General features: G+C 31.5%; 59 protein-coding genes and 2 riboswitches (2 of these 61 running past the window's edge). Of the genes, 39 read left to right on the top strand and 20 right to left on the bottom strand.

The genetic code is table 11. The annotated features are described in order from the left end of the window. On the bottom strand, positions 1 to 259 hold the 5' portion of the coding sequence (locus BMY33_RS09160; protein WP_091407717.1) for a DUF2461 domain-containing protein. Its footprint begins 398 nt before the window's first position; only the first 259 of its 657 coding nucleotides appear in the window; its start codon is at positions 257 to 259; its stop codon lies beyond the left edge, outside the window. 107 nt (positions 260 to 366) lie between these two features. On the opposite strand from BMY33_RS09160, the gene BMY33_RS09155 reads away from it, so the two are divergent. Then, positions 367 to 654, top strand: a complete 288-nt coding sequence (locus tag BMY33_RS09155; protein WP_091407715.1) for a hypothetical protein — start codon at positions 367 to 369, stop codon at positions 652 to 654. 76 nt (positions 655 to 730) lie between these two features. Here BMY33_RS09155 and BMY33_RS09150 read toward each other — a convergent pair whose 3' ends face one another. From BMY33_RS09150 to BMY33_RS09135, 4 genes are read right to left on the bottom strand one after another with little or no spacing between them, the layout of a single operon-like run. Beyond that, a complete protein-coding gene (locus tag BMY33_RS09150) occupies positions 731 to 1,345 on the bottom strand; it encodes a deoxynucleoside kinase (protein WP_027393042.1) in 615 nt (204 codons plus the stop codon). Positions 1,346 to 1,351: 6 nt separating this feature from the next. Then, positions 1,352 to 2,137, bottom strand: a complete 786-nt coding sequence (locus BMY33_RS09145) for a hypothetical protein (protein ID WP_091407713.1) — start codon at positions 2,135 to 2,137, stop codon at positions 1,352 to 1,354. A gap of 31 nt (positions 2,138 to 2,168) precedes the next feature. Continuing rightward, positions 2,169 to 2,849, bottom strand: a complete 681-nt coding sequence (locus tag BMY33_RS09140; RefSeq protein WP_027393043.1) for a response regulator transcription factor — start codon at positions 2,847 to 2,849, stop codon at positions 2,169 to 2,171. Continuing rightward, complete coding sequence (locus tag BMY33_RS09135) at positions 2,842 to 4,353, bottom strand: sensor histidine kinase (protein ID WP_091407711.1); 1,512 nt, start codon at positions 4,351 to 4,353, stop codon at positions 2,842 to 2,844. The genes BMY33_RS09140 and BMY33_RS09135 overlap by 8 nt, the downstream gene beginning before the upstream one ends. A gap of 128 nt (positions 4,354 to 4,481) precedes the next feature. Here BMY33_RS09135 and BMY33_RS09130 point away from each other — a divergent pair, with 128 nt between their 5' ends. The 9 genes from BMY33_RS09130 (at position 4,482) to BMY33_RS09090 (ending at position 13,472) form a co-directional block, all read left to right on the top strand. Then, entirely contained in the window at positions 4,482 to 5,207 is a 726-nt protein-coding gene (locus BMY33_RS09130) for a TlpA family protein disulfide reductase (RefSeq protein ID WP_027393045.1), read from the top strand. 6 nt (positions 5,208 to 5,213) lie between these two features. After that, a complete protein-coding gene (locus BMY33_RS09125) occupies positions 5,214 to 6,032 on the top strand; it encodes a GLPGLI family protein (protein ID WP_027393046.1) in 819 nt (272 codons plus the stop codon). A 20-nt stretch (positions 6,033 to 6,052) separates the two neighbouring features. Next, complete coding sequence (locus tag BMY33_RS09120) at positions 6,053 to 7,216, top strand: aspartyl protease family protein (RefSeq protein ID WP_091407709.1); 1,164 nt, start codon at positions 6,053 to 6,055, stop codon at positions 7,214 to 7,216. 92 nt (positions 7,217 to 7,308) lie between these two features. Further along, on the top strand, positions 7,309 to 8,190 hold the full coding sequence (locus tag BMY33_RS09115) for a GLPGLI family protein (RefSeq protein WP_091407708.1): 882 nt from the start codon (positions 7,309 to 7,311) through the stop codon (positions 8,188 to 8,190). Positions 8,191 to 8,218: 28 nt separating this feature from the next. Continuing rightward, on the top strand, positions 8,219 to 10,957 hold the full coding sequence (locus BMY33_RS09110) for a carboxypeptidase regulatory-like domain-containing protein (protein ID WP_091407706.1): 2,739 nt from the start codon (positions 8,219 to 8,221) through the stop codon (positions 10,955 to 10,957). A gap of 180 nt (positions 10,958 to 11,137) precedes the next feature. Continuing rightward, a complete protein-coding gene (locus BMY33_RS09105) occupies positions 11,138 to 11,548 on the top strand; it encodes an EthD family reductase (protein WP_091407705.1) in 411 nt (136 codons plus the stop codon). Between the two features lie 88 nt (positions 11,549 to 11,636). After that, positions 11,637 to 12,230, top strand: coding sequence for a hypothetical protein (locus BMY33_RS09100; protein WP_091407703.1), 594 nt, complete (start codon positions 11,637 to 11,639; stop codon positions 12,228 to 12,230). An 89-nt stretch (positions 12,231 to 12,319) separates the two neighbouring features. Further along, the gene (locus BMY33_RS09095; RefSeq protein ID WP_170837047.1) at positions 12,320 to 13,234 is read left to right on the top strand and encodes a carboxypeptidase-like regulatory domain-containing protein; all 915 of its coding nucleotides are present in this window, start codon (positions 12,320 to 12,322) and stop codon (positions 13,232 to 13,234) included. 49 nt (positions 13,235 to 13,283) lie between these two features. Next, positions 13,284 to 13,472 (top strand): hypothetical protein, encoded by a 189-nt coding sequence (locus BMY33_RS09090; RefSeq protein ID WP_091407700.1) that lies wholly within the window; start codon positions 13,284 to 13,286, stop codon positions 13,470 to 13,472. Positions 13,473 to 13,485: 13 nt separating this feature from the next. On the opposite strand, the gene BMY33_RS09085 is transcribed toward BMY33_RS09090, so the two are convergent. The 6 genes from BMY33_RS09085 to BMY33_RS09060 form a co-directional block, all read right to left on the bottom strand. Next, positions 13,486 to 13,758: a hypothetical protein gene (locus tag BMY33_RS09085; RefSeq protein ID WP_091407698.1), complete on the bottom strand. Its 273-nt coding sequence runs from the start codon at positions 13,756 to 13,758 to the stop codon at positions 13,486 to 13,488. 5 nt (positions 13,759 to 13,763) lie between these two features. Next, entirely contained in the window at positions 13,764 to 15,911 is a 2,148-nt protein-coding gene (locus tag BMY33_RS09080; protein WP_091407697.1) for a S8 family serine peptidase, read from the bottom strand. Between the two features lie 110 nt (positions 15,912 to 16,021). Next, on the bottom strand, positions 16,022 to 17,026 hold the full coding sequence (locus BMY33_RS09075) for a DinB family protein (RefSeq protein ID WP_139195621.1): 1,005 nt from the start codon (positions 17,024 to 17,026) through the stop codon (positions 16,022 to 16,024). An 8-nt stretch (positions 17,027 to 17,034) separates the two neighbouring features. Then, positions 17,035 to 19,188, bottom strand: coding sequence for a prolyl oligopeptidase family serine peptidase (locus BMY33_RS09070; RefSeq protein WP_091407693.1), 2,154 nt, complete (start codon positions 19,186 to 19,188; stop codon positions 17,035 to 17,037). Positions 19,189 to 19,257: 69 nt separating this feature from the next. Continuing rightward, positions 19,258 to 19,443, bottom strand: a complete 186-nt coding sequence (locus tag BMY33_RS09065) for a class I lanthipeptide (RefSeq protein WP_091407692.1) — start codon at positions 19,441 to 19,443, stop codon at positions 19,258 to 19,260. A 112-nt stretch (positions 19,444 to 19,555) separates the two neighbouring features. Further along, positions 19,556 to 21,298, bottom strand: a complete 1,743-nt coding sequence (locus tag BMY33_RS09060) for a helix-turn-helix domain-containing protein (RefSeq protein ID WP_091407690.1) — start codon at positions 21,296 to 21,298, stop codon at positions 19,556 to 19,558. 412 nt (positions 21,299 to 21,710) lie between these two features. Between BMY33_RS09060 and BMY33_RS09055 the strand changes: the two genes are divergently transcribed. The 9 genes from BMY33_RS09055 (at position 21,711) to BMY33_RS09020 (ending at position 26,724) form a co-directional block, all read left to right on the top strand. Then, a complete protein-coding gene (locus tag BMY33_RS09055; RefSeq protein WP_091407688.1) occupies positions 21,711 to 22,277 on the top strand; it encodes an RNA polymerase sigma factor in 567 nt (188 codons plus the stop codon). 232 nt (positions 22,278 to 22,509) lie between these two features. Further along, positions 22,510 to 22,692: a hypothetical protein gene (locus tag BMY33_RS09050; RefSeq protein WP_091407687.1), complete on the top strand. Its 183-nt coding sequence runs from the start codon at positions 22,510 to 22,512 to the stop codon at positions 22,690 to 22,692. A gap of 25 nt (positions 22,693 to 22,717) precedes the next feature. Next, positions 22,718 to 22,915, top strand: a complete 198-nt coding sequence (locus BMY33_RS09045) for a hypothetical protein (protein WP_139195620.1) — start codon at positions 22,718 to 22,720, stop codon at positions 22,913 to 22,915. Positions 22,916 to 23,027: 112 nt separating this feature from the next. After that, positions 23,028 to 23,504, top strand: a complete 477-nt coding sequence (locus BMY33_RS09040) for a hypothetical protein (RefSeq protein ID WP_139195619.1) — start codon at positions 23,028 to 23,030, stop codon at positions 23,502 to 23,504. A 19-nt stretch (positions 23,505 to 23,523) separates the two neighbouring features. Next, positions 23,524 to 24,024 (top strand): hypothetical protein, encoded by a 501-nt coding sequence (locus BMY33_RS09035; protein ID WP_091407682.1) that lies wholly within the window; start codon positions 23,524 to 23,526, stop codon positions 24,022 to 24,024. A gap of 16 nt (positions 24,025 to 24,040) precedes the next feature. Then, on the top strand, positions 24,041 to 24,994 hold the full coding sequence (locus tag BMY33_RS09030) for an ATP-grasp domain-containing protein (RefSeq protein ID WP_139195618.1): 954 nt from the start codon (positions 24,041 to 24,043) through the stop codon (positions 24,992 to 24,994). 16 nt (positions 24,995 to 25,010) lie between these two features. Beyond that, complete coding sequence (locus BMY33_RS23450) at positions 25,011 to 25,187, top strand: hypothetical protein (protein WP_170837046.1); 177 nt, start codon at positions 25,011 to 25,013, stop codon at positions 25,185 to 25,187. Then, complete coding sequence (gene gwsS, locus BMY33_RS09025) at positions 25,184 to 26,284, top strand: grasp-with-spasm system SPASM domain peptide maturase (RefSeq protein WP_091407679.1); 1,101 nt, start codon at positions 25,184 to 25,186, stop codon at positions 26,282 to 26,284. Before BMY33_RS23450 ends, gwsS begins: the two co-directional genes overlap by 4 nt. Before the next feature lie 89 nt (positions 26,285 to 26,373). Next, positions 26,374 to 26,724, top strand: coding sequence for a toxin-antitoxin system YwqK family antitoxin (locus tag BMY33_RS09020; protein ID WP_091407677.1), 351 nt, complete (start codon positions 26,374 to 26,376; stop codon positions 26,722 to 26,724). A gap of 16 nt (positions 26,725 to 26,740) precedes the next feature. Here the strand turns inward: BMY33_RS09020 and BMY33_RS09015 are convergent, their stop codons facing one another. Next, positions 26,741 to 28,444 (bottom strand): AraC family transcriptional regulator, encoded by a 1,704-nt coding sequence (locus BMY33_RS09015; protein ID WP_091407675.1) that lies wholly within the window; start codon positions 28,442 to 28,444, stop codon positions 26,741 to 26,743. Positions 28,445 to 28,575: 131 nt separating this feature from the next. Between BMY33_RS09015 and BMY33_RS23900 the strand changes: the two genes are divergently transcribed. The 4 genes from BMY33_RS23900 to BMY33_RS09000 all read left to right on the top strand — a co-directional run bounded on the left by BMY33_RS23900 (position 28,576) and on the right by BMY33_RS09000 (position 31,244). After that, on the top strand, positions 28,576 to 28,701 hold the full coding sequence (locus BMY33_RS23900) for a hypothetical protein (RefSeq protein ID WP_280139530.1): 126 nt from the start codon (positions 28,576 to 28,578) through the stop codon (positions 28,699 to 28,701). A 102-nt stretch (positions 28,702 to 28,803) separates the two neighbouring features. Continuing rightward, positions 28,804 to 29,949 (top strand): toxin-antitoxin system YwqK family antitoxin, encoded by a 1,146-nt coding sequence (locus tag BMY33_RS09010; RefSeq protein ID WP_091407674.1) that lies wholly within the window; start codon positions 28,804 to 28,806, stop codon positions 29,947 to 29,949. A gap of 227 nt (positions 29,950 to 30,176) precedes the next feature. Then, positions 30,177 to 30,716, top strand: a complete 540-nt coding sequence (locus BMY33_RS09005; RefSeq protein WP_091407672.1) for a hypothetical protein — start codon at positions 30,177 to 30,179, stop codon at positions 30,714 to 30,716. A gap of 12 nt (positions 30,717 to 30,728) precedes the next feature. After that, complete coding sequence (locus BMY33_RS09000) at positions 30,729 to 31,244, top strand: DUF302 domain-containing protein (RefSeq protein WP_091407671.1); 516 nt, start codon at positions 30,729 to 30,731, stop codon at positions 31,242 to 31,244. A 53-nt stretch (positions 31,245 to 31,297) separates the two neighbouring features. Here the strand turns inward: BMY33_RS09000 and BMY33_RS08995 are convergent, their stop codons facing one another. The 8 genes from BMY33_RS08995 to metK form a co-directional block, all read right to left on the bottom strand. Then, on the bottom strand, positions 31,298 to 31,642 hold the full coding sequence (locus BMY33_RS08995) for a hypothetical protein (RefSeq protein WP_091407669.1): 345 nt from the start codon (positions 31,640 to 31,642) through the stop codon (positions 31,298 to 31,300). Positions 31,643 to 31,699: 57 nt separating this feature from the next. Continuing rightward, a complete protein-coding gene (locus BMY33_RS08990; RefSeq protein ID WP_091407667.1) occupies positions 31,700 to 34,591 on the bottom strand; it encodes a patatin-like phospholipase family protein in 2,892 nt (963 codons plus the stop codon). 84 nt (positions 34,592 to 34,675) lie between these two features. Continuing rightward, positions 34,676 to 35,578, bottom strand: coding sequence for a hypothetical protein (locus tag BMY33_RS08985; protein WP_091407665.1), 903 nt, complete (start codon positions 35,576 to 35,578; stop codon positions 34,676 to 34,678). Between the two features lie 46 nt (positions 35,579 to 35,624). Continuing rightward, a complete protein-coding gene (locus BMY33_RS08980) occupies positions 35,625 to 36,662 on the bottom strand; it encodes a hypothetical protein (protein ID WP_139195617.1) in 1,038 nt (345 codons plus the stop codon). Beyond that, positions 36,644 to 37,087, bottom strand: a complete 444-nt coding sequence (locus tag BMY33_RS08975) for a hypothetical protein (RefSeq protein WP_091407662.1) — start codon at positions 37,085 to 37,087, stop codon at positions 36,644 to 36,646. Before BMY33_RS08975 ends, BMY33_RS08980 begins: the two co-directional genes overlap by 19 nt. A 267-nt stretch (positions 37,088 to 37,354) precedes the next feature. Next, positions 37,355 to 37,657 (bottom strand): hypothetical protein, encoded by a 303-nt coding sequence (locus tag BMY33_RS08970; RefSeq protein ID WP_091407661.1) that lies wholly within the window; start codon positions 37,655 to 37,657, stop codon positions 37,355 to 37,357. 206 nt (positions 37,658 to 37,863) lie between these two features. After that, entirely contained in the window at positions 37,864 to 38,235 is a 372-nt protein-coding gene (locus BMY33_RS08965) for a hypothetical protein (protein WP_091407659.1), read from the bottom strand. 187 nt (positions 38,236 to 38,422) lie between these two features. After that, entirely contained in the window at positions 38,423 to 39,679 is a 1,257-nt protein-coding gene (gene metK, locus BMY33_RS08960) for a methionine adenosyltransferase (RefSeq protein ID WP_091407657.1), read from the bottom strand. Between the two features lie 369 nt (positions 39,680 to 40,048). After that, positions 40,049 to 40,154, top strand: a riboswitch (SAM riboswitch). A gap of 122 nt (positions 40,155 to 40,276) precedes the next feature. Between metK and BMY33_RS08955 the strand changes: the two genes are divergently transcribed. The 16 genes from BMY33_RS08955 to metH all read left to right on the top strand — a co-directional run. Beyond that, entirely contained in the window at positions 40,277 to 41,566 is a 1,290-nt protein-coding gene (locus tag BMY33_RS08955) for an O-acetylhomoserine aminocarboxypropyltransferase/cysteine synthase family protein (RefSeq protein ID WP_091407656.1), read from the top strand. Positions 41,567 to 41,655: 89 nt separating this feature from the next. Then, the gene (locus BMY33_RS23970; RefSeq protein WP_342028419.1) at positions 41,656 to 42,618 is read left to right on the top strand and encodes an alpha/beta fold hydrolase; all 963 of its coding nucleotides are present in this window, start codon (positions 41,656 to 41,658) and stop codon (positions 42,616 to 42,618) included. A gap of 10 nt (positions 42,619 to 42,628) precedes the next feature. Then, positions 42,629 to 45,040 (top strand): bifunctional aspartate kinase/homoserine dehydrogenase I, encoded by a 2,412-nt coding sequence (gene thrA / locus BMY33_RS08945; RefSeq protein ID WP_091408178.1) that lies wholly within the window; start codon positions 42,629 to 42,631, stop codon positions 45,038 to 45,040. 22 nt (positions 45,041 to 45,062) lie between these two features. Then, complete coding sequence (locus BMY33_RS08940; protein ID WP_091407652.1) at positions 45,063 to 45,488, top strand: OsmC family protein; 426 nt, start codon at positions 45,063 to 45,065, stop codon at positions 45,486 to 45,488. Then, the gene (locus BMY33_RS08935) at positions 45,485 to 46,663 is read left to right on the top strand and encodes a trans-sulfuration enzyme family protein (RefSeq protein ID WP_091407651.1); all 1,179 of its coding nucleotides are present in this window, start codon (positions 45,485 to 45,487) and stop codon (positions 46,661 to 46,663) included. The genes BMY33_RS08940 and BMY33_RS08935 overlap by 4 nt, the downstream gene beginning before the upstream one ends. A gap of 190 nt (positions 46,664 to 46,853) precedes the next feature. Next, complete coding sequence (locus tag BMY33_RS08930) at positions 46,854 to 47,120, top strand: DUF2061 domain-containing protein (RefSeq protein ID WP_091407649.1); 267 nt, start codon at positions 46,854 to 46,856, stop codon at positions 47,118 to 47,120. Positions 47,121 to 47,149: 29 nt separating this feature from the next. Then, positions 47,150 to 47,776 carry a phosphoadenosine phosphosulfate reductase domain-containing protein gene (locus BMY33_RS08925; RefSeq protein ID WP_091408176.1) on the top strand — a complete coding sequence of 209 codons (627 nt, stop codon included), beginning with the start codon at positions 47,150 to 47,152 and terminating at the stop codon, positions 47,774 to 47,776. Between the two features lie 52 nt (positions 47,777 to 47,828). Continuing rightward, on the top strand, positions 47,829 to 48,767 hold the full coding sequence (gene cysD / locus BMY33_RS08920; RefSeq protein ID WP_091407648.1) for a sulfate adenylyltransferase subunit CysD: 939 nt from the start codon (positions 47,829 to 47,831) through the stop codon (positions 48,765 to 48,767). Positions 48,768 to 48,839: 72 nt separating this feature from the next. After that, positions 48,840 to 50,087, top strand: a complete 1,248-nt coding sequence (locus BMY33_RS08915; protein WP_091407646.1) for a sulfate adenylyltransferase subunit 1 — start codon at positions 48,840 to 48,842, stop codon at positions 50,085 to 50,087. 106 nt (positions 50,088 to 50,193) lie between these two features. Then, positions 50,194 to 52,284: a HEPN domain-containing protein gene (locus BMY33_RS08910; protein WP_091407644.1), complete on the top strand. Its 2,091-nt coding sequence runs from the start codon at positions 50,194 to 50,196 to the stop codon at positions 52,282 to 52,284. A gap of 52 nt (positions 52,285 to 52,336) precedes the next feature. Next, a complete protein-coding gene (gene cobA / locus BMY33_RS08905) occupies positions 52,337 to 53,104 on the top strand; it encodes a uroporphyrinogen-III C-methyltransferase (RefSeq protein ID WP_091407643.1) in 768 nt (255 codons plus the stop codon). Positions 53,105 to 53,125: 21 nt separating this feature from the next. Next, positions 53,126 to 53,728, top strand: coding sequence for a precorrin-2 dehydrogenase/sirohydrochlorin ferrochelatase family protein (locus tag BMY33_RS08900; protein WP_091407641.1), 603 nt, complete (start codon positions 53,126 to 53,128; stop codon positions 53,726 to 53,728). Beyond that, positions 53,715 to 54,770 (top strand): NAD(P)/FAD-dependent oxidoreductase, encoded by a 1,056-nt coding sequence (locus BMY33_RS08895; RefSeq protein WP_091407639.1) that lies wholly within the window; start codon positions 53,715 to 53,717, stop codon positions 54,768 to 54,770. Before BMY33_RS08900 ends, BMY33_RS08895 begins: the two co-directional genes overlap by 14 nt. A gap of 86 nt (positions 54,771 to 54,856) precedes the next feature. After that, the gene (locus tag BMY33_RS08890; RefSeq protein ID WP_091408174.1) at positions 54,857 to 55,177 is read left to right on the top strand and encodes a 2Fe-2S iron-sulfur cluster-binding protein; all 321 of its coding nucleotides are present in this window, start codon (positions 54,857 to 54,859) and stop codon (positions 55,175 to 55,177) included. A gap of 90 nt (positions 55,178 to 55,267) precedes the next feature. Further along, positions 55,268 to 55,375: riboswitch (SAM riboswitch) on the top strand. Between the two features lie 163 nt (positions 55,376 to 55,538). Continuing rightward, the gene (locus BMY33_RS08885) at positions 55,539 to 56,540 is read left to right on the top strand and encodes a homocysteine S-methyltransferase family protein (protein WP_091407638.1); all 1,002 of its coding nucleotides are present in this window, start codon (positions 55,539 to 55,541) and stop codon (positions 56,538 to 56,540) included. Between the two features lie 3 nt (positions 56,541 to 56,543). Continuing rightward, positions 56,544 to 57,671 carry the start of a methionine synthase gene (gene metH / locus BMY33_RS08880; RefSeq protein ID WP_091407637.1) on the top strand. It continues 1,566 nt past the right edge of the window, so only the first 1,128 of its 2,694 coding nucleotides appear in the window; it begins with the start codon at positions 56,544 to 56,546; the stop codon falls past the right edge of the window.

Raw genomic sequence — 57,671 nt, 5'->3', positions numbered from 1 at the left:
ACCCTGCTCCAAAATGATCTTTGTATACAGGTTTGTTAGGATGGAAAAGTAAGTTGTTATTAATTCTATTGATTCCTTTTCTTCCCGAAGTCGGATAATATTCTGGATCAATTTTGGCAAGTTCTACCTCCAGATGATCTAACCAATCTATAAAAGAATTTCGAATTCGTTGATACCATTTTCTGTTAGTATCCATCCATTCTTTGTTATTATTTTGTTGTAATTCTGAAAGAAATTGAAATAAATCGCTGAAATTCATTCTGTTAAAAAAATTAAGATTTTTTGTGAAAACATTACCAAGGTAATAGAAATAGTGGGATTAGAATACCGTTATACCGATATAATAACAACTAAAATTTTTTAATTATGAAAAAAGTAATTTTAGCCTTAGCGTTTTTATTTACTTTAAATGTAATGTTTGTTTCTTGTAGAGAAACTAATAAGGAAACAGAAAGTACTACCGAAGAAACCAGCGAAGTACAAAAAGAAGTTGAAAATACTGCAGAAGAAGCTTTAAAAGAAGCTGAAGAGATCGAAAAAGAAGCAGAAAAAGCAGTAAAAGAAGCTGGAGAAGAAGTAGAAAGTACTCTTGATAAAGCGGTAAAAAAAGATAACAAGGAGACAGAAACTGAAGGTGGTGAACAAACATCTTAAGAAGACGTTAGAGTAGAAAACTTACTAATGTAAGTTTAAAAAGAAGGCCTTTCATTATGAAAGGCCTTTATTATTTTTAAAATAATCCGTTTAATTCTGCATCAATACGATTAATTATACTACCAAGATCTTCGGGGTTATCGACAAAATTAAGATGGTCAACATCTACAATAAGTAAATTACCTTTGTCATATCCGTGTGCCCAGGCTTCATATCGTTCATTTAATCTACTAAGATAGTCGATGCTAATGGTGTTCTCATATTCACGTCCACGTTTATGGATTTGTGCAACCAGATTTGGAATACTACTGCGCAAATAGATTAGTAAATCAGGACCTTCGACAACGCTTTCCATAAGATCAAAAAGTGATTTGTAATTTTCAAAATCACGATTCGTCATAAGCCCCATCGCGTGTAGGTTAGGAGCAAAAATATATGCATCCTCATAAATGGTTCTGTCCTGAATAATATCTTTGCCACTTTCGCGTATTTCTAGAATCTGTCTAAAACGACTATTAAGAAAATAAATCTGTAAATTAAAAGACCAGCGCTCCATTTTATTATAGAAATCCTCTAGATAAGGGTTTTCTAATACATCTTCGAATTGAGGTTCCCATCGATAATGTTTGGCTAATAATTTGGTTAGTGTTGTTTTTCCGGCACCAATATTTCCTGCAATAGCTACATGCATAAGTGATTATTTTTTTTGGAGTGTTAGGTCAAAACTGTAAATCTTACTTTGGTCGTAAATATAAAGGATTTCGTTAGTAACATAAAACTGTTTTATATGAATTTCAGGAAGATTTATTTTTTCAATTTCTCCAGTCTTAGTGTAACGATAATATAAACCATCATCTTTTAGAATTATTAAGTCATTATTTATAATTCTGATATCATTATATCCCTCGTTCTCATTTCGGTTTAACAAACTTCCATAAATGTTGAATTGAGAAAGGTTCTCAGAAGTAAGTATCCAGCAATAATTGAAGTTACTGCGTAATAATGTAGGGAGTTCATTAATGGGTTGTGTAGCGACGAATGTTTTTTCAGAATTGGTGTTAAACACCTCTAATTGTTGAGTGTTGTTGTCAAAAAGCCAACTACTATTATCATTTGCTGGAGAAACAAGAGAAACACTTTTGAATTCTGAAATTGTATTAAAGTTTACTCGATTTATTTCGGATAAGTATTTGTCAACTAATACTATAGTGTTGGAAGATTCATAGAATAATAAGATTTTTAAAGGATTTAATACCGATGCTTGAGTAAGTTGACCAAGAATAAAATCACCAAATTGCCATTCTCGATCATTCCATTTTTTGTAAAAAATATTGTTTTTAGCATAGTAAATAGCACCAAAGGAATCTATACCTAAAAACTGATCAGCCTTTAATGATATAGTATCTTGAGCTATTGCATTTCTTTGGGAATAACTTTTGTGAATAAACCCTAGTAAGATTAAAAACAGAACAATATGTTTCATGAAATAGCAAAGTACAAAAATAAGGCCATTTTTAGCAAACTAATTTGTACCCAAAACCTCTAACATTGATAATCTGTATAGAATCATCTTGTTTTAATTTTTTTCTTAGCTTGGTAATAAACACATCCATACTTCTACCATTAAAAAAATCGTCATCACCCCAAAGTTTTTTTAAAATCATAGAACGATCTAATACTTGATTTTTGTTTTTAATTAGGTGGAATAATAAATGAGCTTCTCTATGTGTAAGTTGATAGGCTTCATTGTCTGAGGTAAGAAGTTGTTTGGGGAAATCAAAAGTATATTTTCCTACAATCAATGATTCAGAACTTTGTTGTGTTTTGGTTCTATGAAGCAAATTGTTGATTCTAACAATAAGCTCTTCCATACTAAAAGGTTTTTTTAGATAATCATTCCCACCAATAGTAAACCCTTCTACTACATCCTGTGTTTGTGATTTTGCAGTAAGAAATATTATGGGAATAGTGTCATCTTCTAATCGGATTTCTTTGGCCAATGTAAATCCATCTTTTTTAGGCATCATAACATCTAATACTAGTAATTTGGGAGTAATAGATTTGTATAACGAATAGGCTGTCTCACCATTTTGGGCAAGATGAACTTTAAAGTTTCTTGTTTCTAAGCTCTCTTTGATAATCTGACCCAAAGAAGGTTCGTCTTCTGCTAATACTATCTCAACAATTTCATCCATTGGGCAGTGTGATTTTAAAATTAGTTTGATCTTGATCTAGAAGTAATTCTATGGTTCCTTCATGTTTTTCAATAATAGTTTTGGTGTAAAATAATCCTATACCAAATCCTTTTACATCGTGCGTATTTCCTTTCGGAACTCTATAAAATTTTTCGAATATTTTATCTTTTTGTGATCTAGTTAAAGATGTCCCGCTATCCTTAATTTCTAGTGTAATATTAGGATGTGTATTTTTTAAATATATATCAATGTTATTACCTCCATATTTAATAGCATTGTCAATGATATTATTAATAGCATTTTCAAAATGAAATGCATCTACTTTCTTCCAAATATTTTCGTGAGTATGATGAAAATATATCTTTTTTTCGGTAGTATTTGTTTGATATTTAGCAGTTATAGTTTGTATGAGATCAACAAGGTTTAATTCTTCTAGATTTAGCTCTAACTCATCACTGTCTAGTGTTGCGGTTTCTAGGATTTTTTCTACCATAGTATTCAATTTCCCCAATTGATTAGAGGACATATCAATATATTTTTTGGTTTTTTTAGGATCGTTTTCACGATTAAAGTTTTGAATACCTTCCAAAGCTGCGCTAATTGTAGCAATTGGAGTTTTGAATTCATGTGTGATATTACTAATCAAATCATTCTTTAGTTCTGCTAGTTGTTTTTGGTGATTGATGATTTTTAAAAGGTATAAAAGACTACCAATTACTGCACTGACTAATAAAAAAGACAAGGCAATGCCGAATAAGTTTTTCTTTAGAATTGCACGTGTAGTGTTCATAAAAGATAGCTCTAAAGAACTTCCTCTAGGTAAATAGTAAGATTTTGTTTTAGTTTTTAAATCAGATTGATTGATAACATTTTCATTAAATAAGAACGATGTTCCGGTTTGATCTTGAAACGTAATTCCATAACTAATGGTTAACTGTTTCCTCTTTAATTGATTGTTTATGATAGTATCTAAAACCTCTAGTTGTAGCGAATCTTCATTAATCGAAATTATGATTTTTGATGTAAGTTGCTCAAAAGCTTTTTTTCTAGAATCACCATTCTCTATTTCTTCTAATCCGTCTGGAAATTCGATGATTTTAGATGAATCTATACAAAAGTTTGGATGCTGATCCATTCGATCTATGCTATCTACAGAAAGACCTCTATATATTTTTATATCACTATGATCTAAGCCTTCAGAAAATGTATAACTTTTAAAATCAACCGTTCCCGAATCTATTTTTTTTAGAAGGTTTGAAAAACTACTTTTCTTTAAAAAGCTACCAATATTAGAGGAGTCTGAAGAAAAACCAATCGTATTTTTTTCTGCTAATTCGGTGTAATACTGATCCACTGCATTATCCAAACTTATTTGTACCTCATTAATTAGTTGTTGTTTGCTAGCTTCATAATTCTTGAAATTCCAGTATACCTGTATGCTCAATGTAACTAGAATTACAAAGGCAATGAAATACAATATACTTCTATAACTGTTCTTTTGCATGGTTCAAAAATAGGATTCTTAACTGATATAAAAAGAATCAGTTAACACTCGTTAACACTGGTTAACGGTTTGGTTAGCATTTGGTTTACATCTTTGCAATGTACAAACCATATAAAACTCACATCAACATGAAAATACAATCAATACTATTATTTATTCTTCTTCTTACTTCGTTTATAGGCAATGCACAGTCCACGTTTTATAGAAATCATGAAGGGGCTTTGTTAAATGAAGTAGAGTTAAAAGAGGCAGAAAATAAGATAAAGGATAAAATCAAAAAAATCAATAAGAAGGCTATAGTCGAAATTGAAATAAAAGATACAGATTTTAGAAAGGATTCGATAATTCATGATTTTGGTTTTCATGTGAATTTGAATGGTTCTGTGAATTCAAAAACAAAACTCAAGTTATTTAAAGGAAGGAAAATGTTAGAATCTTCTTTGGTAACATTACAAGGTGATCAAATAAATATCAGTGATTTAGAAGGAAAACCAACACTGCTTAATTTTTGGTTCACGAATTGCCCACCATGTATTGATGAAATGCCTGAACTAAATTCGTTGAAACAACACTTTGGTGATCGTGTAAATTTTGTTGCTGTAACCTATGAATCTAAGGAAAAAGTCGAAAATTTTTTAAAGAAACATACATTTGATTTTCGACACATTGTAGATGCTAGAGAATATACAGATGCATTAGAAATGAAATCTTTTCCTAATAATATTATACTCGATAAAAATGGTATAGTAAAAAATATAGAAGGAGGAATACCATACATAAGAGATGAAAACGGAGGAATGAAAATGGGAGAAGCAACTGAATTAAGAAATAAACTAGAAACCCTTTTAAAATAAATAAATATGATAAGATTGATAATACTAATAACACTATTTGTTATAGGAAATATCTCTGCACAAGATTTTCAAGGAGTAGCAACGTATAGCACAGATAGGAAATTAGAAATACAATTAGATAGTACGCAGATGAATTCTGAAATGCAAAAGCAAATTCATGAAATGATGCGTAAGCAGTTCCAAAAAGAATATACATTACGATTTAATAAAACAGAATCTGTTTATAAGGAAGAAGAAAATCTTGGAGCTCCACAACCGGCTTCTGGTGTACAAGTAATAGTGGCTGGATCAGGAGCATCTGATGTGTTATATAAAAATAGTAAAGAAGAGAGATTTGTGGCCAAAAGAGATATGTTTGGAAAAGCATTTTTGGTAAAGGACACGTTAACGCACTATAAGTGGAAGCTGGAAAATGAAACGAAAAAAATAGGAAACTATACTTGTTATAAGGCTACTACTACTAGAACTATGGAGATAGTAAGAAATATAAATGTTAATGGTGATAAGGAAGAATCTAATTCAAAAACTGAAGAGATAAAGGTGGTAGTTTGGTATACACCAGAAATTCCAATAAATAATGGGCCTGATAACTACTGGGGATTACCGGGACTCATTATGGAGGTTAATGATGGTGATTTACGTATTTTGTGTAATAAAATTGTACTAAACCCTAAGAAGAAAATAGAAATTAAAGCTCCGGAAAAAGGTAAAGTTGTGACGGAAACTAAATTCGAAAAAATTATGCGTAAAAAAATGGATGAAATGCACGATAGGAGATCACATCGTAATGGCGGCAATAGTATGGAAATTAGAATAGGAGGATAATCATCAAAATCAATCAAAAAATGAACAATATATTATTTGCATTAGCCATGCTTGTAGTTTTTAGTGTAAAAGCTCAGGTCACAAAGATACCTTTTGAAGAAGATGGATTAGTTTTTATCAAAGTAAAAGTAAATGATCAACAAGAATATTTAGATTTTGTGTTTGATACTGGAGCTTCTATTGGAGTTTTGGATAGCACCGTAGCTAAAAAATTAAATATAAAATCTAATTATTCACAAAATGCGCAAGGTGCCAATGGATCGCAAACCTATAATATCGCGACAAATCAAACTGTGAACATAGGAACGATAGTATTAGATAATAGCAATCTTGTTCTAGTAGATTTACAAAAGCTTTCTCAGAGATCTGGTAGAAAAATTCAAGGCATTATAGGATATGATGTTTTAAGACAATATCGAACCAGATTTGATTTTAAGGAAAAAACAATGACATTGTATAATGAGGACGATCCAATCTCGGGGCTGGAAATATATACTAAAATTCCTATGAAATTTGATGGGACACCAATTCCTCAAATAGACCTGACTTTTACATTAAATGATGGAAATACGCTTACCGGAAATTTTTTATTTGATAGTGGCGCAAATATGAGTGTATTATTTAATACGCCATATGCTTTAAAAAATGATCTCAAAAATAGATCTGGAAAAACAATAAAAGGTAAGGCAAGAGGTCTTAATAAATCTACAACCTATACTAAAGGAACTATAGAAAAACTACGACTTAGTGATTTTGAATTTACGGATTTACCTATCGATATTTCTGAAGGTCATGAAGGAGTATCAGGTTCTCCTAGTTATGCAGGGATTTTGGGAGCACAAATTATTAATAGATTCGATATGGTCTTAGACTATAAAGAGAAATTGTTTTACATCAAACCAAATGAAAAATTCAAGACTCCATTTGAGTTTCCTATGAGTGGAATTGGGGTTGAAAAAGTACAAGAAAAAATACTAGTAAGCTACGTAGTAAAGGATAGTGAAGCTTATCAGAAAGGAGTTAGAGAAGGGGATGAGTTGCTAAAAATAGATGAGTATAATGGTAAGGAACTCAGTACTTGGAAAAAACATTTGAAACATAGCGAGAAAAAAGTAAAAATAGAAGGAAAAGATACTTCTGGTAAGGTATATAAAGTAGTTATTTTATTAAGACGATTAATCTGATTGGAAACCGTTGTTTTTTTGGGATATAATTAACTTTTATTGATTAAACCTAGTGCAAATCATAGAGTCTAAATAGTTTAAAACTGCCTAATATGAAGACTATATGTACATGGGTTACTATTCTTATAACCTCTTTAACAATCGCACAGGATTTTCAGGGAAAAGCCTATTATTTCAGCAAAACAGGAATGGATATGGATTTTGGAGGACGACAAATGTCTGAAGACCAGAAAAAAGCTATTGCCGACAGAATGAAATCTGCTATGGAAAAAACGTTTGTACTTACTTTTAATAAGAGCGCTGCCACTTATAAAGAAGAAGCACAATTAGATGCGTCAGGAGGTGGTGGAAGATGGGGAGCTATGCTTTCGGGTTTTACATCTAATAACTACTATAAAAATATAAAGGATGGTCAGTATTATGATCAACGTGAATTTTATGGAAAAAACTTCTTGATTAAAGATTCATTAGAGACATACAATTGGACCTTAGTAAATGAGACCAAGAAAATTGGAAACTACACTTGTTTTAAGGCAACTACGACCAAAAAAGTGAGTGAAGTTATGGACTGGAGAGCCATGAGAAGAAGGGGTAGACAACAAAGAGAACAAAGAGAAAATGGAGCAGATGATCAGGCAAATGCTGATAATGCTCAAGATACACCGGAAATGCCAAAAGAAATTGAAGTTACAGCTTGGTATACACCAGAAATTCCAGTTAACCAAGGTCCAGGATCTTATTGGGGATTACCAGGTTTAATTTTGGAAGTACAAGAAGGAAGAACAACATTATTGTGCAATAAAATAGTGTTAAATGCGGATGAAAAAGAAGAAATCAAAGCGCCAAAAAAAGGAAAAGATGTATCACAAGCTGAGTTTGACGAAATCACGAAGAAGAAAGTAGAAGAGATGATAGAACAATTCAGTACCCAACGAAGAGGAAGAGGAGGCTTAGGCGGAGGACGTAGAAATTAAAATTCTTTTAAAAAATCAATCAAAAAAAATGAAACAAAAGATACTATATGCCATACTGTTGGTAGGGATGACTATGTCTGCACAGAAAGTTAAAATTACTGGATTTGTAAAAGACTCCGTAGGTAATCCATTAGAAATGGCAAATGTAATAGCCTATAAGAAAACGGACAATACCATGACAGCTTATGGTATCACCAATAGCAATGGAAAATATGGTCTATCAGTTCCGGCTAATGAAACTTACTTGCTTAAAGTAAGCTTTATCGGGCTTTCTGCAAAAGATAGAACTATTACTGTGAATGTGGAAGATGTAAAGGTAGATTTCGAGATGACATCCGAAGAAAATAGCCTTGATGAGGTAGAAATTGTTTATGAGATACCCGTCGTAGTAAAAGGGGATACATTGGTCTATAATACAGATTCATTTACTAACGGTAATGAGAAAAAATTAGGAGATGTTTTAGATAAACTACCTGGGATAGAAGTAAATGATGATGGGGAAATAGAAGTAGAGGGAAAGACAGTTTCTAAAGTGATGATAGAAGGGAAAGATTTTTTTGATGGAGATTCTAAACTGGCTACAAAAAATATTCCAGCAGATGCCCTAGATAAGGTAGAAGTATTGAGAAATTATGAGGATGTAGGTCAAATGCGAGGTCTTCGAAATAATCAAGATCAGGTAGCGATTAATATTAAATTAAAAGAAGGTAAAAAGAATTTTTGGTTTGGAGATGTAACTGTTGGAGCAGGAGTTGGAGAAACAGAACGATATTTGGTAAAACCAAAATTGTTTTATTATAATCCAAAATACAGTATTAATATCTTAACCGATTTTAATGACATAGGAGAAGTCCCATTTACTAGAAGGGATTATTTTAATTTTACAGGAGGTTTTAGGAATTTGGGCAGAGGTGGCACTTCGTTTAATATAACGAGTGATGATCTGGCATTTGCGGTATTACAGAATGATCGCGCAAATGAAATAAATACCAAGTTTGGAGCTGCTAATTTTAGTATGTCTGCCAGTAAAACATTAGATATTAGTGGATACGGAATTGTTAGTAATACTAAAACAGATTTAATTACTAATACAAGAAGAACGTATATCGATGATACTGCTGATCCTACGGATAATACTATAGAGGAAACTTTTGATAATACAGAACAAAGAAGCACCTTAGGGTTACTAAAATTAAGTGCTAGTTATAGACCTAATAATAATTTTCGATTGGATTATGATGTTTTTGGTAAACTTTCTCAACAAGAAGAGGATGATACTTTTCTTTCTGTAAGAGATGATATTTCTGAAGATATAAACGAACGGTTAGAGAATGATCCCTTTTCCGTACAACAGAATTTAAATGCATATTATACACTAAATTCAAAAAATATTTTCTCTTTTGAAGCACAACATTTATTTCAGGAAGAAGATCCGTTTTACAATGCAATTAGGTCCGAAATACCTTTTAGAGGAGTTTTTACTCAAATCAACGATCCTGATGATCCAAACTCAGATACATTTGATCCTTTAGAAGCTTCAGAACGATATAATGTCAATCAACAAAAAAATGTAACTACCAGTAAATTAGACGCAAAATTGGATTATTACTATGTATTGAATAAAAAGAGTAATCTTAATTTTACAATAGGATCTACCTTAAGTACGCAGAATTTTGACTCTGATATTTTTCAAATTTTAGATGATGGTGATCAAAACAGTTTTGAGTCGGAAGAATTTACTAATGATGTCAAGTATAATTTTAATGATCTATATGCTGGAGTACATTATAAGTTTATTACCGGAATCTTTACTTTTAATCCTGGAGTTAGTATTCATAACTATGATCTAAAGGATGAACAATTGGGGACTACCAATAGCCAGAATGAGTGGCAGGTATTACCGGACTTCTTCGCTTTAGTGCAGTTTAAAAAGAGTGAGAGTTTACGTTTTAATTATTCGATCACAGCAAATTATACAGATATAAATAATCTAGCAGAAGGATATGTTTTTAATAATTATAATTCATTATCCCAAGGGAACAGAAGTTTGGAGAATGCTTTATATGATAATTACTCTTTGAACTATTTTAGTTTTAATATGTTTAATTACACTAATATTTTTGCTAGATTAAGTTATACCAATAGACGTAACCCTATTAAGAACACAAGTATTGTATCTGGTATTAATCGAGTAAACACACCGATTAATTCTAATCTTGCAGATCAAGTGCTATCAGGTAGTGGTAATTTTACCAGAACTTTTGGTAAGATTAAAGGAAATTTAAGTGCTAATGTAAGTTGGTCTAGTTTTAATAATATAGTAAACACACTTCCTAGTGAGAGTATAAGTCTTACACAAACGTATCAAACTGAATGGTCCACAAATTTTAAGAAAGGACCAAACTTTGATCTAGGATATAGTATCACCGTTAATGATTATGATAATAATGGCGCGGAAAGCACTTTTTATACGAGCCGTCCTTTTGCTAGGTTAGATTGGTCCTTTGCTAAAGGATTTTTACTGAAATCTTCCTATAGTTATTATAATTACCGAGATACCGAAACTACCTTAAACGAATATAGCTTTTGGGATGCGGAGGTGTTTTATCAGAAACCAGATAGTAAATGGGAATATAAATTTTCCGTTACCAACTTATTAGATACGGAAAGTATCAATAGAGATAGTTTCAATGAATTATTTAATAGTACTTCTAGTTATGTGGTTCAGCCAAGATATTGGATTTTTAGCGTAAAGTATAATCTGTAATAATGTAAATATGATGGGTGTTATCTTAATATAGTTGCTATATCCATTAATGCGAATCCCAAATCCAGTTTAGTATTCCGGGAGATTTGTTATACGGGTAAATTTGTAGTACTTTCAAAATGCAAACCTACTATGTTATAGGTGTGTATTATGAGTAGGAATAGCTATAAAAATATCAATATGAAAAATAAGATAATCTTTCTGGTTTTTGGGATTACATTGTTTCTTGTAAGTTGCGAAGATGCTAATACTTCGGATAAGTCCCAACCTAAAAAAGGGATGATTAAAGTGACAATACTATATCCTAATGATACTGGAAAAACATTTGACATGGATTATTACGCTAATAAACATATGCCAATGTTGATAGATCTATTCGGAGATTCGTTAAAGAGGTTAGAGATTGATAAGGGATTATCAGGGCGAACATCAAATGATCCAATTCCTTATCTAGCCATTGGATATTTATATTTTGAAAACCTTGTGGATTATCAAAACTCGTTCGGACCAAACGCTGCAAAAATTAGAGGTGATATCCCAAACTATACTAATATTAAACCGATTGTTCAGATTAGTAAGGTTGTACAATAACTAATTTACAGAATAAATTTATCGCACGATATAGGTAGGTTTATTAATGTCAATCAATAATTAACTAAATTTAATATTTATAAATAAGATGGGGGGAATGCTGCATCCTACAGCCAAAGAAATACTTGTAGGTCGAATTACAGGCCTAAATAGTGCTATTAGTATTACAGAGTATATGCTAACTTTTGGAATGAAGAATATTGAAATCCCTGAGTATTATACATCTCCTGGGACTGAATATTATATTGGTTTTGGAACAGGTTATGAACAAGGTCAAAAATTAAGGAGTTTGCTAAAGAAAGATGTAAGTAGTGAAATGTCTTTAAGTCAGAAGATAAAGTGTCTTTCTTTTTTATTGAAAAAACAGGAAACTTGTAGGTTAGTTTTATCCACACAATCTTTCTTGGACAATACTAAATATTGGAAAGAGCTTGAAATCTCTAAAACTATAATTGATGAAATACAGAACTTATTAAAAGAAAACAAAATTCAAAGAGCTGTTTATAAAATGCTTATATATCTAAAAGAAAGGTTTTATTTAGAAGCTTTAATGGAATTTTATGAAGTCTATTTGAATCTAGAGAATGCGAGATCAAGAAAGAAAAATAATAAAGAATATGAAATCGGATTAGAATTAGAGAAAATAAAAATTGAAGTTCAAAATTGGATTAATAAAAAGTAACAAAATTAGTTTTGACTCGTCATCATGCTATGCATACAATTATTAAACTTATTATTTCGATCAGTATCTTTTTGTGTACAGTTGTTATTATGGCTCAAAGTAACAACAAAACTATCACTGGGAAAGTTTTAGATAAAGAAAACAACAAACCAATAACATTTGCTTCTATTTACCTAAAAGGGCAGGCAATTGGCACAATATCTAATGAAGAAGGAAAGTTTGTTTTTCATATCTCTAATAAAGAAAGTGGTGTAATCATAATATCTAGTTTGGGGTATGGTTCTATAGAGAAAAACGTTGATGATTTTAATTCTGATCAGCAAATATTTCTAAGTGCAGAAGTAAGTGCGCTGAGTGAGGTGGTGATCACAACGACCAAAAAGAAAAAACTATCGGCAAAACAAATTGTAAAAAAGGCATATCAGGAGATTGCTAATAACTATCCTGATCAGTCCTATATTCTAGAAGGTTTTGTTCGTGATTTGCAAAAAGAAGATAGTACATATGTAGAATATCTAGAATGTGCGGCTAAATTCTATAATCAGCCAACAGATAAAGAAATTGAAGCGAAAGTAGAATTAGTGGCTATCAGAAATAGTTACATCGCAGAAAAAAATCCTTGGAACAAACAGTGGGAAAGAAAAAATTCAATTATAGACTTAATAGAAGATGATTTTATAAGATTTGATTATGGACCCATCAAAGGGAAAAATGGTTGGAAATATGAACTGGAGGATATCTTACCTTATAATCGGAAGTATGTATATAAAATAAAAGGAATGGATGTACCTTTTCAGAAAGCAACACTATACATAGATACAGAATCTTTTGCCTTTGTAAGAATGGAGCTTACGCGAACTGCACATAAAGGAAAATCATGGAAAAGAAGATTGACACATGGAGGAGAACAGCTGTATTATAATGTAATTTTTGAGTATCAGAAATATAAGAACAAAATGTACTTAAAAATATCAAAGGGAAGAAGATACCTGGAATATTTATGATACTAAAACTCCTAGTAAATTACTATTCGTAAAAGAACCAAAAAAAGAATTGTTCGTAAACAAAATCATTGTAGATAATGTAGAGAAATACCCATTTACTCGAAATATGAATTCTGATAGTAGTATAGAAAATCACTCAAGCGAATACAATGCAGAGTTTTGGTTGAATTATAATGCTCCACAACAAACTAAAGAAATAAGCAAAATTGAGCAATATTTAAAGGGAGCAAGTAACTAGTAGTAGTTTTACGTTATATCATCTGGTAAACATATATCACTAAAGTCACAGCGACAGCTCCAATAAGAATGCCTATTTTATTTTTAAATGTATTGTTTTTATAAGATTCTCTATTCTCCTTCTTAGACCAATAAAAGATCAAGAACGAGATAGCAATTACAGCGCAACCTATAGCCAGATACAATTTAGTCTGTTGATCAAAATAAGAAGTGTTATTTATAAGCGAAATGCAAATAAAGAAGAATACAAGTAGTAATAACTTATTATTTTTTTGAATGGTTTGCATAATGTTTAATTCGTTTGATTAGATATTTTTTCTGCTAGTAGTAAAGCGTTGTAAGCGTTTACAATCTTACCGGATTTTGATAATTCTGAAAAAGCGACTATTTTTTTTGTGCCATCTTCTTGTTTGATTTCAACCTTAACGTCAAAGGAACTTCCAGAATCCAGAAGTATTTTTTTTACTTGTTTGGCCGATAATTTTGGATAATAGGACCTTATTAAGGCTGCAATTCCTGATACAACAGGAGACGCAAGAGAAGTTCCTCCTGTAGTTGTATATTTATCAGTTCCATACTCTGTGGTATACATATCTACTCCGGGAGCAAAAACATCTATATGTTTTTTACCATAATTTGAAAAATTAGCTTTAAGATTTTGAATATTCCAACTACTCGCACCAACAACAATAAGATTATCAACAAATTCCTTTTCAGTATCATCATAATCATTCAAGTAATACTTAATTATATCATTGTTAGTGTTATTATTTCCTCCCGCTTTAATCAATAAAACATCTTTGTCTGCTGCATATTTTATTGCATCATTTACCCATTCCTCGTTTGATGAAAGTGTTTTTCCCCAACTCATATTTATAATCTTAGCACCATTATCCACTGCATAGCGTATGGCTAAAGCAACATCTTTGTCGTGTTCATCTCCACTTGCTACCATTACCACGGGCATTATCTTAATTTGATTAGAAAAACCTTGAATTCCTATGTCATTAGCACGATTTGCGCCTAGGGTTCCTGATACTGCTGTGGAATGATGAAACGGGACATCTCCATCAACTATTGGACTACCATAAGTGTAATCTCCAATATTGTTAATGTCATCTCCCGATATTTCTCTCTCGTTATAATTAAGATTAAGTGTAATTTCTTTTTCTTTATTCAAATCCTTGATATACTTGTCCATATAACTTTCTGTAAGTTCATACTCAATAGAATTTCTATATCCATATAACATGTGCTGGATAACTGAGTCTTTTTTATAAACCGTTAATAAACTATCTATGTCTACAATCTTGTACTCTTTTTTTGGCGATATACTATCTAAAAAGGATTTACAATTAACAACAGCAAGTTTCCATAGTTTCATGTTTTTTAAGGTTTCTTTGTTTTCTGCAATATCATTTTTCCATTTTAGAAAGGCTGAAGTATATAGTTGATAAGCTTTTATTTGATCATTCGGGATTTGATTATTTTTTTTACCACTAAAAAGAGCAATATACTTTTTTACAATCCGCGTACTTTCAAGAGGTGCGTAAGAGACAAAGCTACCGCTTGTATTACTGAGGAAATCCCAGCCGTTGATATCGTCTATATATCCATTTTTATCATCATCAATACCGTTATTAGGGATTTCGTTTTTATTATACCATATTTGATTCTTTAAATCTTCGTGATGTATATCTAATTTTGTGTCCAGAACCGCTACAATAATCTCTTTCCCTTTTTTAGATTTTAAAATTTTATTATATGCTTTTTCTAAACTTATTCCGGGGACTGAGTCATTAATATAATCTTTATGATACCAGGTTTTTAGTTGTTCTTTGGATAGTCGTTTAGGTATATTTCTTCCTGTTATCTTAATTGATTGTTCTCCTTCCTTATGATCTGCGGATAAATTATATTCAAATTCTTTAATAACTACCTCATTATTTATTCTTATTCCTTTATACCAACTGTTTGAGAAATCATCTTTCTCGAATCCTCCATTTTCTATATTAACCTGCTTAAGGTTTCCATTCTCGTCTTCTAAGTATAATTTGAAATCATCAAAATAGAATGTTCCGTTGTAATGAACAATTCCTCCAAAGTTTAGTTTATCAGCTTTCTGATCCAGCTCACCAACAATTTCATATTGTTGCCATATATTGTCAGTAATAGGTCGGTCGCTCATATTGTCGAAAAAAGCTGTTTCATTATTTTTAGTATCAACACGAACCCATAGTCCTGCTTTTACGTTAGGGTCTTTTTCATTTCCTATAACTTTAACCCAACCCTGAAGTTTAAATTTCGTTTTCTTGTCGGTTTTTATCTCTATAGATTGTACGAAAGAAGCCCAATTTCTAGATACTTTCTTGGTTTGTGCTACACCTTGATATTGATATATAAGTACAATGAGTACAAATAGCTTAGTGATTTTTGCCATGATATTACTTTTATTAGTATTGAATTCCCTTTATTATGATTATGAATTGTATAGTCAAATTTATTCTTTCAAAGAAAATCATGATATTTAAGCAAATAGATTACCAGTTATTAATTTATTAATTTCTTCAATAATTCAATTTGCCCAATGTGATAAGATTGGTGTTCTAATACATGAAGCCAGTGATAATGGTTGTTTTTATCAGAGATGGATGGTCTATTTTTTAACCAACCATTACTTTTTTTCTTAAAATTTTCTAGAGTTTTGCTTCTAATCTCATGAAAATAAGAAATGTAGTACTCAATATTCAAATTGACAAACGTTTCTTGTGCTTTACCATCCATTTTCAAAATTGATTCAAATCTCTTTTTTTCAGTATTATTGAATGTCCTGTTTTCAAATGTAAAAACCTGATAAAATGATTCAACTGCGGAAATATGCATTATTAATAGGGCTATGGAGTTTGATGTAAGATTTATTCTATAATCCAATTGATCAATAGTTAGATTTTGGATAGATCTAATCATTCTTATGCTTACATCCTCTAACATCCTGAGTAACTCATATACTTCACAATCGTAATCTTTTAAGTTTTTAAAATTGTCAGTGTAAGTGATTTTTAAATGAGATTCTTTATTGTATTCGGAGACTTCAGAAATAAAATTATATTCTAATATTTGATTAGGTGTTTTCTTACCAATTCCTTGAGTCCATCCAGGAACTAACAATTGACTTTTAACTTTATCAAAATTGGGGTTATTAATTATCACTTCCTCCGTTTCTTTTTTGTTTGATAAAAAAAGTCTGAAGCTTTTAAAATAAAACTCTCCTTGATTCGTGCAAAATCCTCCCAAATAGAGTTTAGATGAATTTATATCAATTATACCGTTAACTACATATTTCATCCATTGAGACGATTGGATACGCCTATCGGTCATGTCATCAAAGAAATCAATACCTCCATCAGCATTTTCTACTCTAGCCCATAATGCAGCTGAGCTCTTTGGGCTTTTAATTTTTGCCTTGACTAATGCTGTCAATTTAAAACTATCGTATATCTTATTGGCTAGATCAATACACTGACAAAACGAATTCCAATCCTGAGATATTTTCAAAAATTTAACTATTTAGGTTGATAATCTGGATGACCTGTTTGCCAAAATGCAAAAGATAAAACATTAGTTACACTTTCCAAACGTTTATCACTTGCTGTGTTGCTATGGCCAGTATCAAAATCTATTTTAAGTAAAATAGGAGTTTTATTTTCACTAAAATCTTGAAGTTTTGCAGCAAACTTAGCAGAATGCCATGGTGGAACCCTTGAATCATTAATTCCTGATGTAATTAATGAGGCAGGATACTCTTTTCCTTTTTCAATATGATAATATGAATCCATTTCCATTAAATATTGAAACTCTTCTTTGTTTTCAACAGTTCCAAATTCCTTGGTGTTATTCTTTCCATTATATCCAGTTTCTGCTCTTATCATATTTAGAAATCCAACATCAATAATGGAAGCCCCAAACAAATCTGGTCTTTCAGTCATAGCACGTCCAATTGTTATTGCACCCGCACTAGCCCCATTAATAGCTATTCTACCTTCGGAGGTATATTTCTTCTCTATTAAATATTCGGCACTTGAGATTAAATCTTTCCAACTATTAGCCTTTGTATTTTTAAACCCATTTTTATACCATAAATCGCCTTTTTCTCTACCTCCTCTTACATGAGATACCGCAAAAACTCCACCTTCACTTACCCAAGTCAAAATTTTCTCACTAAAAGATGGAGTAATAGAAACTCCGTATGCTCCATACGCTATCATCAGAACCGAGTTGTGACTATTAAGCTCAACACTCTTTTTATAAATTAAAGATAACGGAACCGAGTTCCCATCATGTGACGGGATTTCAAGTTCTTTTACTTCAAAATCATCAGTATTGTAATAACTACTTATTTTACTAATTTCAGCTTTCTTAAATTTTTTCTCTTCAAAATCGTATTCATATCTCTTTCTATCACTTAACCAACCTTCAACAATAATTGATAAATAGTTATATTTTTTTCCTTTGGTTTGAACGGATATGTTTCCTGCTTTAACAGGTATTGTTAATTCCTTCGTTTTGTTAAGAGAATCTATTAGGAAAATTTTGGCTTCTACTCCATTTTTAATTGTAGTATATACTATTCCTTCCTTTATCAACCTAAGACTTCTAATAATCTCATTTTTTTTCATTGGAACAATGATTCTTGGATTATTTGTGTCTGGAGAACTTAAAGATGTCTTACAAATCTGAAAATTAGAAGCGTTTAAAGAAGAGATATAAATCACACTATCTTTATCTCTTACAAACGATGTTACCTTATCTTTCTTGGAAAAAAGTTTCTTCCATTCTTTTTTATTATTTTCAATATTTTCAATACTAGTGTAATAATAATCTTGATAAATAGTAGCTCCAGCTACTGCTCCGAAAAAGAATTTCTCATCAGGATCCTCAATATATACAATTGGAATATCCACAGGCTTCATCTCAATATCTGGATTATTTATTCGTGAAAACATTTTTCTTGGAGATGAATTTAAAGGGTGATAAATAAATTCCATATCCATATAGGCATCTTTCTTATCCTTTGTATTTCTAACCTTATTATATAATATAGCTTCGCTATTTGGTGACCAATAAGCACCTCCATATGATGGTAAACAATTAGAAATTTTTAAAGGTAATAAAGTTTTCGACTTTACATCCAGAACTCTCAATTCAGAAAACTCATCTCCGTTTTTTGAAAAAGCTATTATAACTTTATTTCCGTTCCAATCAGGGCGAAAATAACTTATATAGAAATCTTTTTCTATATCCGAAGAACCAAATAGATATGTTTCTTCCCCGTTTAATCCATTCTTGTAATAAAGGTCTGAAAATTTTTGAGTTGAAAGTCTTTTAAAATAAAAGAACTTATTGTTTTTCGTTATTAAAACATTACTTACGAACTCATTTTGAGTACCTAAAATTTCTTTTTGTAATGAAACCAATTGGGGGCTATTAGGTATATTCTCTAATATTTTATTACTCCTTACACTTTGATTTTTGAACCATTTTATTACTGAGGAATCTTTTAAATTCTCAAGTTTTCTATATTCGTCAAAAATTATTTGACCATGATAATTATTTGATGTGGTTCCTATAAATTTCTTGTTTATTGATTGCTTATCCTTGCAACCAAGACTTACAATAAATATCAAAACGAAAACATACCTAAATTTCTTTCTTAACATATCTAACAAAGTACAAATTATTTAAAAATGGAACCTATGATGGTTCCATTTTAATTGAAATTCTAATTATTAAGCCGTACCGGCTGTATTAGTAGCAGTATTATTTCCTGTACCCTGCATACTAATCCCAGTGGTAGGATTATTTGTTAAGGTTGTAAGAGTACCCCCTCCATTAATTCTTTGCATAGAAGTCCTATCCAAATTTGATACCACGGTTTTTTTTAAAACTAATTTCTTCTTGTTTTTTATTTTCATGTTTATAAATATTTATCTCACAAAGCTATTTAAAATTTTACATTCTTTATTGCCATTTTGCCTTATATATGATCCAATTTATAAAATGGTATTTAAAAAAAAAACACCTAAATTATTGATTATCAATTTTTTTTATAAAGTAAGAAGCATGTATTCCTGTTTGTTTTAAAAATGCACGATTAAAGGATTGTATACTAGTAAATCCAACTTCAAAAGCTATAGCTTTTATCGAATACAATCTAAATTTCGGGTCATTTCTCAATTTGTTTACACAGAAATTAATCCTTAAATCGTTTATATACTGACTGAAGTTTTTCTGTTTATTTATATTGATTATTTTAGACAAATATGTTGAATTTGTACAAAATGATTTAGCTAGAGCATCCATTTTTAATCCTGATTTTAAAAATCTATTTTTTTCTTCAAAAGTCTTTAATTTATATAATATATCTTTTACTATTTCCTCATCTATATCTAGTTCTGACGAAACCTTAGAAATATTATTTTCTTCCTGATAAGAAATTTGAGGTTCTACTATTTTCTTTTCCTCAATAAGTTTTTCAAATTTACTCTGATAAATTTTCTTTTTTCTGTAGTAAAAGAAAATTAAAACTAACAATAAGAAGATAATTAAAAAGGACAATATGATCCCACTATCAGACCTTCTCTTACTTTTCTTTAGTTGATTAATAGCAGTATTTCGTTCATTAATTAATTCTTTATAATCATAATGTCTTACGATATTTGATTTTATATTCTTATTATTAATATTAAAAACACTATCAAAATGAATCAATTTATTCAAGTATTTTATTTGATTATTCTTATCATTCGATCTTCTATAATAATCAATTAATAATTCATAACTATCTCTTATGTCTATGGAAAAGTTTTCATCATTTGTTAGAAAATCAATTTTTTTTAAATAGGAAACTGCTTCATTTCCCCGATTGATTTTAAGTAGAACTTTGGCTATTTGAAGGTAAATTATTGTTTTATTCGCTTCATAATTATTGGATTGCTCAATTCGTACTTTAGCTTTGATCAAGGAGTCTAGAGCTTTTTTATAATCATTTTGCATTCGATTCTGAATTCCGTTTAAAGCTAAAAAACTAGTATATAAATCTTCGTCATTACTTTTATGACTTTTAGCTAAACCAGAATGAATATATTTCTTAGCAGAATCTGGAAACTTTAATCTTAAAAATGAATCCGAAATAGCAAATAATGTGCTGTTAAGTGACCCTTTTAGATCTATATCATTTGTGTCACTTTTAATTACATTCAGATTCTCTTTAAATAAAACTAAGGCTTCTTTTTCTTCTCCTAAATTTTTTTTTAGAAGTCCTATATTATGTTTTATAGCTATTTCATAAAATTTATTCCGATTAATTTTAGCGAATTTTAATGCTTCCAAATACAAGTTTAATGCCTTGTTATATTCCAGATTATCAAAATAATAGACTCCTTTTCTTAAATAAGCTAAACTAGGGAATTTTTTATTTTGTTTATCTTCTGTTATGTGAATTATACTATCTAAATACTTTATTTTTAAAGGGTTTTCTGATATTTCCGATAATAATTTATACCCATTTGCAATAACCAATTCATCTTTCTCCTTTTTCGCTTTTTTCAAATAGGAATTAGCATATATTTTAGACATCAATGAATCCCCCCGATAAAGATTATAACTTTTTTCTAATTCTTCTAATGTTTTATCGTATAAAGAATCTATTGAAATATTTACTTGAGCGGTTAGACTAGTAAAAAAAACTAAACAAGAAAATGAGATAGATAGACATAAAAGTTTCCTATCATTATTGTTCTTTTTTTTCTGCTGTTGATATATTCTCATCTAAAAGGTTCTCTTTTAACCAGAATAACTGATTTATATACTTAAATAATATACTTTCAATTTATGAATTGGTAATCCTCAATTTATGAATTGAAACCATCTTTCCTTGCATTAACGTAATTCTCGTACATATATTTGCCATGACAAAAGGTAGTTCAAAAATCTGATCAGTAACAAAACTACTATAAAAATTAATAATAATCTTATAGGATTCCGTAATGCGCTTAAAAAGTTTAGTGTCTAAAAATTAAGCTAATTAGTCCGATCCTAATAACTCAATAATTGAAGTTTTTTAAATAAGCTGTTGCTACCAAGGGTTGTGAAGTTCTATAAACGATGTCTGTTGTCATCGATAAGGGTTTTGCATTCAAATTTTAAAGGAAAAGAGTAAAAAAGTAAAGGAAAATAACACATGAACTCAACAAAAAATCAATATATCGTAGAAGGAATCATCTTAGGTAATAACGATGTCCTAAAATCATTTTATAAGAAAAACTTTCCAGCTGTTAGAAAGATTATTCTAAAATACCAGGGCACAACCGAGGATGTAGAAGATGTTTTTCAGGAAGCAATGATATTAGTATACCACAAATTACGAACAGGGGATCTAGAACTGCACCAGTCGATTCATGCATATTTTATAGGAGTTTGTAAAAATATTTGGAAGAATCAATCAAGAAAAAAAAGGATGTTAGAATACAGCGAGCCTATTGTTCAAAAAGCAGAGGACAATGATACGTCTTTGTACGATAAGATAACCAATAGGGATCAAGAAGAAGTGTTTTATAGACATATAACTAAACTTACGGATAGCAGCAGATTGGTATTGGGATTATTTTTTGAAGGAAAAAGCATGCGTGACATTGCTAATAGTACTGGGTATACAGAAGGGTATACCAGAAAAAAGAAGTGTATGATTAAAGATCGTTTATTTCAGATGGTACAAAACGATCCTATCTATGCCGAATTAATAGCATAGCAGTTGTTTAGTAGGGCTTTGTTAAGCTTAGTTACTAATATAAGGACTTAAGTTCTCGAAGTATAGGGTCTAAAGCTCTATAATTATAATATAAGATATAAATCCAAAAGACCCTACAATCTTACGGTATAGATAATCTAAATAAAAAACCGTTGCGCAACGGACAAGGCGGAAACCGAAAAGCCTTTAGATAAAATAGAGTAGGTGCAAATTATTTTAAATTAAAAACAACATGGAAAAATTTGAAAGTTTAAAAATCGAGAAAATTGGATTAAGTAATATTTACGGAGGAACACAATATATTAATACTTCTTTTGGAAGCGGCGATACAGCACAATGTGACTGCTTAGAAGACTCTAATGATAATGGAAAAGCAGATCCAGGAGAGTGTATGGAAATAATTGCATGTGAATAATGTATTAACTATTAAATCAAATATGATGAAACGAATTAAAGATTTTCAAAATTCTGAAATGAATGGTATTTCCTTGAATCAAATTAGAGGAGGTAATGAAACTTCACACACTGGTCTAAACTCCAATGGTCAATACACAGATGTATGGGAAGATAGTAATGGAGATGGAAGATTTGGAGTAGGAGATATGTTCTGCTTTGTAGAGCCATATAATGCTCGTTAAAAACTGTAGAGATGTGTAATAAAAAAAGAGGTAAGTATATTCTAGATATTTGCTTATCTCTTTTTATAAAAAACTACTTTTACAAGAACCTATTTTTTTGAAAAGCTAAAATATGAAACCAATATATCTTCTACTTCTTTTAATGGTAACAATCGTCTCTTGTAAAAAATCACAACCAAGTAATGAAGAAATTGAAAAAGCTTTTCAGGTAGTTAATAACGAAAAACTTTGGAAAGAGTTAGAAGAAATGGTTTACAACGATCAACACTATAGAAATCAAACAAGTAACCTAGATATAAATCATAAGGACTATAAAACAAAAAGGGATTCATTAGAAGATAGAAGATACTTAAATGATCAAGAAAACACCCGACGAATTATAGAGATTACTGAAAAATATGGTTTCCCAAATTCAGATCGAACCGGAAAACCTATTGCTCCCTGGATATTATTTCACCATGCACCTGTTGAATATCACGAAAAAATTAAACCTCTTATCGAACGTGAATATCAGGCTAAACGAATGGATAGTATGACTTACTTAATGCTTAAATGGCATGTGAACGGAAGACAAGGTCTTCCTTATTAATTCTTAAGCTACAATATAAATGAAATCATTTCCTATATATAGTATTTGTCTACTTGTTTTATTCTCTTGTAAGCAAGATATAAAAACAAATGAAGAGATAGAAACCGCTTTTCAGAATCTTGATAAAGTGATACTACAAGAGGAACTAGCAACAATGGTAAAAAATGACCAACGCTATAGAAAACCCCTAGACTCTATATATAGAATTGGAAAACAACCTCCAAAAAAAGAATGGGACTCACTCTGGAGCATTCAAGAGCGTTTAGATGATCAAAATACACAAAAACTCATCACTTTTACTGATCAATATGGGTTCCCAAATCCAAACCGTAGCGGAAAACCAATTCCTATATGGCTAATATTCCAACATGCGGATGATAAATATTGTGATCAATTGATGCCATTGCTACATCGTGAACTGGAAGCAAAGAGAATGACTACCGCAGAATATCATTTGATCAAATGGAATTTAGAAGGACGGCAGGAATTATTACCTCTCAAAATTGTTACTAAAAACTAAAAAAAATATTCTTATTATGATACTTGTCATTGGTGATACTAACGATATCACCACTAATATTGCTATGGAGTGGATTCGTCATTATACCAAAGATGTAAAACGAATTAACTTCTCAGGTTATACTCCGTTAAATAGTCTTAAAATCACAAATCAAACTTGTACTTCAAAAATTGCTTGTATTGATACAAGTAAGGTTGAAAAAATATGGCATCGTCGTGGAAGTATGCGTTTTTTACCAAGTACACTTAGAAATACTACTTCATCTTTATATACCTATCTAAAAAAGGAGGAAGATAGTTTATTAAAATCGTTGGAAGATATTCTTGGTGAAACTAAAGAATATATTGGCAGCTATCATAAGGAAGTTGAAAATTATAAAATTGATTATCTGCTAAAAGCAAAAGATTGTGGTATTCGAATCCCGGATACATTAATAACAACTTCCAAAAAGGAATTACAATCGTTTTTTAATGCTTATGATCAAATTATTACCAAAGACATTCGATATGGTATAAAGATAAAAGCTCAGGATTCTGGGATGTATTCAGCAGGTACCTTTGTCGTATCTGAAGATATGATTACATCTATGAAAGAGCATTTTGCTCCAACATTGGTACAAGAAAAGATTGATAAAAAGTATGAAATCCGAGTTTTCTTTTTTAAAACCACCTTGTATCCTATGGCTATCTTATCACAAAATGACACCAAAACTTCGGTCGATTACCGTAATTATAATAGAGAGAAACCAAATAGAAATGTTCCTGTTCTTTTACCAAAACATATTGAACAAAAAGTACTAAACTTTATAAAAAGATCTAGACTCTCTACAGGATCTATAGATCTTATCGTAGACAGGTCGGATGATTATATATTCTTAGAAGTTAATCCACAAGGACAACTAGATTGGGTTTCAAAACATTGCAATTATTATATCGAAAAGAATATCGCAGAATATCTAGTTTTTAAATAATCAATACTAAAGTAATATGGACCAAATAAAGAAATTACAACCCGTTTTACCGCTTACGTTTCAAAAAGCAGAAATTCAAAAAAATAGGATTTTCAAACAACAAAATAAAACAATTGCAATTGATTATATAGATACAGATGCAATGACTCCTTATAGTTTTTACAGACCCATTTCGAAAATTTTTACCCTATGAAAGTTGAACAAGAAACTCCTTTTAAACTTATTGCAAATTGTATTCCTGTAAAAGGGGCTAAAAGAAGCTCTATTTGTGATCTTCATAGGGGATCCATACAACTAATCCCTAATGATTTATATGAGCTAATAAAAAAGCATGAAGGCAATACCATTATAGAAATTAAAAAGGAGTATAATCATAAATATGATACCGTAATTGACGAATATTTTGAGTTTTTAATTGAACATGAGTTTATATTTTTTACTGCCACTCCAGAGTTATTTCCAAAAATGTCTATGGAATGGCAATCACCTAATGAAATTACGAATGCTATTATAGATATTGGAAGAAGTTATAAGTATGATATTTTTAAAGTATTAGATGGCTTAACCAATATGAATTGTAAACATGTAGAATTAAGATTTTTCAGAAAAATTGACTTTGATGAAATCGAAACTACTGTAAAGCATCTAAATACTATAAAGTCATCTGTACTGTCAATAGATTTCACGATACCTTTTTCTAAAGATTTTGATAAGAAAAAAGTGCAGGACCTTATGTATAATTTTCCTAGAGTTTCTTCTTTTAGGTTTTATTCCGCTCCTGAAAAAAAGTTTATACCACCAATTGATAATAAAAGAGGGTATATTATTTATTCTAATCAAGTTTTAAAGAACGTAAAATGTTGCGGACTTATTGATCCAGGTTTATTTTCGGTAAATATTAAAACATTTACTGAGTCATTGAAACATAATTCTTGTCTAAATGGAAAAATCTCAATAGACATAGATGGTAATATTAAAAATTGTCCATCAATGAAAAAATCTTTTGGTCATATTGATAAAAATACTTTTGAAGAAGTTTTAGAGAATAAAAATTATAAGGAATATTGGAGCATTAATAAGAATCAAATAGAAACTTGTAAAGATTGTGAGTTTAGATACATATGTACTGACTGTAGAGCTTATGTAGAGACTCCTAAAAATACTTTTAGTAAACCTTTAAAATGTGGGTATGACCCATATGAAAACACTTGGGAAGATTGGGATAAAAATCCATTAAAACAGGAAGCTATAAATTATTATGGGTTAGAACCTACAGAGAGTATTTCTTAGGTTGAAAAACTATTTTAATTTTTTAAAATGTAAGGTAACATTTTATGCTTTAATGACACTATAATTATAGAATCTGAATTAAATAGAAAATGAATAAATATATAATTGTAGTTTTAGTACTTTGTATTCAATACATCAACGCTCAAAAAGGAACTGATCCTTGTTTTCGGTTTATAGCAAAAGACAGTGTGAGAATTCATCTAGACAGTGCCGAACAACCGATAACTCAAGACTGTGCTTATTTCTACAGATTAGCTAAGGTGAATCCAGAGAATCTTATTAATGATGGCTATTTTGAAGATTACTACATGGATAATCGTATAGCGGTAAAAGCTACAATGGAAAATGGTAAGTTAGAAGGCAATGCCGTGGTTTATTTTGATAATGGTAATAAATTAATGGTACAAAACGATCCTATCTATGCCGAATTAACAGTATAAAGGTGGTTTTTAATATTTATAGGCACTCTTTGTTTAATTCTTTAATAAAATAGGAAGGATATATACCCGTTTTTTTATAGAAAGCTTTAGAAAACGCTTCAGAATTATTGAAACCTATTTCTTTAGCAATTGCCTTAATCGTGTATTTTCGAAAAATTGAATCTTCTTTTAACTTATTTATTGCAAAATCTACACGAAGATCATTTATATAATTAGTGAAATTTTTTTCTTTAACTGTGTTTATGACTTTCGAAAGATATGACGAATTTGAATTGAAGCTTTTGGCTAAATCTTTTGAATTTAAATTGTTTTTTAAATATCCTTTTTCTTTTTCAAATTGGTCTAATTTATCTAATAAGTCGGCTAGGGTTTCTTTGTTAATAGTGGAAGAAACCGATTGATTATTAGATTCTTTATCATCATCTTGTTCTTTTGTGCTATCGAGTAATTTAGAAAATCTTTTTTTAAACACTTTTTGACGATAATAGTAATAACCGATGCCAATTAAACTTATGACGAATAAAAAAGTTATAATAGTATTATAAAAAGATGTTTTCTTTTTTTCTTTCTCTAAATCAGTAATAATTTTTTCTTTTTCTTCAAGTAATAGTGGGGTATCATACTCCTTAGTGATTTTATTCTTTAAGTCGCCAAAGCTTTTGTCTGAAATACTATCCAGATGAATTAGCTTATTGATATAGTGAAGTTGTTGCTTCTTATTTCCCGTATTTTTGTAATGATTTACTAAAGAAGTATATGCATTCCTTGATTCAGGTATCAAATAGTTGTCGAGTTCTGCAATAGAGTCTACTTTTTTATAATACGCTATATATTTTTCTTTATTCGAAGTTGCTTCATAAGATTTTCCTAAATGGAGGTATGCATCAATTAAATTGTAATTCTCAAAAAACCAATTTTTATCCGATTTTTCATAAGTGTTCAAAGCGTTATTTATATTAATAATAGAAGAATCATAATCCTTTGTATAATATTGAATTACTCCTTTATGCAGTAGAAAAAGATTCTGAATATCTTTACCTTCCGCCATTTTTATTCCTTTTTTGTTAAAAGTTAATGCAGAATCTATTTCTTTATTTTTTCTGAAAGTAATTATTAAATCGGAAAGTGTTACCAAATAACTTAAAGAGTCGTTTTGATCTTTTGAAATTCTTACAGCTTCGTAAGCCAGTGCTTCTTTAAATAGCGTTATGGATTCTTCATAGTTGCCGGTTTTTCTTTTTAGTAGAGCGATGTTATGCTGTATTATTGCTTTGTAATTAAGATCATTTCTTTTTTCTGCCCATTCCAATCCCTTTAAGTAATTATCTAATGTCAGATCAAACATGCCTTTACCACTATAAAAAGTGCCTTTGTTTACATAAAAAGAGGTAGGGTAATATTTGTAATTTGACTGTTTGCCAAATACTATTGCACTGTCTAAATAAGTAATGTATTTTTCAAAATCCTTGGTTTTATAATAGTAAAAAGCCATTTCACGATATCCACTTGTAATGGGGGTTATCTTTTGGTTGGCTTTAGCTTTTTTGAGAAGAGCTTGTACGTAGGGTTTAGCTTTTATCAAGTCAGTCTTAATTAAATTTTTGTAGGTTTTAATAAGAACTTCGTAAGGAAGTTTGGACAATGAATCACTTGATTGTCCAAAACTAAATATTGGGATTAAGACAAAAAGATTAAATATTAAAAGCCTCAAGTATTTCATTGTTTATTCTTTAGATGAGATCAAAAGTATTTAAATCTTTCAGTAGAAAGCAAAATATTGTTAACTATAGACTGAAAAGCTTCTCGTTTTTTATCAATTACGACTTCTGTTTAAAAAAATTACTTGAAGTTATGCGTGATCTTACATATATACAAGGGTATGACCGATATAAAAACACTTGGGAAGATTGGGATAAAAATCCATTAAAAAAACAGGCTATAGATTATTATGGGTTAAAGGGTTTAGAATCTACTTAGAATATTGTTAAAGGTTGAAAAACTATTTTAATTTTTTAAAATGTAAGGTAACATTTTATGCTTTCATGACACTATTAATATAGAATCTGAATTAAATAGAAAATGAATAAATACATATTTATAGTTTTAATACTTTGTATTCAATATATCAACGCTCAAAAAGGAACTGATCCTTGTTTTCAATTTATAGCAAAAGACAGTGTAAGAATTCATCTAGATAGTGCCGAACAACCGATAACTCAGGACTGTGCTTATTTCTACAGATTAGCTAAGGTGAATCCAGAGAATCTTACTATTGACGGTTATTTTGAAGATTACTACATGGATAATAGTATAGCAGTAAAAGCTACAATGGAAAATGGTCAGTTAGAAGGCAATGCTGTGGTTTATTTTGATAACGGTAATAAACTAATGGAAGGTAATTATGAAAATGGAAAGAAAGTAGGTATCTGGAAACATTGGTATAAAAGCGGTAAACCCTACATAACCTATAATTATGAAGATAATCAGGTTAAAATACTAGAATATTATACAAAAAGAGGTAAAAAGAAAGTAGAAAATGGGTTTGGAAGTTTCAAAAACGATAGAGGAAGAAGGCATGCAGTTGTAAAAGGAAAAGTAAAGAGTGGATTGCCAGATGGCATTTGGACTTTAAAAAGCAAGTCCAATAATCGATTGATCTATAAAGAAGAATATAATGAAGGGAAGTTTATAAAGGGAGAAGGGTATCCATTAGGGGCTTTATCTAAAACCACGTATTCTACAATTCCTTATATTTCGTTAGATGGAAATATAGAAGTTTCTAAAACTATAAGTATAGAAGAATGTAAATCTTGTACTAAGCATATGGTAGGTTATAAAAATGTTGGGTATCAATCTTCACAAAAAGGGAATGATTTTTATTCATATTTAGGGAAAACATATACCACAAATAATAAAAAAGGATATTCCTTATGTAGTTTTGTAATTTCTACAACGGGAACTATTCAAAATATTAAAATCCAAAATAGCAGTGCAGTTGCTATTGATGAGACTGTAGATATCAAATATTTAATTTTAAATTCTGGCAGTTGGACACCAAGAATATTGAAAGACAGAATGCCTAAGCATGGTTTGAATGGTATTTCTCGTAAAACTGTTAACGCTGCTATTCCCACAGTAGTTAATTTTGTAATTCATTATACAGATAATGGATATTTTTTGTATCCAGAAGCAAGTACTAATATAACAATTGGGACCAAGAAATAAATGATCGCGTGTAATAAGAATTATACACCGACAGACCCTTTAAATTTTCAAAGGCTGATAATTGGATAAGTAATTAGTATTCTTCTTAGGCTATTAAATCTCCTCTTAATACCTCAGTAAATACGAACATAATAAAGGTTGAAAAATCCCTTGAGAGCACAAATATAAGCATGCGAAATTAGAATTTGTTTTGCTTTTCGACTATCTTTAGAGTAAAAAGTAATTGGATGGTTAGAAATATAACGATGCTCTTCATAGTAGTTTTATGGAGTTCTTGTAATATTGGAAAACAACACGAAAACCCTGTAAATGAAGTAAAAGGATGGCAAGAAATCTACAGAAATGATAGCGAAGGAAATCCCTTATTCGGAGATATAAATGATTTAAAAAAAGCAGTACGCCAAGGTTGCGAAATTAGAGTAGGTTGGGGTATTTATAATGAATACAAAAAAGATGGATTAAAACAAGTGATTACCGTTGAGCACACTGCGGAAGCACAGTTCTTAACTATTAGTAAAGGTCATGTTTTTGCACAATTATCAAAAATCATGGGACAAGCACCCTCTAGAGAATTACCTCATTTAAACTTAATAAAAACACATTCTTGGTATTCTATTTTAGGAACGACAGGAGAAATGACACAAGTATACCTTGATAACAAAGATGTAAATCAAAGTGATGAGTTTTCTGATAACGTAAAAATGATCTGGTATGTTAATGTCAATGATTGTGATTATAGTAAAAATGATGACCAACCACTATATTAAACCAAACTCACGATGAAAAGAATAGTTTTTTGCTTTGTTTTTTGTATACTCCTATTTTCTTGTAATCAAGTTAAAAAGGATACGTCTAATATTGCGCAACCTGAATTAGAAAAACAAATGAAAATTACACCAAAACAAGGAATTGTTATAAAAGAGAGTACTAAGAGTTTTGTGGAAACATATAATGGGTTAGTAGCTATTATTGAAAATAATCCAAATCTAAAAATTATAGCCCAATTAGATCATCAGGCAAACGCAGCATCTGTGGGATTAGAGCTGAACCCTACCAGAATTATTATGTTTGGAAACCCTAAATTAGGAACTCCACTGATGCAAAGTGCTCAAACTACAGGATTAGATCTTCCGCAGAAAATTTTGGTTTTTCAGGATGATGCTAACGTAGTGAAGATTTCATATAATGATCCTAAATACTTACAGCAGCGTCATGGTATAGATGATATCGAAGAGGTGCTAAATAAGATAAGTGGAGCGTTGGATAAAGTTACTTCGGCTGCAGCAGGATTATAGCAAGATCAAGTTTTTTGTAAGATTTTGAGAATAAAATTTAGATGTATCTATTACTAATTCTGGACTTTCACTTTGATAGGACCACCACTGGAAACATAGCTTCCGCCGATTTCATCAATGTTAATGTTTAATTCATTACTTGTACTGATTTCATTAATGTCAATCTTAAGTTTGTCGTAAGTACTAATACTTTTGATATTTACATCAAGTTCTTTATTAGTTGCTAGTTTAACTGTAATTGTTCCATCTTTGTTAACAGGAATCAATCCGTAATTGGATGATAAAGATGTACCACTAGCATAAGCTTTTGGTATAATATCAATGTCTTTTATTGCAATAATGCTTAATGCAATTGCAATAATTGTTAGGATAGATTTTGTGTACATATCAGTTTTCATACTATGATGTTTTTTTGATATTACCTCAAAAATTGCACCGATATCTTACATAATATGTTAACGCATTAATTTTTTATCCAATGATTCTGTTTGTTCTTTAAAATACCATCCTTCTGTAAGTTTTTGTAAATCAATTTCTAATAATGGGTTTACATGATAATTTATATTCTTTAACGAATAATGCAATGCCGTAGAAGCATCATTAATTGAATTGTTTAAAAGCGGTAGATTAAATTTGTCAATTCTCATTTCTGTTACAATGTCAACATAATTGTTTTCAATGGCAATACGTTTGTTTTCAGGGTTAAGATTTCCATCAATATCATTAGGCATTTTTACCTTATCAGATAGTGATAATCCAAGTCGTTGTATGAATTGAGAATTGATTTTTAAAGAATCTGCATTTTGTGATATGCTATCAACATGGATAGAATTCTCTTTTTTAATGTACTCTAAAAGTGATACCTGAAAGTAATATTGATATCTAATTTTATTGTCCGGTGTTTTTAAAGTATGTTCTATGGATTTTCGTTTTTTTATTGAATCATCAGAGCACCTTATTAAAAGTTTTTTATTGAGTTGCGTGTCACTTAAGATTGAAATTGTAACAGATTCTAATGACATATAATTGATTTTATCTACACTTTTATTAATAAGGTTTTTTAGAATATTAGAACCTCTCCATGGCGATTTCTTGAAAATAGAAGATGCCAATAATCCAATAGATACGAATGGCATAGCTATAGCGCCTAATAATGAAGTTGCTACAAAAGGGACTTTTAATAATATGAATTTTAAGTATTTATTACTCAATAAAACTCCTTTTATACGCGCAATTGATGGGTTAAAAAGATTGTTTTCTAGTTCATGAGTATATTGATTTTTATCATTAAAAAAATCGATGCTCTTAATTTTATTGGTAAGCTGATTTTCTAGGCTAGAAAAACCTTCATTAGCAATAAAAGGTCGATCTGGCCTAAATCCACCAGCACTTTCTTTTAGTGATAATAATGTACTTAAACGAGCAAATTCAAAAGCATATTTTCTGGCTTTTAAAGATGCAAACCCACCAAAAGCTTCAATTTCACTCCCAGGTAATTCTATGGTGTTTAGGTTTTTATTAATGGGTAGTATTGCCGCGCGGTAAGCATTCTCGTTTTTTCCATCTGTATTTAATGCAAAATCGGCTATTACCTTAAAAACTGTTTGCGCAAAGATATTTTTATCTCCTTTGTTAGTTAGTTGCAACTTCTCATATACTTTGTCAATCTTAAGAGGCTCTGATTTTCTGATTTTTTGATCAATTAGATTTTTAAGACTCATTAAATCTTCTTGACGTATTTTAATACAAGTAGTTAGATGACTATTTGTGTCTTCGCAGTTCTTTCTTATTTCTGCTAGGAAATACTCCATAGGGTCCCTAGTGCCTAAAGAAATGATGCCGTTTTTTAAGTTTTTTGCAATTTTATTGAAAGCGGTAGCAATAATTTCAATACTCAAATTGCTGCTCATATCAGTATTCGCATCTAGGTAATTGAAAATAGTTTTTCTGAGTTCAAAATTTTCTTTTATATCAATGATTTTATGTTCTTCTTTAATACTTCCTTGGTTTGTTAATACACCTAAAATACTAGAAGTATTTCCTAGAAGTTTACTTAATTCTTTTTTGAAAGTAACTTCATTATCTGACATTTTAATAGGCGAAAAAGCAGACACTTTAAATGAATGATATTGTTCTTCTCTAACAATGGGATCTACAAATAAAATAAGTCTTTCTTCATTTTCGGTAATACGTCCAAAATCCTGAAAGGTTCCTATTTTAAAGGCTTCCCGGATTGGTTCGTTGTTAAAAGTTCCTCCGTCTATGTATGGAAAGTTAAAGCTTTCATAGTTTAAGATGTTATCTACCTCCTCAGCAAAAAAACTATTTTGTTTAAAGGAATCATTACTGTTGGAAATATGAGTATCAATTTCGTTTTTTATTTTAATGAAAGAAGATGGCCAATTTGTGTTATTATCGTTATCTCCAAACTCTTGCTTATATCTTTTTAATACTACTGGTTCAAAAGCTATTGGAAATGCTCCGCAGCCTAGCGCAGAGGCAGAAATAGTCGCCCAAGCTGATTTATCCGTCATCTGAAAATGAGTTGGAGTATTTGGATTGGGAGTATTAGAAAATTTTAACCATCTTGAGTCTGATTCTTTTTGATCTTCTTGAATTGCATTTTCGTCAAAAACAAAATCGATTACACGCAATTCAGAATGGTTTTCTGATCCAACTGATTTCAGAAAGTTTTGCTGAAGTCTATCTTTGCTTGGACTTCCATTTTTGAAAAAATCTATTTCAATGGGAAGGAGATTGGTTAATGAACAAGCAAAAATCACACGTTTTGGATCTAAAAGCTGCCTTTTGGATATATCCATTCCATTAGAATCCATTAGGTATTTTTTGGTAAGATCTTCTAAAAGTTTTCTATCTAATAGAGAAAAAGATTCATTAGGTTTTGGCTTGTATTCATCATTAGCTTTGGTGCCATAAAGTTTTAGAGAATTAACTTCTTCTACCCATAATTTATATTGAATTTTTTGAGCGAGTTGTAAGGCTTTTAATGTTTCGAACTTGTCTTTGTGTTTATTTGCCTTTGAAATATCTCCGTTAAAATAATCTCTTATAATTTCATCTAGTAAATTTTGTTCTGTAAGTTGATCACTAAATAACGGGATCATTATCTGATAATCAATAAGGCATTTTAACATTATTGTCAAAGCAATTGCGCCCGCACTTGCTCCACTCATTCCGTCAACGATTACTTTATCGTATGAATTTTTATCATTATCCTTACCATAAAGTACTAATAGTTTTAAAGCCTCTGTTAATGCTGATCCAGAAAAAGAGCCTAAAGAAACTCCTCCTCCCATAGCCAGGCAGACGCGCAGTGTTTTTCCCATGATTTATTATTTTATAAAACCTATCACCTTCTTTATTTGTTATAAAGAAGAGTTGCAATCTTCAACATATAAGATGGGATTATGTTAATCTCGATTTATATATCTCGATTTTCCCATTTTTTGTTGACTTTGGGGGGTTGGAGGGGATGTAGGGATATTTGTTTGAGATGATTCTTCTGTGCTTCTATCGGTAGCATTACTATCTGTACTCATTGAAGGATCTGGATTTGTAGTATTTGAATCTGCTTCTTTAGGAATGTTTCTTGCCTTTTCTAAAGGTTGTGAAGGAGAAATACCAAATAATGTTCCTGCAGCTGCTTTTAACCGTTCTGTGAATTCTTGTGATGCAAAACCAGAAATAATAGCAAGACTCATAAATGAAACCATCCCTCTAAAAGATATGTATTCATTATCATATGTTGGATTAGCAGTTGAGGAAATGATCAAATGCGATATGAAAAATATTAGTAACCCTGATATAGCAGCGGTTAATGGTCTTATGAGATAAGGTATAAACAAGTGATCTGGAAACATTTTTTCTTCTCTATAAAACTCAAAAATTCCACGAAGGTTCGCTAATACTCCTCCCAGCATGCCTGCTAAAAACATAACGACCAGCATATCTAGAAAATTCACAGGCTCAACCTCTTTTTCTTTCGTTTCTTTTTCTTTTAGTAAAGAGTTTTTCTTTTCTAGATCCGTTGAAACGGACAAATTTATTTTTGTTTTAGACAGTGTTGCATTAGAAGTGTCTCTTACGATTGTATCTATTTTTATAGGGCTAGCAGGCATCGGCCGTATGTTAACAGAAGAAGAATCTAGGTTGCTTTTATCAACTATTTTTGCACTTTCATTTAGTGTATTATGCGTGTGTTCTTCTGTGAAAAAATCCTTGTCATATACGAGAACATAAAAATAACTGTATAGCAATAGTACCGAAGTAATTGCTAGAACTACATTATAAATAATGGTAACAGTTGGTTTCATTGTTAAAATATTACTATTTGTAATAAATAATGATCTATTAAAAATTTTACTTTTTTGCTTGACTAAAGTTCCACTTGATTCCTGGTTTTAATATGACATCTTCATTACCAGTTATAGCATTTGTTTCTTTTTTAAGTGAAACAAATAGTGTGATACTAGGAATAAGATATGCTTCGGCGTATCCTCCAAAATCAATACTTTTTTTCATGCTATCGTGATAAATCTCTGCAGATAGAATTAGTTTTCGGCCATATTTTCTTAAAGCAATACCACTAATTAATCCATTGTTATCCGTAGTCTGAGGCGTTTGATCATATCGATACATGACCATTCCGTTAATACTCATACCACTTTTACCTAAATCGTATTGTCCTACCAACCAAGCTTGGTGTCTGTAAGTAACAATGCTGTCCGTTTTGAAAGAATTATCTCTAGCTCTACCCGCAATAGCATATCCAAGGGCAAGTGAACCTCCCGCTTTTTCCATATAACGAGTTTTAGCATTTATATATGCTTCTTTTAATGCCGGATTATCTACAACGGTACCTTGATCATCAGAATTCATAGGTCCTGGTTCGTCGGTGTCGTTTGGAAGGAGTGCATTATCGATATCTTGTCCTAGTTGTTCATCAAATATGAGATCTTTGCTGTCAAAAAGAGTGGCTCTTATTCCTCCGGAGAACAACAAGTCATCTGGAAAGTCCATTGAATTAATTGTAGCAAATGATAATTGAAGGTTGGCAAGAAACCTTTTTCCATAACTATTTCTATATTCTTTTACACTTTTTAATCTTCCTCCAAAGGTAAAATAGGGGTTGAAATCGAATGCTAATCCTGGACTAACCTCATTTCCGCTAAGAAAATTACTCGCTAATTGAGTAATAATTTCTTGTGGAGTACTAGCTCGCATAATGGTGGTTGGATTGGCATCCAATACAGCAAAAGCTGGACTCTCCGGAACATTGTAGTCTAATTTAAAGGAATACGCTTCCTGGTTATCACCAGCTTGATCAGAATCTTGCGAATACCCAGTAAGCATAAACAAGAATAGATATATCGAACAACTTATTCTGTATCTTTCCATAAGTCAGATGTTGAGAAATTCTCATTAATAAGATGCTTGAAAATTACATGATTTCCAAATTTTAGCTGTTTTCCATCTGAACATTTTGGAACAAGACGTGAAGATTCTTTTGTCCAACGTTTTTCTTCATCCTGAATTACAGTAATATTAAACTCACCTCGTTCTACACGATTAATCATAGAACAAGCATTAATAGACCACGCTAGAGAATCATTCTCGATATCACTAGGCTTTTCTAGAAGGATGAACTCATCTACACCATCATCTCCGGTAATTACGTTAAATTTTTCTTTCTTTTCCCACTTTCCATTTTGCAATTCCCAAAGAATAAATATGGAACCGGACCTAATACCGTTATTAGCGGTTACCTTAACTTTTAAGGCTCCTCCATCAGGATCAATTAAACAATAATTTGATTTTGGCATGACAGGTATGGTTTTAAGTTATTGATATTTTTTGATTTACTAAATTCAGATATAGATAGGTAGCGATAACATATTTATTGGCTTAGTATACCCTGTATTCTAAAATCCATTGCATAAATAATATGGTATGAAACTACAAATTAAATCCGAATCTAAATTACATTAAAACCGTAATGTTTGTCTTAGGTAAATACCCCTATTTTTGATTGAATAAATTAGGTAAAATGCCCTTTTGTCGTGTAACCTTTGCAAGCTCACTAGTAGATATTACCAATCAGTGATTTGGGAATTGGTATTAGAGATTTTTATTTCTAAATATATAGTATCTACTTTTTTGTAGCTATGGATTCCATTTTTACTATTAGCAATTCTCTTTTTGTTTCTTCGAATTTGCTTTTTTATTTTCTTCCATTCCTTATCACTATAGAGTACTTCGTTATTATTGCTAGTTGTTATAGCAGTAGTAGTAACTGTATCCTCTACAGTACTATTTTCTTCTGTATTAGTTTGTCCAAATGAGTTTTGACCAAACCAAATTAAAACTACAATCATTATCATCTTTAATTTCATAACTTTTCTTTTTATATATAATTGCTTGATTTTCAGATGCTAATTTACTGGATATATAAGATTGTTTCTAGAGGGAAAACACCCCTTTTTTTATTAGTGTTTATTCCCTAGCCTAGAAAAAGCTTTGGTTACGATTTTAGTAGGTACAAAAAAAGACCATCTTTTTAGATAGTCTTTTTTTAATTTATAAGAGGATGATATTTAATTTACCAACCAGATAATTGAGATTCATTTCCTAAACTTGGTATAGTTACAAAAACGGTGTCAACTACCTTAGAAGCGAAAATTTCTTTACCATCATTAATTCGCTTTTTGTTATTCAATATTTGTTTTTTAATATCAGCCCATTCTTCATCATTGTAAGTCGAAGAAGAGTTATAATCTTTTTCTGAACCTTCTTGTTCAGAAGTTTTAATGATAAGTCTATCTGCAGAAACTGAATTATCTTGATTGTAAGATCCTTCTTCAATTTTTACATCAACTTCTTTTATAGATTTTGTATTGGTTTTATAGTCCTGTCCAAAGGATAGACTACAAACACAAAACATAATGAAAGTAATTCCAATTTTTAATCTCATTTTAGTACTTTTTGATAATTTTATCATTGCGCCTTAAATATATCTTTTATTGATAACAGGCAATTCAATTATTTAGTATTCGTAGGTTATCTTATAGTATCCGACCAAATTAGTAAAATGACTAATTTTTAAGCTTGATATTTATAAAGCATTGGAGATTATAAAGTTACATTAAATTAATTATAAATTATATTTGAAAAGCTTTTTTTACGTGATCTACATAATCTAATTTTTCCCAAGTAAATAATTCTACTTCTTTTTCTACCTTTCCAGAATATGGACTTTCAAAAACTTTAGTTACGAGCTTAGGCTCTTTTCCCATATGTCCATATGCAGCAGTTTCTTTATATATAGGGTTACGTAATTTAAGACGTTCTTCAATTGCAGCTGGTCTCATATCAAATATTTCAGCTACTTTTTCTGCAATTTCTCCATCCGTAATTCCTAATGTACTAGTACCATAAGTATCTACAAAAATAGAAGTAGGCTCTACAACTCCAATAGCGTAAGATACTTGCACGAGTGCTTCACTAGCAACACCAGCAGCAACTAGGTTTTTAGCTATATGTCTAGATGCATATGCAGCAGAACGGTCTACTTTACTAGGATCTTTTCCAGAAAAAGCACCTCCACCGTGAGCTCCTTTACCTCCATAAGTGTCAACAATAATCTTACGTCCAGTAAGACCTGTATCTCCATGCGGTCCTCCGATTACAAATTTACCAGTTGGATTTATATGATACGTTATTTGATCATTAAATAAATCCTGAATATATTTTGGTAATTGAGAAATAACTCTCGGTATCAAAATAGAAACGATGTCATTTTTTATTTTAGCGAGCATTACATCATCGTCAATATCAAAATCATCGTGTTGAGTAGATACAACAATAGCTACAATACGTTGAGGCACATTGTCATCACTATATTCAATAGTTACTTGACTTTTAGAATCAGGACGTAAATATGGAATTTCTGTTCCTTCTCTTCTTAATTTAGCGAGCTCGATAAGGATTTTATGAGAAATATCTAATGCCAATGGCATGTAATTTTCAGTTTCTTTAGTTGCATATCCAAACATCATTCCTTGATCACCGGCACCTTGCTCTTCCTTAGTGTCTCTATCAACACCTTGATTGATATCTTGCGATTGTTCGTGGATAAGAGAAATTACACCACAAGAATCTCCGCTAAACTGATAGGCTCCTTTAGTATACCCAATTTCATTAATTACCTCTCTTGCAATTTGCTGTACATCTAGATATGTTTTTGATTTAACCTCTCCAGCTAGAACTACTTGTCCAGTAGTTACCAAAGTTTCACAAGCTACTTTTGAATCTTTGTCAAAAGCTAAAAAGTTATCTAGTAAAGCATCACTAATTTGATCTGCCACTTTATCCGGATGTCCTTCAGATACACTTTCTGAAGTAAATAAATACGCCATTCTTTGTTGTTTTTATAGAATAAACTATAATAAATTACGACGAGATTGCAATAAAGAAGCTTTCGATAATCATAGTATTTATATCGAACTGCTTTAGCATTTATTTACTGAATTGATTCTATATTTTCTTAAGAATACTACGGTCTCAGCTCTTTAGGGTTGCAATCAGTCAAATCTATCCCTTTTTAATAATGCCGCAAAGGTAAAAAAAATGATAATATTCGAAAGGATTTAACGTATCATTAATTTTCTTCCAATAAATTTTTCTTTTTAAGGGTGATTTTTTCGATCAAAACAATTTTTGTGCAAATTGTTTTTAGTTTAAAAATAATTACTAGCTTTGTCACGAAGTTTCTTATACATATTAGTAAGTTATTAAGAAAGGTGGAGGGAATAGACCCTATGAAACCTTAGCAACCCTTTATTCATAAAGAAGGTGCTAAATTCTATTCGTCATTGGCGAAGAAGATAACTCGATACAAATTACAATACTTGTAATTGTCGTTTCCTTTCTTTTTAATTTTCTATACCATACACTTTTAAAGTGTTTGATGTATTTGAATTTTATCAATTATTTAAAATTTAAAATAGAAAATTATGAGTGCACAAAAATTTGCAACAGAAGCTTTACACGCAGGACATGACGTGAAAACTAACGGAGGAACCAGAGCTGTTCCTATTTACCAAACTACATCTTACGTTTTTAATGATGCAGATCATGCTGCTAATCTTTTTAATTTATCCGAACCAGGTTTTATTTATACTCGATTAAATAACCCTACAAACGATATTTTAGAAAAACGATTGGCTGCAATAGAAGGAGGTATTGCATCTGTTGTTACAGCTTCTGGAACAGCAGCCATTAATACCACGTTATTGACGTTGTTAAAATCAGGAGATCATATTGTTGCTTCCAGTAGTTTGTATGGAGGAACTTATAATTTATTAAATGTAACACTGCCGAGATTTGGAATAACAACCACTTTTGTGGATCCTTCGGATTCTGAGAATTTTAAGAATGCTGTACAGGAGAATACAAGAGTTTTCTTTGTAGAGTCATTAGGTAATCCAAAATTAGATGTTTTAGATCTTAAAGCAATTTCTACGGAGGCAAAAGCTTATAAAGTCCCTCTGATTGTTGATAATACAGTAGCTACTCCAGCTTTATTAAACCCAATAGAATATGGCGCTAATATTGTTATTCATTCTTTAACAAAATACATTAGTGGAAACGGAACTTCTTTAGGAGGTGTTGTTATTGATGCTGGAACTTTTGATTGGTCGAGTGGTAAATTTCCTGAATTTACAGAACCTTCTCCAGGATATCACGGATTGGTGTATCACGATGTAATAGGTGCAGCCGCTTTTATTGCTAAAGTAAGAATAGAAGGATTAAGAGATTATGGCGCAGCATTAAGCCCATTTAATGCATTTCAGATTTTACAAGGGTTGGAGACATTAGAAATTAGAATTAAAAAACATAGTGAAAATGCTTTGTCATTAGCACAATGGTTGCTAGAACAAGATGAGGTTACTTGGGTAAAATATCCTGGATTGAAAAGTGACGCTTATTATAAACTTGCAGAAGAGTATCTTCCAAAAGGTCAGAGTGGTATTATTACTTTTGGTGTAAAAGGAGGTTTTGATTCTGCTAAAACAGTTGCAAATGAAACCGAGATATTTTCTTTATTAGCAAATATTGGAGACTCAAAGTCTTTAATTATTCATCCTGCAAGTACTACACATCAACAACTAAATCAAGAACAACAAGAATCAACTGGGGTGACGCAAGATTTGATTCGACTTTCTGTTGGATTGGAAAATATAGAAGATTTAAAGACAGATTTGAAAAGTGCATTTTCTAAAGTAGCTGAAAGGGTAAAATAAATTAATTAATAAGAATTGAGTTTCTGATCTTTTGACTTTCGTATTGAAGTAAGATTAGTTGTATTCTTTTAATAGCAGGCTTAGTGTATATGCTCCAAAAAATTGAAATATCAGAATTTGTAACGGCTAAAGGACAAAAGATAAAGCGAATTCCTTTGTTCTATGAAGTGTTTGGGAAACCTCTTAATACAGCTCCAATTGTTTTAGTCAATCACGCATTAACCGGTAATTCGGGTGTTTGTGGTCCGACCGGCTGGTGGAATGGATTGATTGGTGAGAATAAATGTATTGATATCGGTAAGTATACCATATTGTCATTTAATATTCCTGGAAATGGCTATGATGGTAAAGAAGGTAATTTAATTGATGATTATAAGCTTTTTAATGCTAAGGATATAGCTAAGATTTTTGCAACTGGATTAAAACAACTAAATATAGAAAGTCTTTATGCAGCAATAGGTGGATCAGTAGGAGGAGGAATTGCTTGGGAACTAGCGGCAATAGAACCAAGTTTGATTGATCATTTGATTCCTATAGCTACGGATTGGAAATCGACTGATTGGTTAAAAGCAAATTGTCTGATACAAGAGCAAATTTTGTTGAATTCAAGCAACCCTGTACATGATGCTAGGTTACATGCTATGCTTATTTATAGATCACCAGAGTCTTTTAAGCAAAAGTTTAATAGAACTTTTAATGATCAAAAAAGTATGTATAATGTAGAAAGTTGGCTGTTTCATCATGGGAAAAAATTAGATGGGAGATTTAAGCTTTCTGCATATAAGGAATTGAACTATATACTTGCTAATATTGATATTACAGAAGGTAGAGGTGCCTTTAAGGATGTTGCAGCAACAATTAAATCAGATATTCATATAGTTAGTGTTAATTCAGATGGTTTTTTTACAGCAGCTGAAGACGAGATTACTTTTCGAGAGCTAAAAGAAATAAAACATAATGTTTGGCATCATATGATTGATTCTGTTCATGGACATGATGCATTTCTTATAGAATTTGATCAACTGAGTAAGTTGTTAGAAAATGTATTTTAAAGAAGATAAAATGAAGATTTTAAAGTTTGGAGGAAAATCACTTGCGAATGGCAAAGGCATTCACAAAGTAATAAATATAATAGAGAATAAAGTTGGTAATGGTGAGTCTATAACGGTAGTGCTTTCTGCTAGAGGGAGATCTACAGATCAATTAGAAGAAATATTAGATAGAGCTGTTAATAATGAAAGTTACCAAGAACAGTTGCAGGCTTTTAAACAATATCAAGTAGATAGCTATGGTGATTTTAAAGTTGATGATGAGTTTAAAACATTGGATAAGCTTTTTGAAGGAGTGTCTTTATTAGGAGACTATAGTAAAAGAATTAAAGATCAAGTTTTGTCGCAAGGGGAAGTAATCTCTGCAAAATTACTTACACATATTCTGAAAGAAAAAGGAATAAATGCCAATTTTACAGATAGTAGAGAATTGATTAAAACAGACGGTAAGTTTGGAGAAGCACAACCGTTAGATAAGTTGTCTAAAGAAAATGTGGTTAAACATTTTAAGAAATATAATGGAACCACAGTTAATATTGTTACTGGGTTTATTGCTTCCAATACTAAGAACGAAACAACGACCTTAGGAAGAAATGGGAGTAATTATACAGCAGCTTTGTTAGCAAATTACCTAGATGCCGAGGAATTGCAGAACTTCACTCATGTAAGTGGAATTTACACGGCAAATCCAGATTTAGTATCTGATGCAAAAAAAATAGAAAGATTATCTTATACGGAGGCAAATGAATTGGCATATTTCGGAGCTAACATTCTTCATGCTAAAACAATAATTCCATTAATAGAAAAAAATATTCCATTACGTATTTTAAATACTTTTGATGATCAAAATAATGGAACTTTAATCACTGCAGAGAATAGTAGTAAAGGAATAAAATCTCTTTCGGTTCTAGAAAATGTTTCTCTAATTAACTTAGAAGGAAGAGGGCTTTTAGGACGAGTAGGAGTAGATGCAAGAATATTTAAAGCGTTAGCGTATAAGAATATAAGTGTGAGTATTATTTCTCAAGGATCATCGGAAAGAGGAATAGGTCTGGTGGTAGAGTCAGAAAAGGCAATAGAAGCCAAAAAAGTTCTGAAACAAGAATTTGAGGCAGATTTTTATAAGAAAGATGTAAATAAGATTACGGTAGCAAATGAGGTAGCTGTTATTTCAATCATCGGACAGGATTTAAGTACGTTTCACAGGCCCTATAATGCCTTAATCAAAAATCAAGTAATTCCATTACTTTTTAATAATACGGTCTCCGGAAAAAATGTAAGTTTAGTGGTATATAAAGCTCAACTTCATAAAGCACTAAATGTAATTCATGGTGAAATTTTTGGAGTTGCAAAAAAGATCAATATTGCAGTTTTTGGACATGGTTTAGTTGGAGGGACATTAATCGATCAGATTCTTAAATCAGCAAAAGATATTGAAAAAAGGAAAAAAATTGATTTAAATATTTTTGCAGTAGCCAATTCCAGAAAAATACTTTTAAATGAAAATGGAGTTGATACAAATTGGAAATCAATTGTTGAAGAAGGAGATTCTTACCAAATAAAAGATGTAATTAAGTTTGCGGATGCGCACCATCTAGAGAATTTAATTGCGATTGACAATACTGCTAGTAAAGATTTTACTGACAATTATAGTGTTTTAATCGAGAATGGATTTGATTTAGTTTCTTCCAATAAAGTAGCGAATACTTTAAGTTTTGATTTCTATAAAGAACTTAGAATGAAATTAGAGAAACATCAAAAACAATATCTGTACGAAACAAATGTAGGAGCCGGTTTACCATTAATAGACACTATTAAATTATTACATTTATCTGGAGAGAATATTACAAGAATCAAAGGAGTATTTTCGGGATCATTAAGTTATTTGTTTAATACTTTTTCTAAAGAAAAGAGGTTGTTTAGTGAAGTGTTGGGTGAAGCAATTAATAAAGGATATACAGAGCCTGACCCTCGTGAAGATTTATGTGGAAATGATGTAGGGAGAAAATTGTTAATTTTAGCTAGAGAGCTTGGTTTAAGTAATGAATTTAATGATGTCAATATTCATAATTTGATTCCTGAGAATTTAAGAGAAGGTGCTGCTGATACATTTTTAAAAAGATTAAAAGAGTTGGACTCAGTGTACCAAAAAATAAAAGATGAACAAAAACCTAATCATGTATTAAGATATATTGGAGATTTACACGGGGATTTGTTCAAAGAAAAAGGAATTTTGGATGTTAAATTGGTGTCAGTTCCAGAAAGTAGTGCGTTAGGACAGGTGAAAGGATCCGACTCTATATTTGAAATTTATACAGAATCTTACGGGGATCAACCTATTGTTATCCAGGGAGCAGGTGCAGGTGCAGCTGTTACTGCGAGAGGGGTTTTTGGAGATATACTTAGATTAACAGAGAAAAGCTAAATTATAATAATAACGAAATAAAATGAAGATACAACTGAAGAGAATAGATAATGATTATCATTTCGAACTAAAAAACGAAAGAGGGCATCTAACCTATATTGATAGTAAAGCGGAAGTTGGCGGTCATGATTTGGCGCCAAGTCCTATGGAATATGTGTTGATGGGAGTAGCTGGCTGTAGTGCAATCGATGTAATTTCTATACTAAAGAAACAGCGTCAGGAAATTACGGATTATAGAGCAGAAGTTGATGGATCACGAGTGGAGGTTGATGGAGCAAAACCTTTTAAAGAGATTTCGGTTACTGTATTTTTAGAAGGAGAAATAGTTCCTGAAAAAGCAAAAAGAGCTGCGCAATTGTCATTTGAAAAATATTGCTCTGTATCTAAAACATTAGAGCCAACAGCGACTGTAACGTATAAAGTGATAGTTAATAATGAAGAAATATGAGCTTGGAAAGCCAAAAATTTGAAACGCAAGCAGTAAGAACTCAAACAGATAAAACTCAGTTTTTAGAACATTCTACACCGATGTATTTAACATCTGGATTTGTTTTTGAAGACTCAGAAGAAATGAGGGCATCTTTTGCTGAAGAAAAGGATAGAAACTTATATAGTCGTTTTAGTAATCCTAATACAACTGAGTTTGTAGATAAAATCTGTAAGTTGGAAGGAGCAGAGGACGGATATGCATTTGCTACTGGAATGGCAGCTGTATTTTCTACGTTTGCAGCCATATTGAACTCTGGAGATCATATTGTTTCGGCAAGGTCGATATTTGGATCAACGCATTCGTTGTTTACCAAGTACTTTCCTAAATGGAATATAGAAACAAGTTATTTTCCAGTTAATGAAGTTGATAAGATAGAAAGTTTAATACAGCCAAATACTAAAATCATTTACGCAGAATCTCCAACCAATCCAGGAGTAGATGTATTGGATTTAGAGTTATTAGGCGAGATTGCAAAAAAACATAAGCTGTTATTGATAATTGATAATTGTTTTGCAACACCCTATTTACAAAATCCAATTAATTATGGTGCGGATTTAGTTATTCATTCTGCGACAAAACTGATTGATGGTCAAGGGCGTGTCTTAGGAGGTGTTACAGTGGGTAAGAAGGAATTAATTAGAGAAATCTATTTGTTTTCACGTAATACGGGACCAGCTTTATCACCGTTTAATGCTTGGGTGTTATCAAAAAGTTTGGAGACCTTGGCTGTAAGAGCGGATAGACATTGTGCGAATGCTTTAAAATTGGCTGAGTTTTTAGAATCACACGCTAAGGTGAATTGGGTAAAATATCCTTTCCTAAAATCTCATCCACAATATGATGTGGCTAAGAAACAAATGAAATTGGGAGGTAATATTGTGGCTTTCGAAGTTCAAAATGGAGTCGAAGGTGGAAAAACATTTTTTGATAATATTAAAATGTGTTCACTTTCAGCGAATCTGGGAGATACTAGAACTATTGTTACGCATCCGGCCTCTACAACACATAGTAAGTTAGCAGTTGAAGATAAATTAGCTGTTGGTATTACAAATGGAATGGTACGATGTTCTGTAGGGTTAGAGCATATTGATGATGTTATTGCTGATATTGCAGAAGCATTGGAAGCGATTTAGAGATATTAAGTTTAGTTTTCGTAGTAAATTATTATAATCTACTAAATCACTAGGCTTTTTATTAATAATATCATAATTCTTTCATTTCTAGTAATTTTTTAAAGTTTTTAAGACTAAGAAATAGATTTTTATATATACATTTGTTTAATAATCTACTATTCCGATAGGGTAATAGGTTTTGAGGTAAAAAATGATTGTAGATCAAATGATATTAGATAAAGTAGCTACGAAGAAAACATCGTATGAGACTGATAGAACTTCGGAAAAACCATTACGGAGTATAGCTAAGGCCGTAAGTTGGAGAGTAGTTGGTACACTTGATACATTAATTGTCTCTTATGTATTAACTGGCGAAATAGCTTTAGCTACATCTATTGCATCAATTGATTTTATTACAAAAATGATTCTTTATTTTTTTCATGAAAGAATTTGGAATCGTATTAAATGGGGGAGATAATTGCAGTTTTAGAAAAAGAATTACAAAAAATGAAATTTACACAAAAAGAAATACAGGACTTGAATAATACACTAAAGGATAAAACTCCTTTAGAGATTACACAATGGGCGGTTTTAAATGCAAAAACTCCAGTTGTAACTACTAATTTCAGACCGTATGAAGCCGCGATTCTTAGTGTGAGTGCTAAAGCGTTGTCTGATATCCCTGTTATATGGTGTGACTCTGGATACAATACTCCAAACACATACAGACATGCAGAGGAGGTAATTGATCTACTTAATCTTAATGTGCAATTATACGTTCCAAAACAGACATCCGCACATAGAGATGTAGTGATGGGAATTCCTGATATTAATGATTCGAAGCATAAAGTGTTTACACAACAGGTAAAGCTTGAGCCTTTTAAAAGAGCAATGACAGATTTTAAACCAGATGTATGGTTTACGAACTTACGTAAGGGGCAAACAGCATTGAGAGATTCTTTGGATATTTTAAGTCTTGGTAGTGATGGGGTGTTAAAAGTAAGCCCTTTTTACTATTATAGTGATGCGGAGTTAGATGTGTATTTAAAGCAACATGGTTTGCCGAATGAATTTAAGTATTTTGATCCAACAAAAGTCTTAGATAATAGAGAGTGTGGGATTCATACGAGTTAGATTAATTTGTTGATTAGTTAGATCGAAAATATATAAAAAAATATTAAATTACATGGAAGTAATTGAACAGATAAAAGAAAAGACTGTGAGCAGAAAAGTCCTAAAAGTGAATCCTTTAGAAAGTGAGGCGATTTATATTTTTAGAGAAGTGGTAGCTCAATTTGAAAAGCCTGTCTTGCTTTTTTCAGGCGGAAAAGATTCTATTACCTTAGTAAGGTTAGCACAAAAAGCATTTTACCCTGGTAAAATTCCGTTTCCTCTTTTACATATAGATACAGGACATAATTTTCCTGAGACCATTGAATTTAGAGATCGTTTGGTAAAAGAACTTGGAGTAGAATTAATAGTTCGTAATGTTCAGGATTCTATTGATCAAGGTAAAGTAATAGAAGAGAAAGGGAAATATGCAAGCCGAAATAGTTTGCAGACTACAACACTTCTTGATGCATTAGAAGAATTTAAGTTTGATGCAGCTATTGGCGGAGCAAGAAGAGATGAAGAAAAAGCTAGAGCAAAAGAACGTATCTTTTCTGTAAGAGATGATTTTGGCCAGTGGGATGAAAAAAACCAGCGACCAGAACTTTTTGATCATCTTAATGGTAAGATTGATTTAGGTCAGAATGTTCGAGTATTTCCAATTAGTAATTGGACAGAATTAGATGTTTGGAGTTATATCCAAAAAGAAGACATTGAAATCCCATCGATCTATTTTGCTCATAAACGAAAAACATTTATCAGAGATGGAATGATCTGGTCCGCAGAGGATGATGTTGTGCATAGAGAAGAAGATGAATTAGTGGAAGAAAGATTAGTTAGATTTCGTACTGTTGGTGATATGTCTTGTACTGCAGCTGTGCTCTCTGATGCAATCACCATAGATAAAGTTGTTTCAGAAATTAGAGAATCTACTATATCAGAAAGAGGAGCTCGGATAGATGATAAAAGATCTGAAGCAGCGATGGAAAAACGTAAACAACAAGGGTACTTTTAAAATAAGTTGATAGTTGTTCATTTATACAGTTTATCTGTCAATGATCAACTATGAATAATCAATTAGAAAGAAATGGATGTATTAAAAATAGCAACAGCAGGTAGTGTAGATGATGGTAAAAGTACCTTGATTGGCCGTATATTATATGATACAAAATCATTAACAACGGATAAACTAGAAGCAATTGAAACTAGAAGTAAAGCAAATGGCTTTGATTATCTAGATTTTTCATTAGCCACTGATGGGTTAGTAGCAGAAAGAGAACAAGGTATTACTATTGATGTAGCGCATATTTATTTTTCTACGAAAACGAAAAGTTACATCATAGCTGATACTCCTGGCCATATTGAATATACTAGGAACATGGTTACTGGAGCTTCAACTTCTCAGGCATCCATTATTTTGGTTGATGCTAGAAAAGGAGTTATTGAGCAAACATATCGACACTTTTTTATTAATAATCTTTTGAGAGTAAAGGATGTGATTGTGGCGGTGAACAAAATGGATTTAGTAGATTTTGCTCAGGATACGTATGAAGCGATTAAAGCTGATTTTGAAAAATTAATTGCTAAGAGTGATTACAAAGAACAGAATATAACCTTTATTCCAGTAAGTGCTTTGCAAGGAGATAATGTAGTTTCAAAATCTGAAAATACTCCTTGGTATAAAGGTCAAACATTATTGGAACATTTAGAAGAACTAGATGCGCAAGATGTTTATGAAAAAGCAGAAGTTCGGTTTCCTATACAAACAGTAATTAGACCTAAAAAGGATGAGTTTCATGATTTTAGAGGATATGCTGGTAAATTATATGGAGGAGATCTTTCTGTAGGTGATGACGTAACAATTTTACCTTCATTAACAACATCTAAAGTGAAAGAGATTTTCTTTTTTGATCAAAAGTTTGATACAGCAGGTAGAGGTAGTTCGTGCACAATTACGCTTGAAGATGATGTAAACGTAAGTAGAGGTGATATGATAGTAAAATCATCAGAAAAACCTCGTGTAGAGAAACAACTAACTGCTACCGTATGCTGGATGGATAGTAGAGATTTAAATCCAGGGACAAATTATTTCATTCAGAGTGGAAGTAGTAGGATTTTAGCGAAAGTGAAAAATATTAGCGGAACGGTTGCTACTGATTTCTCTGGAGAGGATACTGCTAAAAACTCATTAAAACTTAATGAAATAGGAAAAGTTCAGATACAATTAAGCAAACCATTAGCAATTGATTCTTATGATAAGAACAAAGCTTCTGGGTCATTTATATTAATAGATTCTCAAACCAATAATACTTCAGGAGTAGGCTTTATTCTATAAATAGAAATCTTTACCTGATAAGAAAAAACAAGAATTTTTAGAATTAAAAACCTTTATACAAAAGTCATAATTATATCCTTTTTTAAAGGTTGAAATACGAAAAAAAATGCAAAGTTTTAGAACAGAAATAGAAAACCCAATTGTCCAAAAAGATATTATAGAATTAGCTAATAAAATTGAGCAATTCCATAAAGGAAAGATTGATGAAGAAAAGTTTCGTAGCCTTCGTTTAGCACGTGGAGTTTATGGGCAAAGACAGGAAGGTGTACAGATGATTCGTATTAAATTACCATATGGTAAAGTTTTGAGTAATCAGTTACGAAGAATTTGTGATGTATCTGATGAATATTCACGAGGAAGATTGCATATTACAACTCGTCAGGATATACAGATTCATTATGTAGACTTAAATAGAACACCAGAACTTTGGGCAGAGTTAGAAAGAGATGACGTAACACTTAGAGAAGCTTGCGGTAATACAGTGCGTAATGTTACTGCTTCCGAAACTGCAGGAATTGACCTAAAAGAACCTTTTGATGTATCTCCATATGCAGATGCGCTGTTTCGTTTCTTTTTAAGAAATCCGATATGTCAGGAAATGGGGCGTAAGTTTAAAGTGTCTTTCTCAGGAACTGAAGAAGATACTGGTTTGTCATATATGCATGATCTTGGTTTTATTGCTAAAGTTGAAAATGGAGTAAGAGGATTTAAAGTAATGCTTGCTGGGGGATTAGGTTCTCAGCCAAGACATGCAGATGAATTATATAGCTTTTTACCTTCAGATAAAATTATTCCTTTAATGGAAGGAGTGCTGAGAGTTTTTGATCGTCACGGAGAAAGAAAAAGTAGAGCAAAAGCAAGAATGAAATTCTTAGTAAAGGATATAGGTTTAGAAGCTTTTAAAGAACTAGTAGAAGCAGAACAAAATGCAATTGTACAAAAAACAGTTGCCATTGATGTAGAAGCTTACGTAGCATCAATACCGGTGTCAGTAGAAGTTCCAAAAGTAAGTGTTGTTGATCAAAAGGCGTATGATTTATGGGAATCTACCAATGTAATCAGACAAAAACAAAAAGAATTTGTCGCAATTGGAATTAAAGTTTTATTAGGTGATTTTTATACAGATAAAGCTCGTTTACTTGCTGAGTTGGTTGAAAAATATGCCGCTGGAGAAATAAGATTATCACTACGCCAGAATATTTTAATTCCTTTTGTTAAAGAAGAATTACTTCCATTTTTCTATCAAGAATTAGAAAAACTTGGATTTGTAGAAGCTGGTTATAATAAAGCAATTGATATTACAGCGTGTCCAGGTACTGATACTTGTAATTTAGGAATAGCTAGTAGTACAGGTATCGCTGAAGAATTAGAAAGAGTTATTAAAACTGAATACCCACAATATTTAGAGAAAGAAGATTTAGTGATTAAAATCAGTGGATGTATGAATGCTTGTGGTCAACATAATATGGCTAATATTGGTTTTCAGGGAATGTCAGTAAGAACAAAAGATAAATTAGTAGCACCAGCATTACAAGTATTGCTTGGAGGAGGTAATCTTGGTGATGGAAAAGGACGTTTTGCAGATAAAGTAGTAAAAATTCCTAGTAGAAGAGGTCCAGAAGCATTACGTAGAATCTTGGATGATTATGAAGAAAATGCAAATGGTAGAACTTTTGTAGCATATTATGAAGATAAAGGAGAAAAGTATTTTTATAATTTTTTAACGGATTTATCTAATGTTGATAATTTAACACAAGAGGATTTTATTGATTGGGGAACCGAACAGGAATATGTAAAAGCTATTGGAGTTGGAGAATGCGCTGGTGTTGTGATTGATTTAATTGCTACTTTGTTCTTAGAGAGTGAAGAAAAAATTGAGAATGCAAAAAGGTCTTTTGATAATGAAATATATTCTGATGCGGTATATCATGCGTATAGTTCACTAGTGAATTCTGCTAAAGCATTATTGTTAGCAGAAAATAAGAAGACTAATACACATGCCGGAATCATAAGTCAATTCGACGAGGAGTTTGTAGTAAGCGGTAAGATTAATCTTGATGGAACATTTACAGATTTAATATATCAACTTCAGAAAAACGCACCAAACAAGGATTTTGCAGTGGATTATATTAAAAAAGCAGGGCAATTTTTGCAAAAAGTGCAAGCGTTTAGAGCACTTGAAGTAGAAAATGTATAATATCTTTACAAAGCTATAAACCCTTTGTAATAAAGATAATAAGTGAATAAAAATGAGTAGTAAAACACCAAAATTAACAGTAGTTGGAGCAGGACCAGGAGATCCGGATTTGATTACATTAAAAGCAATCAAAGTATTGGAGTCTGCCGATGTGGTGTTATATGATGCGCTCATCAATGAATCTTTACTAGAATATGCGTCTAATGCAGAGAAGATATTTGTAGGTAAAAGAAAAGGGTGCTATGCTTATCAACAAGAACAAATTAATGAATTGATTGTTAGTAGAGCCAAAAGTAGCGGACACGTAGTGCGATTAAAAGGAGGAGATCCATTTATTTTTGGTCGAGGAGCAGAAGAAATTGATTATGTACAACAATTTAGTATAGAAACTAATATGGTTCCAGGGATATCATCGTCATTAGCAGTTCCTGCTTACCAAGGAATTCCATTGACCAAAAGAGGTTCTTCAGAGAGCTTCTGGGTAATTACGGGAACCACTAAATCACATAAATTATCGCAGGATGTTTGCCTGGCAGCTAAATCTAATGCAACTGTGGTAATTTTAATGGGGATGAGCAAGTTAAACGAAATAGTTAGTATCTTTGCAGCCGAAAATAAACAAGATATTCCAGTTGCTGTTATTCAGAACGGAACAACTGAAAATGAGAAGTTTGGGTATGGTTCGATACAGACTATAGAACAAGTAGTTTTAGAAAAAAAAATGTCTTCGCCAGCCATTATTGTGATTGGAGAAGTAGTTGAGCGAAGAGCGAAATTAGCTACAATTTGTCAAGAAGTAACAGAAGAAATCGTATCTTGATAGTTCAGGATAACTATAAAGATGGAAGAAAGAAATAATTTATATCCGGTTTTTCTGAAAGTTAAAAACCTCGAAATCCTGATAGTTGGAGGAGGAAATGTGGCCGAAGAAAAACTAACGTTCTTATTAAAATCTAGTCCTGATGCCAAAGTAACAATGGTTTCTCCCATGTACAGAGAAGATACAATTGCTTTAGCTAAAAAGTTTGGAATAGAAATGATTAAAAAGAAATATCGCAGACGTTTTCTTAAAGGGAAACATATTGTGATAGCTACTACAGATGTTCCTGATGTTAATGTACAAGTTTATAAAGACTGTAGGAAAAGAAGTAAGTTGGTGAATGTAGCAGACAATCCTCCATATTGTGATTTTTATATGGGAGGTATTGTAACCAAAGGAAACGTAAAAGTGGCTATTTCAACAAACGGAAAGTCACCTACAACGGCAAAACGACTGCGTCAGTTTTTTGAAGAAGTAATTCCGGAAAACATTGATGATTTAGTTAAGAATTTAAACGAATATAGAAAAACAATAAAAGGTGATTTTGAAGAAAAAGTGGAAACACTTAATGAATTCACCAAAGGATTAATAGGAAAAAAAGAAGTTGAACATGATCAAGACTGATATTCTAATCATCGGAGCAGGACCAACAGGATTATTTACTGTTTTTGAAGCTGGATTACTAAAATTAAAAACACATCTTATTGATGCATTGCCTCAACCAGGAGGACAATGTTCAGAGATATACCCAAAAAAACCAATATATGATATTCCTGGGTTTCCTGAGATTTTAGCAGGAGATTTGGTAAATAATTTAATGGAACAAATAAAACCTTTTGAACCAGGTTTTACATTAGGAGATCGAGCAGAAACCATTGAAAAACTAGAAGACGGAACTTTTGTTGTTACTACATTACGAGGTGTTAAGCATAATGCACCTGTTGTAGCAATCGCTGGAGGGTTAGGTTCTTTTGAGCCACGTAAACCACCTATTCCAAATATTGCAGATTTTGAAGATAAAGGAGTTGCCTATATTATTAGGGATCCAGAAGTGTATAGGGACAAAAGAGTTGTAATTGCTGGTGGAGGAGATTCTGCTTTGGATTGGACTATTTTCTTAGCAGAGGTAGCAAGTGAAGTTACCTTGGTGCATAGAAGAAATGAATTTAGAGGAGCATTAGATTCAGTAGAAAGAGTTGCTGAGTTAACTAAATTAGGTAAGGTAAATCTAATTACTGAAGCTGAAGTAAAAGAAATTAAAGGCGATGCTCACGTAACTGGTTTAGGAATCAAGCATAAAACAGAAGGAGATATCCATGTAGATACAGATTATTTCATTCCTTTATTTGGATTGTCACCAAAGTTAGGACCTATTGGGAACTGGGGGTTAGAGATAGAAAAGAATGCAATAAAAGTTGATAATTCTTATGATTACCAAACAAATATACCAGGTATTTATGCTATAGGTGATGTTAATACCTATAAAGGAAAGCTGAAGTTGATCCTTTCAGGATTTCACGAGGCAGCTATTATGTGTCAAAGCGCTTATCAAAGAATCTTCCCAGATAAGAAGTATGTAATGAAGTATACTACTGTTGGAGGAGTTGAAGGATTTGATGGTTCTAAAAAAGAAGCTAAAAAAGAAGTTGTAAAAGCTATAGTTTAGAAAATATAGAATAGTATAATCCTCGCAATATATACTGAATGATTTGGTATATTTGCGAGGATTTTTATACAATTAAGACAAGAAATATGTCAGATGTTACCATAAAGATAAAAGATAGAGAAGGAGAAGTGCACGAAGTACAGGCTCCAACAGATATGGCTATGAACCTGATGGAAGTATGTAAGGCATATGAACTTCCTGTAGAAGGAACTTGCGGTGGTATGGCGATGTGTGCATCTTGTCAATGTTATGTTTTATCTGATCACGAGCTTCCTGAAATGGGACAAGATGAAGATCTAATGTTGGCAGAAGCTTTTTATGTAGAAGATAATAGTAGGTTAGGATGTCAGATTCCAATTACTCCAGAATTAGATGGTTTGGAAGTCGAATTAGCTCCTGAATCTTAAAAAAGTAGAATAAACTTGCAAAACAAAAGGCTATGCCTTTAATTTGTGGTATAAGAACAGTAAAGCTGTTTAGTTCATATAAATATTAAAATGTTATCAAGAAAGGTGGAGGGAATAGACCCTATGATACCTTAGCAACCCTTTATCTTTTAAAGAAGGTGCTACATTCTATTCGTATTATAACGAAATAGATAACAATGACCATAGCCTTCGCTATTTCCATTTATTTTTCTTGATATAATTTTAATGTAATTCCTTTTCTAAGGGAAATTAATATTGTTTAATAATATTAAATTAAACCAGTTAAGGGTTTTTATTATTTTAAAATGGGCTTTGATGAACTTAGCCGTACGATGAATAAATGAAGGATATAAAAAAAATATTAGAAGAAAGAATTCTTGTACTTGATGGTGCGATGGGTACCATGTTACAACGTCATAAGTTTACAGAAGAAGATTTCAGAGGAGAACGATTTAAAGATTGGTCTGTTCCCGTACAAGGGAATAACGATTTGTTGAGTATTACGCAACCTGATGCAATAAAAGAAGTGCACCGATTGTATTTTGAGGCAGGAGCTGATATTGTAGAAACCAATACTTTTTCTGGGACTACAATTGCAATGGCAGACTATGAGATGGAGGAATTGGTTTATGAATTAAATTATCAGTCTGCTAAAATAGCCAAAGAGGTAGCTGATGAATTTACGGAGAAAGAACCTCATAAACCTCGATTTGTGGCAGGATCTATTGGCCCGACTAATAGAACAGCTAGTATGTCTCCAGATGTAAACGATCCTGGGTTTAGAGCGGTTACTTTTGATGAACTCAGAATTGCTTATAAACAACAGGTAGAAGCACTAATAGATGGTGGTTCTGATATTCTTTTAGTAGAAACTATTTTTGATACTTTGAATGCGAAAGCAGCACTTTTTGCAATTGAAGAGGTTAAAGATGAACGAAATATAGAAGTACCAATTATGATAAGTGGTACGATTACTGATGCAAGTGGCCGAACACTATCTGGACAAACGGCAGAAGCATTTTTGATTTCCGTATCACATATTCCTATGTTATCTGTAGGTTTTAATTGCGCATTAGGAGCAAGTCAGTTAACTCCACATTTAGAAGTGTTGGCCCAGAAAGCCAATTTTGGAGTCTCAGCACATCCTAATGCAGGATTACCAAATGCTTTTGGAGAGTATGATGAAACCCCAGAACAAATGGCATCTCAGATTAAGGAATATATGGATAAAAGTTTAGTAAATATTGTCGGAGGATGCTGTGGAACGACACCAGAACATATAAAAGCAATTGCTGATTTAGCTAAAGATTATAAACCAAGATCAATTGCAGTTGAAGTATAGATTATGAGTAAGGATCAAAAAAGAAAATATCTGAAATTATCTGGACTGGAACCTATGATTGTTTCGGCAGAAACTAACTTTATTAATGTAGGAGAGCGAACTAATGTTGCTGGATCAAGAAAATTTCTACGTTTAGTAAAGGAAGAAAAATTTGATGAAGCTTTAGATATTGCGAGACATCAGGTAGAAGGTGGAGCACAGGTGATCGATATCAACATGGATGATGGTCTGATTGATGGGAAAGAAGCAATGGTTAGGTTTTTAAACCTAATTATGGCAGAACCTGATATTGCGAGAGTGCCTATTATGATTGATAGTTCTAAATGGGATATTATCGAAGCCGGCTTACAAGTAGTACAAGGAAAATGTGTAGTAAATTCCATTAGCCTTAAAGAAGGAGAAGAAGAGTTTATTGCTCACGCCAAAAAGATTAAGCGATATGGTGCTGCTGTAATCATTATGGCATTTGATGAAGTTGGGCAAGCAGATAATTACGAACGTCGTATAGAAATATCTAAGAGATCCTATGACATTCTTGTAAATAGGTTAAATTTCCCTCCAGAGGATATCATATTCGATCTAAATATATTTCCAGTCGCTACAGGAATGGAAGAGCATCGCAGAAATGCGATTGATTTTATTGAAGCGACTAAATGGGTTCGAGAAAATTTGCCTCATTGTAGTGTCAGTGGTGGAGTAAGTAATGTTTCTTTCTCTTTTAGGGGGAATAATCCAGTTCGTGAAGCAATGCATTCTGTGTTTTTATACCACGCAATTAAAGCAGGTATGAATATAGGTATTGTGAATCCTGCAATGCTAGAAGTATATGATGATATCCCCAAAGATTTACTTGAACACGTAGAAGATGTAATTCTAGATCGAAGAGAAGATGCTACTGAAAGATTATTGGATTTTGCGGAAACTGTAGTAGGTACAAGTAAGGAAAAAACAGCAGATCTCTCTTGGAGAGAAGAACCTTTGCAAAACAGAATAACAAGGGCGCTGGTAAAAGGTATTGACCAATATATTGTAGAAGATGTAGAGGAAGCAAGATTAGAAGCAGACAAGCCTATAGAGGTAATTGAAGGTAATTTAATGACCGGTATGAATGTGGTGGGAGATCTTTTTGGA

It is taken from the genome of Aquimarina amphilecti, from assembly GCF_900109375.1.
Classification (GTDB): Bacteria; Bacteroidota; Bacteroidia; order Flavobacteriales; family Flavobacteriaceae; genus Aquimarina; species Aquimarina amphilecti.
This window is presented reverse-complemented; position numbering and strand designations above follow the sequence as displayed.

What these genes read in the sequence shown, in the direction of transcription:
- BMY33_RS09155 (WP_091407715.1), top strand. Translation starts at nt 367, where the DNA reads ATGAAAAAAGTAATTTTAGCCTTAGCGTTTTTATTTACTTTAAATGTA.
- BMY33_RS09150 (WP_027393042.1), bottom strand. Translation starts at nt 1,345, where the DNA reads ATGCATGTAGCTATTGCAGGAAATATTGGTGCCGGAAAAACAACACTA.
- BMY33_RS09145 (WP_091407713.1), bottom strand. Translation starts at nt 2,137, where the DNA reads ATGAAACATATTGTTCTGTTTTTAATCTTACTAGGGTTTATTCACAAA.
- BMY33_RS09140 (WP_027393043.1), bottom strand. Translation starts at nt 2,849, where the DNA reads ATGGATGAAATTGTTGAGATAGTATTAGCAGAAGACGAACCTTCTTTG.
- BMY33_RS09135 (WP_091407711.1), bottom strand. Translation starts at nt 4,353, where the DNA reads ATGCAAAAGAACAGTTATAGAAGTATATTGTATTTCATTGCCTTTGTA.
- BMY33_RS09130 (WP_027393045.1), top strand. Translation starts at nt 4,482, where the DNA reads ATGAAAATACAATCAATACTATTATTTATTCTTCTTCTTACTTCGTTT.
- BMY33_RS09125 (WP_027393046.1), top strand. Translation starts at nt 5,214, where the DNA reads ATGATAAGATTGATAATACTAATAACACTATTTGTTATAGGAAATATC.
- BMY33_RS09120 (WP_091407709.1), top strand. Translation starts at nt 6,053, where the DNA reads ATGAACAATATATTATTTGCATTAGCCATGCTTGTAGTTTTTAGTGTA.
- BMY33_RS09115 (WP_091407708.1), top strand. Translation starts at nt 7,309, where the DNA reads ATGAAGACTATATGTACATGGGTTACTATTCTTATAACCTCTTTAACA.
- BMY33_RS09110 (WP_091407706.1), top strand. Translation starts at nt 8,219, where the DNA reads ATGAAACAAAAGATACTATATGCCATACTGTTGGTAGGGATGACTATG.
- BMY33_RS09105 (WP_091407705.1), top strand. Translation starts at nt 11,138, where the DNA reads ATGAAAAATAAGATAATCTTTCTGGTTTTTGGGATTACATTGTTTCTT.
- BMY33_RS09100 (WP_091407703.1), top strand. Translation starts at nt 11,637, where the DNA reads ATGGGGGGAATGCTGCATCCTACAGCCAAAGAAATACTTGTAGGTCGA.
- BMY33_RS09095 (WP_170837047.1), top strand. Translation starts at nt 12,320, where the DNA reads ATGGCTCAAAGTAACAACAAAACTATCACTGGGAAAGTTTTAGATAAA.
- BMY33_RS09085 (WP_091407698.1), bottom strand. Translation starts at nt 13,758, where the DNA reads ATGCAAACCATTCAAAAAAATAATAAGTTATTACTACTTGTATTCTTC.
- BMY33_RS09080 (WP_091407697.1), bottom strand. Translation starts at nt 15,911, where the DNA reads ATGGCAAAAATCACTAAGCTATTTGTACTCATTGTACTTATATATCAA.
- BMY33_RS09070 (WP_091407693.1), bottom strand. Translation starts at nt 19,188, where the DNA reads ATGTTAAGAAAGAAATTTAGGTATGTTTTCGTTTTGATATTTATTGTA.
- BMY33_RS09065 (WP_091407692.1), bottom strand. Translation starts at nt 19,443, where the DNA reads ATGAAAATAAAAAACAAGAAGAAATTAGTTTTAAAAAAAACCGTGGTA.
- BMY33_RS09060 (WP_091407690.1), bottom strand. Translation starts at nt 21,298, where the DNA reads ATGAGAATATATCAACAGCAGAAAAAAAAGAACAATAATGATAGGAAA.
- BMY33_RS09055 (WP_091407688.1), top strand. Translation starts at nt 21,711, where the DNA reads ATGAACTCAACAAAAAATCAATATATCGTAGAAGGAATCATCTTAGGT.
- BMY33_RS09050 (WP_091407687.1), top strand. Translation starts at nt 22,510, where the DNA reads ATGGAAAAATTTGAAAGTTTAAAAATCGAGAAAATTGGATTAAGTAAT.
- BMY33_RS09045 (WP_139195620.1), top strand. Translation starts at nt 22,718, where the DNA reads ATGAAACGAATTAAAGATTTTCAAAATTCTGAAATGAATGGTATTTCC.
- BMY33_RS09040 (WP_139195619.1), top strand. Translation starts at nt 23,028, where the DNA reads ATGAAACCAATATATCTTCTACTTCTTTTAATGGTAACAATCGTCTCT.
- BMY33_RS09035 (WP_091407682.1), top strand. Translation starts at nt 23,524, where the DNA reads ATGAAATCATTTCCTATATATAGTATTTGTCTACTTGTTTTATTCTCT.
- BMY33_RS09030 (WP_139195618.1), top strand. Translation starts at nt 24,041, where the DNA reads ATGATACTTGTCATTGGTGATACTAACGATATCACCACTAATATTGCT.
- BMY33_RS23450 (WP_170837046.1), top strand. Translation starts at nt 25,011, where the DNA reads ATGGACCAAATAAAGAAATTACAACCCGTTTTACCGCTTACGTTTCAA.
- gwsS (WP_091407679.1), top strand. Translation starts at nt 25,184, where the DNA reads ATGAAAGTTGAACAAGAAACTCCTTTTAAACTTATTGCAAATTGTATT.
- BMY33_RS09020 (WP_091407677.1), top strand. Translation starts at nt 26,374, where the DNA reads ATGAATAAATATATAATTGTAGTTTTAGTACTTTGTATTCAATACATC.
- BMY33_RS09015 (WP_091407675.1), bottom strand. Translation starts at nt 28,444, where the DNA reads ATGAAATACTTGAGGCTTTTAATATTTAATCTTTTTGTCTTAATCCCA.
- BMY33_RS23900 (WP_280139530.1), top strand. Translation starts at nt 28,576, where the DNA reads ATGCGTGATCTTACATATATACAAGGGTATGACCGATATAAAAACACT.
- BMY33_RS09010 (WP_091407674.1), top strand. Translation starts at nt 28,804, where the DNA reads ATGAATAAATACATATTTATAGTTTTAATACTTTGTATTCAATATATC.
- BMY33_RS09005 (WP_091407672.1), top strand. Translation starts at nt 30,177, where the DNA reads ATGGTTAGAAATATAACGATGCTCTTCATAGTAGTTTTATGGAGTTCT.
- BMY33_RS09000 (WP_091407671.1), top strand. Translation starts at nt 30,729, where the DNA reads ATGAAAAGAATAGTTTTTTGCTTTGTTTTTTGTATACTCCTATTTTCT.
- BMY33_RS08995 (WP_091407669.1), bottom strand. Translation starts at nt 31,642, where the DNA reads ATGAAAACTGATATGTACACAAAATCTATCCTAACAATTATTGCAATT.
- BMY33_RS08990 (WP_091407667.1), bottom strand. Translation starts at nt 34,591, where the DNA reads ATGGGAAAAACACTGCGCGTCTGCCTGGCTATGGGAGGAGGAGTTTCT.
- BMY33_RS08985 (WP_091407665.1), bottom strand. Translation starts at nt 35,578, where the DNA reads ATGAAACCAACTGTTACCATTATTTATAATGTAGTTCTAGCAATTACT.
- BMY33_RS08980 (WP_139195617.1), bottom strand. Translation starts at nt 36,662, where the DNA reads ATGGAAAGATACAGAATAAGTTGTTCGATATATCTATTCTTGTTTATG.
- BMY33_RS08975 (WP_091407662.1), bottom strand. Translation starts at nt 37,087, where the DNA reads ATGCCAAAATCAAATTATTGTTTAATTGATCCTGATGGAGGAGCCTTA.
- BMY33_RS08970 (WP_091407661.1), bottom strand. Translation starts at nt 37,657, where the DNA reads ATGAAATTAAAGATGATAATGATTGTAGTTTTAATTTGGTTTGGTCAA.
- BMY33_RS08965 (WP_091407659.1), bottom strand. Translation starts at nt 38,235, where the DNA reads ATGAGATTAAAAATTGGAATTACTTTCATTATGTTTTGTGTTTGTAGT.
- metK (WP_091407657.1), bottom strand. Translation starts at nt 39,679, where the DNA reads ATGGCGTATTTATTTACTTCAGAAAGTGTATCTGAAGGACATCCGGAT.
- BMY33_RS08955 (WP_091407656.1), top strand. Translation starts at nt 40,277, where the DNA reads ATGAGTGCACAAAAATTTGCAACAGAAGCTTTACACGCAGGACATGAC.
- BMY33_RS23970 (WP_342028419.1), top strand. Translation starts at nt 41,656, where the DNA reads ATGCTCCAAAAAATTGAAATATCAGAATTTGTAACGGCTAAAGGACAA.
- thrA (WP_091408178.1), top strand. Translation starts at nt 42,629, where the DNA reads ATGAAGATTTTAAAGTTTGGAGGAAAATCACTTGCGAATGGCAAAGGC.
- BMY33_RS08940 (WP_091407652.1), top strand. Translation starts at nt 45,063, where the DNA reads ATGAAGATACAACTGAAGAGAATAGATAATGATTATCATTTCGAACTA.
- BMY33_RS08935 (WP_091407651.1), top strand. Translation starts at nt 45,485, where the DNA reads ATGAGCTTGGAAAGCCAAAAATTTGAAACGCAAGCAGTAAGAACTCAA.
- BMY33_RS08930 (WP_091407649.1), top strand. Translation starts at nt 46,854, where the DNA reads ATGATTGTAGATCAAATGATATTAGATAAAGTAGCTACGAAGAAAACA.
- BMY33_RS08925 (WP_091408176.1), top strand. Translation starts at nt 47,150, where the DNA reads ATGAAATTTACACAAAAAGAAATACAGGACTTGAATAATACACTAAAG.
- cysD (WP_091407648.1), top strand. Translation starts at nt 47,829, where the DNA reads ATGGAAGTAATTGAACAGATAAAAGAAAAGACTGTGAGCAGAAAAGTC.
- BMY33_RS08915 (WP_091407646.1), top strand. Translation starts at nt 48,840, where the DNA reads ATGGATGTATTAAAAATAGCAACAGCAGGTAGTGTAGATGATGGTAAA.
- BMY33_RS08910 (WP_091407644.1), top strand. Translation starts at nt 50,194, where the DNA reads ATGCAAAGTTTTAGAACAGAAATAGAAAACCCAATTGTCCAAAAAGAT.
- cobA (WP_091407643.1), top strand. Translation starts at nt 52,337, where the DNA reads ATGAGTAGTAAAACACCAAAATTAACAGTAGTTGGAGCAGGACCAGGA.
- BMY33_RS08900 (WP_091407641.1), top strand. Translation starts at nt 53,126, where the DNA reads ATGGAAGAAAGAAATAATTTATATCCGGTTTTTCTGAAAGTTAAAAAC.
- BMY33_RS08895 (WP_091407639.1), top strand. Translation starts at nt 53,715, where the DNA reads ATGATCAAGACTGATATTCTAATCATCGGAGCAGGACCAACAGGATTA.
- BMY33_RS08890 (WP_091408174.1), top strand. Translation starts at nt 54,857, where the DNA reads ATGTCAGATGTTACCATAAAGATAAAAGATAGAGAAGGAGAAGTGCAC.
- BMY33_RS08885 (WP_091407638.1), top strand. Translation starts at nt 55,539, where the DNA reads ATGAAGGATATAAAAAAAATATTAGAAGAAAGAATTCTTGTACTTGAT.